The sequence below is a fragment of the Cupriavidus sp. AU9028 genome, assembly GCF_019795295.1.
GTDB lineage: Bacteria > Pseudomonadota > Gammaproteobacteria > Burkholderiales > Burkholderiaceae > Cupriavidus.
Map to the genome: position 1 here is coordinate 1 of NZ_JAIMCG010000021.1, position 57,671 is coordinate 57,671.

At 68.8% G+C, this 57,671-nt stretch carries 40 protein-coding genes (1 of these 40 running past the window's edge); 23 read left to right on the forward strand and 17 right to left on the reverse strand.

From position 1 onward, the window contains the following. Positions 1 to 154: 154 nt before the first annotated feature. The gene (locus K6V06_RS18780) at positions 155 to 2,662 is read right to left on the reverse strand and encodes a glycogen/starch/alpha-glucan phosphorylase (protein ID WP_222245696.1); all 2,508 of its coding nucleotides are present in this window, start codon (positions 2,660 to 2,662) and stop codon (positions 155 to 157) included. 424 nt (positions 2,663 to 3,086) lie between these two features. On the opposite strand from K6V06_RS18780, the gene K6V06_RS18785 reads away from it, so the two are divergent. Continuing rightward, on the forward strand, positions 3,087 to 4,247 hold the full coding sequence (locus K6V06_RS18785; protein ID WP_222245651.1) for a DNA topoisomerase IB: 1,161 nt from the start codon (positions 3,087 to 3,089) through the stop codon (positions 4,245 to 4,247). Between the two features lie 43 nt (positions 4,248 to 4,290). Here the strand turns inward: K6V06_RS18785 and K6V06_RS18790 are convergent, their stop codons facing one another. The 8 genes from K6V06_RS18790 to K6V06_RS18825 all read right to left on the reverse strand — a co-directional run bounded on the left by K6V06_RS18790 (position 4,291) and on the right by K6V06_RS18825 (position 20,602). After that, positions 4,291 to 4,680: a response regulator gene (locus K6V06_RS18790; protein WP_222245652.1), complete on the reverse strand. Its 390-nt coding sequence runs from the start codon at positions 4,678 to 4,680 to the stop codon at positions 4,291 to 4,293. Positions 4,681 to 4,890: 210 nt separating this feature from the next. Beyond that, positions 4,891 to 7,185, reverse strand: a complete 2,295-nt coding sequence (gene malQ / locus K6V06_RS18795; RefSeq protein ID WP_222245653.1) for a 4-alpha-glucanotransferase — start codon at positions 7,183 to 7,185, stop codon at positions 4,891 to 4,893. A 16-nt stretch (positions 7,186 to 7,201) separates the two neighbouring features. After that, positions 7,202 to 9,298, reverse strand: a complete 2,097-nt coding sequence (gene glgX / locus K6V06_RS18800; RefSeq protein WP_222245697.1) for a glycogen debranching protein GlgX — start codon at positions 9,296 to 9,298, stop codon at positions 7,202 to 7,204. A 117-nt stretch (positions 9,299 to 9,415) separates the two neighbouring features. Then, complete coding sequence (gene glgB, locus K6V06_RS18805) at positions 9,416 to 11,704, reverse strand: 1,4-alpha-glucan branching protein GlgB (protein WP_222245654.1); 2,289 nt, start codon at positions 11,702 to 11,704, stop codon at positions 9,416 to 9,418. 12 nt (positions 11,705 to 11,716) lie between these two features. After that, the gene (gene treS / locus K6V06_RS18810; protein WP_222245655.1) at positions 11,717 to 15,106 is read right to left on the reverse strand and encodes a maltose alpha-D-glucosyltransferase; all 3,390 of its coding nucleotides are present in this window, start codon (positions 15,104 to 15,106) and stop codon (positions 11,717 to 11,719) included. Beyond that, positions 15,103 to 18,303, reverse strand: a complete 3,201-nt coding sequence (locus K6V06_RS18815; RefSeq protein WP_222245656.1) for an alpha-1,4-glucan--maltose-1-phosphate maltosyltransferase — start codon at positions 18,301 to 18,303, stop codon at positions 15,103 to 15,105. Before K6V06_RS18815 ends, treS begins: the two co-directional genes overlap by 4 nt. A 454-nt stretch (positions 18,304 to 18,757) precedes the next feature. Further along, on the reverse strand, positions 18,758 to 19,870 hold the full coding sequence (locus K6V06_RS18820) for a hypothetical protein (RefSeq protein ID WP_222245657.1): 1,113 nt from the start codon (positions 19,868 to 19,870) through the stop codon (positions 18,758 to 18,760). A 108-nt stretch (positions 19,871 to 19,978) separates the two neighbouring features. Beyond that, positions 19,979 to 20,602, reverse strand: coding sequence for a type 1 glutamine amidotransferase domain-containing protein (locus tag K6V06_RS18825; protein ID WP_222245658.1), 624 nt, complete (start codon positions 20,600 to 20,602; stop codon positions 19,979 to 19,981). A 321-nt stretch (positions 20,603 to 20,923) separates the two neighbouring features. Here K6V06_RS18825 and K6V06_RS18830 point away from each other — a divergent pair, with 321 nt between their 5' ends. From K6V06_RS18830 to K6V06_RS18860, 7 genes are all read left to right on the forward strand, one after another. Next, on the forward strand, positions 20,924 to 22,177 hold the full coding sequence (locus tag K6V06_RS18830; RefSeq protein ID WP_222245659.1) for a ligase-associated DNA damage response exonuclease: 1,254 nt from the start codon (positions 20,924 to 20,926) through the stop codon (positions 22,175 to 22,177). Then, positions 22,174 to 23,859 carry an ATP-dependent DNA ligase gene (locus tag K6V06_RS18835; protein ID WP_222245660.1) on the forward strand — a complete coding sequence of 562 codons (1,686 nt, stop codon included), beginning with the start codon at positions 22,174 to 22,176 and terminating at the stop codon, positions 23,857 to 23,859. The genes K6V06_RS18830 and K6V06_RS18835 overlap by 4 nt, the downstream gene beginning before the upstream one ends. Further along, positions 23,856 to 26,519 carry a ligase-associated DNA damage response DEXH box helicase gene (locus tag K6V06_RS18840; protein WP_222245661.1) on the forward strand — a complete coding sequence of 888 codons (2,664 nt, stop codon included), beginning with the start codon at positions 23,856 to 23,858 and terminating at the stop codon, positions 26,517 to 26,519. Before K6V06_RS18835 ends, K6V06_RS18840 begins: the two co-directional genes overlap by 4 nt. Further along, complete coding sequence (gene pdeM, locus K6V06_RS18845) at positions 26,516 to 27,184, forward strand: ligase-associated DNA damage response endonuclease PdeM (RefSeq protein WP_222245662.1); 669 nt, start codon at positions 26,516 to 26,518, stop codon at positions 27,182 to 27,184. Before K6V06_RS18840 ends, pdeM begins: the two co-directional genes overlap by 4 nt. A 141-nt stretch (positions 27,185 to 27,325) precedes the next feature. Continuing rightward, on the forward strand, positions 27,326 to 28,408 hold the full coding sequence (locus K6V06_RS18850; protein WP_222245663.1) for a hypothetical protein: 1,083 nt from the start codon (positions 27,326 to 27,328) through the stop codon (positions 28,406 to 28,408). A 94-nt stretch (positions 28,409 to 28,502) separates the two neighbouring features. Beyond that, entirely contained in the window at positions 28,503 to 29,291 is a 789-nt protein-coding gene (locus K6V06_RS18855; protein ID WP_222245664.1) for an SDR family oxidoreductase, read from the forward strand. A gap of 345 nt (positions 29,292 to 29,636) precedes the next feature. After that, positions 29,637 to 31,733 carry a gamma-glutamyltransferase family protein gene (locus K6V06_RS18860; protein ID WP_222245665.1) on the forward strand — a complete coding sequence of 699 codons (2,097 nt, stop codon included), beginning with the start codon at positions 29,637 to 29,639 and terminating at the stop codon, positions 31,731 to 31,733. Positions 31,734 to 31,923: 190 nt separating this feature from the next. Here the strand turns inward: K6V06_RS18860 and K6V06_RS18865 are convergent, their stop codons facing one another. Both K6V06_RS18865 and ctaD read right to left on the reverse strand, forming a co-directional pair. Further along, entirely contained in the window at positions 31,924 to 33,885 is a 1,962-nt protein-coding gene (locus tag K6V06_RS18865; RefSeq protein WP_222245666.1) for a S9 family peptidase, read from the reverse strand. A gap of 50 nt (positions 33,886 to 33,935) precedes the next feature. Further along, positions 33,936 to 35,537, reverse strand: coding sequence for a cytochrome c oxidase subunit I (ctaD, locus tag K6V06_RS18870; RefSeq protein WP_222245698.1), 1,602 nt, complete (start codon positions 35,535 to 35,537; stop codon positions 33,936 to 33,938). Positions 35,538 to 35,747: 210 nt separating this feature from the next. Between ctaD and K6V06_RS18875 the strand changes: the two genes are divergently transcribed. After that, positions 35,748 to 36,269 carry a DUF2244 domain-containing protein gene (locus K6V06_RS18875; RefSeq protein ID WP_222245667.1) on the forward strand — a complete coding sequence of 174 codons (522 nt, stop codon included), beginning with the start codon at positions 35,748 to 35,750 and terminating at the stop codon, positions 36,267 to 36,269. A gap of 262 nt (positions 36,270 to 36,531) precedes the next feature. Beyond that, positions 36,532 to 37,737, forward strand: a complete 1,206-nt coding sequence (gene purT, locus K6V06_RS18880) for a formate-dependent phosphoribosylglycinamide formyltransferase (protein ID WP_222245668.1) — start codon at positions 36,532 to 36,534, stop codon at positions 37,735 to 37,737. Positions 37,738 to 37,864: 127 nt separating this feature from the next. Here purT and K6V06_RS18885 read toward each other — a convergent pair whose 3' ends face one another. Next, a complete protein-coding gene (locus tag K6V06_RS18885; protein WP_222245669.1) occupies positions 37,865 to 38,209 on the reverse strand; it encodes a thioredoxin family protein in 345 nt (114 codons plus the stop codon). Positions 38,210 to 38,532: 323 nt separating this feature from the next. Between K6V06_RS18885 and K6V06_RS18890 the strand changes: the two genes are divergently transcribed. After that, the gene (locus K6V06_RS18890; protein ID WP_222245670.1) at positions 38,533 to 40,128 is read left to right on the forward strand and encodes a methyl-accepting chemotaxis protein; all 1,596 of its coding nucleotides are present in this window, start codon (positions 38,533 to 38,535) and stop codon (positions 40,126 to 40,128) included. Between the two features lie 91 nt (positions 40,129 to 40,219). Here the strand turns inward: K6V06_RS18890 and K6V06_RS18895 are convergent, their stop codons facing one another. Further along, complete coding sequence (locus tag K6V06_RS18895; RefSeq protein WP_222245671.1) at positions 40,220 to 40,666, reverse strand: SgcJ/EcaC family oxidoreductase; 447 nt, start codon at positions 40,664 to 40,666, stop codon at positions 40,220 to 40,222. Positions 40,667 to 40,949: 283 nt separating this feature from the next. Between K6V06_RS18895 and K6V06_RS18900 the strand changes: the two genes are divergently transcribed. Next, entirely contained in the window at positions 40,950 to 42,287 is a 1,338-nt protein-coding gene (locus K6V06_RS18900; RefSeq protein ID WP_222245672.1) for a sorbosone dehydrogenase family protein, read from the forward strand. A gap of 56 nt (positions 42,288 to 42,343) precedes the next feature. Next, positions 42,344 to 44,407: a TonB-dependent receptor gene (locus tag K6V06_RS18905; RefSeq protein ID WP_222245699.1), complete on the forward strand. Its 2,064-nt coding sequence runs from the start codon at positions 42,344 to 42,346 to the stop codon at positions 44,405 to 44,407. Positions 44,408 to 44,416: 9 nt separating this feature from the next. Here the strand turns inward: K6V06_RS18905 and K6V06_RS18910 are convergent, their stop codons facing one another. The 4 genes from K6V06_RS18910 to K6V06_RS18925 form a co-directional block, all read right to left on the reverse strand. After that, a complete protein-coding gene (locus K6V06_RS18910; RefSeq protein WP_222245673.1) occupies positions 44,417 to 44,755 on the reverse strand; it encodes a 2Fe-2S iron-sulfur cluster-binding protein in 339 nt (112 codons plus the stop codon). Positions 44,756 to 44,808: 53 nt separating this feature from the next. Continuing rightward, the gene (locus K6V06_RS18915; protein ID WP_222245674.1) at positions 44,809 to 45,114 is read right to left on the reverse strand and encodes a ferredoxin; all 306 of its coding nucleotides are present in this window, start codon (positions 45,112 to 45,114) and stop codon (positions 44,809 to 44,811) included. Continuing rightward, positions 45,111 to 45,455, reverse strand: coding sequence for a 2Fe-2S iron-sulfur cluster-binding protein (locus tag K6V06_RS18920; protein ID WP_222245675.1), 345 nt, complete (start codon positions 45,453 to 45,455; stop codon positions 45,111 to 45,113). The genes K6V06_RS18915 and K6V06_RS18920 overlap by 4 nt, the downstream gene beginning before the upstream one ends. Before the next feature lie 101 nt (positions 45,456 to 45,556). Further along, positions 45,557 to 47,098: a hypothetical protein gene (locus K6V06_RS18925; protein ID WP_222245676.1), complete on the reverse strand. Its 1,542-nt coding sequence runs from the start codon at positions 47,096 to 47,098 to the stop codon at positions 45,557 to 45,559. A 424-nt stretch (positions 47,099 to 47,522) separates the two neighbouring features. Between K6V06_RS18925 and K6V06_RS18930 the strand changes: the two genes are divergently transcribed. The 10 genes from K6V06_RS18930 to K6V06_RS18975 form a co-directional block, all read left to right on the forward strand. Then, positions 47,523 to 48,221, forward strand: coding sequence for a sulfite exporter TauE/SafE family protein (locus K6V06_RS18930; protein WP_222245700.1), 699 nt, complete (start codon positions 47,523 to 47,525; stop codon positions 48,219 to 48,221). A gap of 67 nt (positions 48,222 to 48,288) precedes the next feature. Then, a complete protein-coding gene (locus tag K6V06_RS18935) occupies positions 48,289 to 49,230 on the forward strand; it encodes an ornithine cyclodeaminase family protein (protein WP_222245677.1) in 942 nt (313 codons plus the stop codon). Between the two features lie 227 nt (positions 49,231 to 49,457). Further along, positions 49,458 to 50,189: a TenA family transcriptional regulator gene (locus K6V06_RS18940; protein ID WP_222245678.1), complete on the forward strand. Its 732-nt coding sequence runs from the start codon at positions 49,458 to 49,460 to the stop codon at positions 50,187 to 50,189. A 153-nt stretch (positions 50,190 to 50,342) separates the two neighbouring features. Beyond that, positions 50,343 to 51,788 (forward strand): aldehyde dehydrogenase family protein, encoded by a 1,446-nt coding sequence (locus K6V06_RS18945; protein ID WP_222245679.1) that lies wholly within the window; start codon positions 50,343 to 50,345, stop codon positions 51,786 to 51,788. Positions 51,789 to 51,846: 58 nt separating this feature from the next. Then, positions 51,847 to 52,326, forward strand: coding sequence for a heme-binding protein (locus tag K6V06_RS18950; RefSeq protein WP_222245680.1), 480 nt, complete (start codon positions 51,847 to 51,849; stop codon positions 52,324 to 52,326). A gap of 29 nt (positions 52,327 to 52,355) precedes the next feature. Continuing rightward, the gene (locus tag K6V06_RS18955; RefSeq protein WP_222245681.1) at positions 52,356 to 53,366 is read left to right on the forward strand and encodes a 2Fe-2S iron-sulfur cluster-binding protein; all 1,011 of its coding nucleotides are present in this window, start codon (positions 52,356 to 52,358) and stop codon (positions 53,364 to 53,366) included. A 104-nt stretch (positions 53,367 to 53,470) separates the two neighbouring features. Continuing rightward, on the forward strand, positions 53,471 to 54,175 hold the full coding sequence (locus K6V06_RS18960) for a GntR family transcriptional regulator (RefSeq protein ID WP_222245682.1): 705 nt from the start codon (positions 53,471 to 53,473) through the stop codon (positions 54,173 to 54,175). 272 nt (positions 54,176 to 54,447) lie between these two features. Continuing rightward, the gene (locus tag K6V06_RS18965; protein ID WP_222245683.1) at positions 54,448 to 54,639 is read left to right on the forward strand and encodes a hypothetical protein; all 192 of its coding nucleotides are present in this window, start codon (positions 54,448 to 54,450) and stop codon (positions 54,637 to 54,639) included. A 380-nt stretch (positions 54,640 to 55,019) separates the two neighbouring features. After that, positions 55,020 to 56,579 carry an amidase gene (locus K6V06_RS18970; RefSeq protein WP_370637505.1) on the forward strand — a complete coding sequence of 520 codons (1,560 nt, stop codon included), beginning with the start codon at positions 55,020 to 55,022 and terminating at the stop codon, positions 56,577 to 56,579. 101 nt (positions 56,580 to 56,680) lie between these two features. Then, positions 56,681 to 57,671 carry the 5' portion of an MFS transporter gene (locus K6V06_RS18975; RefSeq protein ID WP_222245684.1) on the forward strand. Its footprint extends 335 nt past the window's final position, so the window shows 991 of its 1,326 coding nt (coding positions 1-991); the start codon lies at positions 56,681 to 56,683; its stop codon lies off the right edge, out of view.

Sequence of the window (57,671 nt, forward strand, 5' to 3'; positions counted from 1 at the left end):
ACAACCGTACGGGTTGCAAGAAAGAACGGTCCGACCCAGATCCCAGCGCTCTCCCACGGGCTTGAGGTCCCAGAGGGCAGTCGGGCTACTGAGCCGGTCCAAATCCCAACCATTAAGATACAAGGGCGCTCCGGCGTGCGACAGCGAACGTCGCTTACCCCAGCCGTCCGGTGGCGTCATCGTTCTCCCGGTGCACCCGCGTCCCAGCCGTGCTCATGGCGGCGCGGTGAAGCAGCGGAACCTGCACACGCCCGACCTGCCAGACCCGTTCGCAATACTCCCGGATCGCCCGGTCGGACGAGAACCGGCCGGAGCGGGCGCATGACAGCACCGACATGCGCTGCCAGCGGGCCTGGTCGCTGAAAGCGGTCGACACGTCCTGCTGGCAGTGGATATAGGAGGCGAAGTCGGCCAGCAGCATGTACGGATCGTGCCGCAGCAGGTCGTTCATCATCGGCTGGAATACCGAGGGGTCGCCACGGGAGAAGAAGCCCTGGCCGATCAGGTCGATCACCGCGCGCAGTTCGGGCTCGCTCTCGTAGAAGGTCTCCGGCCGGTAACCGGCCTCCTTCATCGCGTACACCTCCGAGGCGGACAGCCCGAACGGGAAGAAATTGTCGGCGCCGATGGCCTCGCGAAGTTCGATATTGGCGCCGTCCATCGTGCCGACGGTCAACGCGCCGTTCATGGCGAACTTCATGTTGCCGGTACCCGACGCCTCCTTGCCGGCCAGGGAAATCTGCTCGGAGAGGTCGGCCGCCGGATAGACGCGTTGCCCAACCGTCACATTGAAGTTGGGCAGGAACACCACCTTCAGCCGGTCGCGCACCTGGGGATCGCTGTTGACCACGTCGCCGACCGCGGTGATCAGCCGGATCATCTGCTTGGCGTAGTGATAGCCGGGCGCGGCCTTGCCGGCGAACAGGAAGGTGCGCGGCACGATCTCGGCGTGCGGGTCCGACTTGAGCCGGTGGTACAGCGCGACGATATGCAGCACCGCCAGATGCTGGCGCTTGTACTCGTGGATGCGCTTGACCATCACGTCGAACATCGAGTCCGGATCGACCGTGACGCCGCAGCTGTCACGGATCAGGCGGGCGAGGTCCGACTTGTTCTCGCGCCGGGCGGCGCGCCAGCGCTCGCGGAAGGTGCTGTCCTCGGCCAGCGGCTCCAGCGCGCGCAGCCTGGCCGTGTCGTGGATCCAGTCGTCGCCGATGGCCTCGCACACCAGCCCGGCCAGGCGCGGGTTCGACAGCGCCAGCCAGCGCCGTGGCGTCACGCCGTTGGTGATGCTGGTGAATTTCTCCGGCCACATCGCGTGAAAGTCCTTCAGCACGTCCTCGCGCATCAGCCGGGAATGCAGCTCCGCCACGCCGTTGATGGTGTGGCTGCCGACGCATGCCAGATGCGCCATGCGGACCTGCTTGTGGCCGTTTTCGCCGATCAGCGAGAGCCGGGACAACCGGGATTCGTCGCCGAAGTAGCGAATGCGCACTTCATTGAGGAAGCGCGTGTTGATCTCGTAGATGATCTCCAGATGGCGTGGGAGGGTGCGCTCGAACAGCGGCAGCGGCCAGCATTCGAGCGCTTCGGGCAGCAGGGTGTGATTGGTGTAGGCGAAGGCGCGCCGGGTGATGGACCACGCCTCGTCCCATGCCACGTCATGCTCGTCGATCAGCAGTCGCATCAGTTCAGCGATGCCGATCGCCGGGTGGGTATCGTTCAGCTGCACCGCGAACTTCTCGTGGAAGCGGGTGACGGGCATGTTGTGGGTGGCCAGCAGCCGCAGCATGTCCTGCAGCGAGCAGGAGACGAAGAAATACTGCTGCTCGAGCCGCAGCTCCTTGCCCTGCTCGGTCTCGTCGTTGGGATAGAGCACCTTGGTCAGGTTCTCGGACGTGACCTTCTTGTTCACGGCGCCGAGATAGTCGCCGCGGTTGAACACGCCGAAATCGAACGCTTCGGTCGCCTCGGCGCGCCACAGGCGCAGCGTGTTGACCGTATTGACGCGGTAGCCGAGCACCGGCGAATCGAACGGCACCCCCACCACCGTCTTGGCCGGCACCCAGCGGACCCGGTAGTGGCCGCGATCGTCGGTGTAGTGCTCGGTATGGCCGCCCAGCTTGACCTCGACCGCCCATTCGGAGCGCTGGATCTCCCACGGATTGCCGTGCCGCAGCCAGGTGTCGGTGCTTTCCACCTGCATCCCGTCGACGATGGACTGATGGAAGATGCCGTACTCGTAGCGGATGCCGTAGCCCAGCGCCGGGATTTCCAGTGTGGCCAGCGAATCCATGAAGCAGGCGGCGAGGCGCCCCAGGCCGCCATTGCCCAGGCCCGGCTCCGGCTCCTGCGCCAGCAGCGTTTCCAGGTCCAGCCCCAGTTCGGCCATGGCCTCGCGCACCTCGTCGAAGATGCCAAGGTTGACCAGGTTGTTGCCCAGGTGCGGCCCGATCAGGAATTCGGCGGACAAATAGGCGACGGTACGCGACGGGTGGCCCAGATAGGCCTCGGCGGTGCTGATCCAGCGCTGCACCAGCCGGTCGCGCACGGTATGCGCCAGCGCCTGGTAGAGGTCGTTTGCGCTGGCAAGCCCGGGCAGCTTGCCCTGGGTGTAGAAGACGTGGTCGAGGAAGGCGCGCCGGATGGTGGCGCCCGTCATCGCGGTGCGGGTGTCCTCGTGACTGTCCAGCGGGACCATCTCGCTGGCGGCGTCCCGGCTCGTGTCGTGCTGGTCGGCTTGATCGGCTTGATCGGCCTGCTCGCTGTCGAGGGAGCGGGCATGTGCGGCTTGCGGCATGGCGGTCCTCCGGAAAACCAAGAAGGGTTGCAAGAGCCGTTCCTTGAGTGCGAGACGGCTTACCTTGCGGCAGCGGCCAAAGCCAGGTTACCGCGCTGCAATCTTTGTAAAAAGCGGCGTGGAGTTTTCAAAACGGTGCAAAGGCAGCTGCCGGATGGCTCCGCTGTCGTCCTACTCCTACAGCGCATTCCGCCGGCCCCTCGCATCAGGACCGCGCTGCCGGGGGTATGTTACGAAGCGTAGATCCTCCGGCGCCGAGCGGCGCCTCATCGTTACCTGTTCCCGCATGCGCGCCTCTTCGCTCGACGGCACCGCGACTGGCACCGCCCGCAGTCGAACCGGGACGCGCGCGCCGCGCGCGGACGCCGACGGGCCCTCCGCGGCCAGGGCAGCGCGCCCGCAGGAGGGCAGGTTTGCCGATACCGTTCCCGAGGTGCCGCCGGGACTGCGCTACGTCAACGACACCGGGCCGGGCATTACCCGCAAGCTGTCGCGCGGCAAGTTCCAGTACTTCACGCCGGATGGCAAGCCGATCAAGGACCAGGAAACCATCGCCCGCATCCACGCGCTGGCGATTCCGCCCGCCTACGAGGACGTGTGGATCTGTCCGGATCCCCGTGGCCATCTGCAGGCGACCGGCCGGGATGCCCGCGGGCGCAAGCAGTACCGCTACCATCCGGCGTGGATCGCGCTGCGCGACGAAAACAAGTACGATCGCCTGCTGACCTTCGGCCGCGCCCTGCCCAGGTTGCGCCGGCGCGCGCGCCGCGATCTGCAGCGCAGCGGCATGCCGCGCGAGAAGGTGCTCGGCGCGGTACTGTTGCTGCTGGACCAGACGCTGGTGCGGGTCGGCAGCCGCCGCTATGCCCGGCAGAACCGCACCTATGGACTGACCACGCTGCGGCGCCGCCATGTGCAGGTGCGCGGCAGCCGGCTGCGCTTCATGTTCACCGGCAAGAGCGGCGTCGAGCACGACGTCACGCTGCGCGACCGCCAGCTTGCCCGCATCGTCCGCGACTGCGCGGATCTGCCGGGCCAGCATCTGTTCAAGTACCGCGATGAGGATGGGGAAATCCGCGAAGTCGGCTCCGTGGACGTCAACGCCTATATCCAGGAGGTCACCGGCGGCGACTTCACCGCCAAGGACTTCCGCACCTGGGCGGGCAGCGTCCATGCGCTGGCGGAGCTGCGCAAGTTGCCGGAGGCGGGCAGCGACACCGCGCGCAAGCGGGCGATCGCCTCGACCATCAAGATCGTGGCGAGGCGCCTGCGCAATACGGTGGCGGTCTGCCGCAAGTGCTACGTGCATCCGGCGGTGGTCGACGCCTATATGGAGGACCGCATGGCGGCATGCGAGGCGTGCCGGCGCGCGGCCGCCACCCTCAGTATTCACGAGACGCGGCTGCTGACGCTGCTGGAGGCGGAGAAGGCGGCCGATCCGGCCTGATCCGGCCAGCGTCGACGGCGCGTCATGCAACCCGTCGCGGCGGTCAGCGACGGCCGGGCTCCCGCCGCTCGGCACGCTGGCGCCGTTCGGCCATCGCGTCCTCGATCAGTTCGACCAGATCGTCGGGCGAACAGGGTTTGCGGCAGCAGCGGACCACGGGGTTAGGTGGCTGCGGCACAGCGGCCAGACTGGTGTGGATGACGACCGGAGTCTCGCGCAGCGCGGTGTCGTCCATCAGCATGGCGCACAGCGCTGCACCGTCTGCGTTCGGCATCAGCCAGTCAGTGACGATGACATCCGGATGGAGGCGCCTCGCCTGTTCGAAGCCGGACAGGCCGTCCTCCGCCACCTCCACGACGTAGCCGTGCTTGCGCAGCGCGAGGGAGACCGCGTAGGCCGAGATAGGGTCGTCTTCGACAAGCAGTAGGGTCAACACGGGTCTGCCTGTTCCATCATGCGGTCGTGAGTTGGACGGTCGAATTCCAAAAGAGACGCAAGGGGCGGGCCAGCCGCCACACATGTCACTGCGGGGTTGCGGTCGCGGCCTGCTTCGAGGAATCGGCGGCGGGCAGGCCCGCTGCACGCCGGGAGAGGTGCCCGGCGCCGCGTAGCGGATTTGCAATCGAGTCTGGATTTTTCAGCGTCAGGGCTGCGAGCCCGGCGTCGCCTTGCCGGTGCGCAGCGCCTCGATGCGCCGGCGCACGGCCGCCTGCGAGAACAGCGTCTTGACGTCCGCCCCGAGCCGGCGGCGCCAGTTCGGGTGTTCGTCGATCGTGCCCGGCAGATTCGGCTGCTCGACTTCGCCAAGCAGATCCTCCAGCGGCACGATGCGCAGCGGGGTGGGCGCGCGGCCGACGAAGGCGAGGATGGCGGAGATGGGCGCGCGGTCCGCCGAGGGCGTTGCGCCCTTGCACAGGCCCGCTTCGCACAGCGCGGTCCATAGCGCCTCGCGGTCGGCGGCGCGTTGGGCGCGCGATGCCTGCTCGGTTTCACCGGGGCCGAGCTGGTCCAGCCGGGTACGCCAGGTGATGTCCTGACCCGACCACCAGCCGGCGATGGTAGGCAGGTCGTGCGTGGTGGTGGTCGCGATGGCGTTGGGCGGCCACTGCTGGGGCTGCAGGAAGGCGGGGGTTTCGCTGTCCTCGGCGCTGTCCTCGGCGCTGGCTTCGGCGCTACCGTCGCCGCTGCTGCCGCCGGTGTCTTTCGCGCCGGCACCGCCGTCGTTGCTGCTGGCGTCCTCGTTCTCTTCCTTCTCCGGTTCGGCGCGCTCGAACCACAGCACGTCGATCCCCATCATGCCGCGCGCCTCCATGGTCGCGTTGAATGTCTGCGGCACCGTGCCCAGGTTCTCGCCGATGATGACGGCCCGGTTGCGCCAGGATTCGAGCGCGATCAGCCGCAGCATGTCGTCCATCGGAAAGCGCAGGTAGGCGCCCGCCTGCGGCGGCGCGCCCTCGGGCACCAGCCAGACGCGCGCCATGCCGAGCGCGTGGTCGATGCGCAGTCCACCGACATGCCGCAGGTTGGCGCGCAGCATCTCGATGAATGCCTCGTAGCCGTGCCGGCGCAGGCCGCGCGGCGAGAACAGCGTGATCCCCCAGCTCTGGCCGTTGGGGTTGTAGACGTCCGGCGGCGCGCCGGCCGAGAACCCCTGCAGCATTTCTTCCTGCCGGGTCCAGGCGTGGCTGCCGGTGGGGTCGGTGCCGACCGCCAGGTCCCCGATCAGCCCGATCGCCATGCCGGCATCGCGGGCGCTGCGCTGGGCCGCGCGCAGGCCGTCGGCGGTGAGCCACTGCACGAAGATGTGGTAGCCGATCTCCTCCTCGTGCGCGCTGGCGAAGGCCGTCAATGCCGCGTCCTGTGGCGAGCGATGGGTGACCGGCCAGCGGCGCCAGTCCGCGGCCATCTGCTTTTGCGTGGCCGAGCCGGCCTGCGCCAGATGCTGCGCCTGCAGGGCCTCGAACGCGGCATGCGCAAGCAGCGGCTTGCCGCCGGCGGCGCGGAACTGGTCCAGGTCGCGCGCGGCCTCGGCCGTCAGCAGTTGCTTGCGTTCGTTCCACAGCCAGCGCAGCACCGCCTGCCGCGCCTGCGCCAGCGCGGGCCAGTCGATTTCCGCGGCGCGTTCCAGCGTCTGCAAGGTGCCGGAGAGCTTCAGCGCGGACACCGCGCGCGCCACCGCGGCATGGCCGAATACCGGCGCGGGATCGGCATACAGGCCGTTCAGGAACAGCCGGCTGGACGGCGCGTAGGGACTGGAGCGCTCGGGGAACGCGGCAAAGCCGGCGTGCAGCGGGTTGATCGCCACGGCATCGGCGCCTTCACGGGCCGCGGCCTCGGCAAACATCGCCAGCGCGCTCAGATCGCCCAGCCCGGCCGGCATGCCGCGGCGCAGCCCGTAGAGCTGCACGGAGACGCCCCACGGGCGCCGGGCCTGCCGCTCCGCCTCGGACAGCCCAAGTTCGCGCACCGCGTCCGCCACGCCGTAGCAGCGCGGCGGCGCGACCGCCAGCGTGACGACGCTGTCGCCGATCAGCAGGCGGTGGTAGCCGGCGATGTCGATCGGTGGCAGTTCCAGCGATCCATTGGCATCGCGCTGGGCTACGCCGTTGCGCACGCTGCCGTCTTCCAGCTCCACTCGCCACGGCTGCTCGGGACGGGTGTGGACCAGCGGCACGCGGATCGGCTTGTTCTGGTCGGCCGTCAGCAGTGGCGGCAGCGCCATGGCGGTGTCCTCGGCCAGCAGCCTGGCGCGCGACGCCTCGCACTGGCCGATGGTCTTGCAGGGCAGCTCCAGCCGCTCCAGCACGGTGCGCAGCGACTCCTCCGGAACCGTCTGGTCACGCCCCTGCGCGTCCTGCCAATGCACGAGAAGGCCGGCGCGTTCTGCCAGCAGGTGTAGCGACGCGATGGCGGCGTCGGGGTGGGCTTGGCGGGGCATGATGCGTTTCCTGGCGTTAGTCGTGCCGGGGCAGCGTGGCTGACAACAGGGCCAGCGCGTGCGCCTGCACGGTGTGCGTCTGCCCGTCGAGCCGGGTTTCCGGCGCTTCGGGCTGCGCGCTATCGAACAACTGCGTCCATTCCAGCACGGGTTCGGGCAGGCGAAACTCCACCGCTTCCGCGCCGGCATTCATCAGCAGCAATGAGAGATGGACCGCGCCGTCGGCACCGCGGCAGGCGCGGCGCAGCGACAGCGTGCGATCCTCGGGATTCGACCATTGTTCCGGTGTCATCGGGGTGCCTTCGGTGCAGAACCAGCCGATGTCGCGCAGGCCGGGTGCGAACTCGGTCCGGCCATGCAGGAACTGCCGCAACGAGAACAGCGGCAGCCTCGCGCGCAGAGCCAGCAGCCGGCGCATGCAGGCGATCATCGCCTGGCCGGCCTCGGTGCCGGCTTTCTCCCAGTCCAGCCAGGACATCATATTGTCCTGGCAGTAGGCGTTGTTGTTGCCAAGCTGGGTGCGCAGCCACTCGTCTCCCGCGGTCAGCATCGGCGTGCCCTGCGACAGCAGCAGCGTGGCCATCATCGCACGGGCGACGCGCAAGCGGGTAGCGAGGATTTGCGGGTCGTCGGTATCTCCTTCGACGCTGCCGTCCTCGCTCCAGTTGGCGCTGGCGTTGTCGTCGGTACCGTCGCGGTTGTCCTCGCCATTCGCTTCGTTGTGCTTGCCGGCATAGCTGACCAGGTCCCACAGCGTGAAGCCGTCGTGCGCGGTGACGAAGTTGACCGAGGCCCAGGGTTTGCGATAGCGGCGATCGAACAGGTCCGCCGAGCCGGTCAGCCGCGCGGCCAGGTCGCCCCGCTGCCCGGCGTCCCCGCGCCAGTAGCGGCGCACCGTGTCGCGGAACTTGTCGTTCCATTCGGCGAAGCCGGGCGGATGATTGCCGACCTGATAGCCGCCCGGGCCGAGGTCCCACGGCTCGGAGATCAGCTTGACGCGCGACAGCACCGGGTCCTGCAGTACGGCGTCGAAAAAGGCCGCACCGGGATCGAAGCCGTTGCCTTCGCGGCCCAGCGTGCTGCTCAGGTCGAAGCGGAAGCCGTCCACGTGGTAGCACTCCACCCAGTACCGCAGCGAATCGAGCACCATCTGCAGCACGCGCGGGTGCGCCAGGTTCAGCGTATTGCCGCAGCCGGTGTCGTTGATGTAGTGGCGTTCCTGCCCCGGGACGAGCCGGTAGTAGCTGGCGTTGTCGATGCCGCGCCACGACAGTGTCGGCCCCATCTCGTTGCCCTCGCAGGTGTGGTTGTAGACCACGTCGAGAATCACTTCGATACCCGCCGCGTGCAGCCGGCGGATCGCCACCTTGATCTCGTTCAGCTCGCCGGTGCTCAGATAGGCCGGCTCGGGCGCGAAGTACGACAGCGTGCTGTAGCCCCAGTAATTGCGCAGGCCGCGCTCGACCAGGAAGCGATCCTGCAGGAAGGCGTGCACCGGCAGCAACTCGATGGTGGTCACGCCCAGATGGTGCAGGTGGTCGATGAAGCGCGGGTCGGCCAGCGCCGCGAAGGTGCCGCGCTCGTGCGGCAGCAGGTCTTCGCGCAGCATCGACAGCCCGCGCAGGTGCACCTCGTAGATGACCGTCTTTTCCCACGGCACGGCCGGGGGCCGGTCATCGCCCCAGTGAAAGCTCTCGTCGACCACCACCGCCTTGGGCATCATGGGCGCGCTGTCGCGGCGATCCTGCGACAGGTCGCCCCGGGCGCTGGGCAGGCGGTATCCGAACAGCGCATCGGCCCAGCGCGGCGAGCCGGTCAGCTTGCGCGCATACGGATCCAGCAGCAGCTTGGTGGGATTGAAGCGATGGCCGTACTGCGGTTCATGCGGGCCGTGCACCCGGTAGCCGTAGAGCGTGCCGAGCGAGGCGCGCGGCAGATAGCCGTGCCAGACCTCGTTGGTGCACTCGGGCAGCGGCAGGCGCGCCAGTTCCTTGCGGCCATTCGAGGAGAACAGGCAGAGATCCACCCGCGTGGCATTGGCCGAGAAGACCGCGAAGTTGACGCCGAGCCCGTCCCAGGTCGCTCCCAGGGGATACGGTTTGCCGGGCAGCATCGTGGTGTCGGTCGGGAACGGCAAATGCGGCTCTCCTCATCAAGGCGGTCTCGGACAGGAACACGGACATGTGCAGGGCAGGGGCGCGGCGCTGCCGATGCGCCGCGACCCTGAAGCTCATGGCTGGTAGCGCAGCAGCACCGTCGCCAGCGGTGGCAGCGTCAGCGACACCGAGGCCGGGTGGCCATGAGAAGGTTCGGGGCGCGCGTAGACGTTGCCGCCATTGCCCAGGTTGCTGCCGCCATAGCACTCCGCGTCGGTATTCAGGCACTCCTCCCAGCGGCCCGCGAACGGCACGCCGAGCCGGTAGTCGTAGCGCGGCACCGGCGTCATGTTGACCACCGCCAGCACCACTTCCGTGCTGCCCGGGCCGGCCTGGCGCAAGTAGGCGAACACGCTGTTCTGCTGGTCGTCGCCCACCACCCAGCTGAACCCTTCCGGCCGGTGGTCCATCGCGTGCAGCGCCGGCAAGCCGGCGTACAGCCGGTTCAGGTCTCGTACCAGGTGCTGCATGCCGCGATGCGACGGGTGGTCCAGCAGTGCCCAGTCCAGCTGGCTCTCGTGGTTCCACTCCAGCCATTGCGCCAGCTCGCAACCCATGAACAGCAGCTTCTTGCCGGGATGGCTCCACATGAAGCCGAAGTACGCGCGCAGGTTGGCCAGCTTCTGCCAGTGGTCCCCGGGCATCTTGTTGACCAGCGAGCCCTTGCCGTGCACCACTTCGTCGTGCGACAGCGGCAGCACGAACGCCTCGGACCACGCATAGACCAGGCCGAAGGTCAGGTCGTGGTGATGCCACGGACGGTGGATCGGCTCGTAGGACAGATAGCGCAGGGTGTCGTGCATCCACCCCATGTTCCACTTGAAGGTGAAGCCCAGGCCGCCGCTCTGGACCGAGCCCGTCACCGCCGGCCAGGCGGTCGACTCCTCGGCGATGGTCATCGCGCCGGGGCATCGTTCGCGCACCACGGTATTCAGTTCGCGCAGGAAATCCACCGCTTCCAGGTTCTCGCGGCCGCCGAAGCGGTTCGGAATCCATTGCCCGGCCTGGCGGCTGTAGTCCCGGTAGAGCATCGAGGCCACCGCATCGACGCGCAGGGCATCGATGTGGTACTCGCGCAGCCAGTGCAGGGCGCTTGCCAGCAGGAAGCCGCGCACTTCGTTGCGGCCCATGTTGTAGATCAGCGTGTTCCAGTCCTGGTGGAAGCCCTCGCGCGGATCCTCGTGCTCGTACAGCGCGCTGCCGTCAAAGCGCGCCAGTCCGTGCGGATCGGTAGGGAAGTGCGCCGGCACCCAGTCCAGGATTACGCCGATGCCAGCTTCATGGCAGCGGTCGACGAAGCGTGCGAACGCCTGCGGGGGGCCGAAGCGCGCGGTGGGGGCGAACAGCGACAGCGGCTGGTAGCCCCAGGAGCCGCCGAAGGGGTGCTCGGTGATCGGCAGCAGCTCGATATGGGTGAAGCCCAGCTCTTTCACATAGGGAATCAGCCGGTCGCCGAGGATGTCCCAGCCATGCCGGTCGTCGTTCGCTTCGCGGATCCACGAGCCGGCATGGACCTCGTAGATCGACATGGGCGTGCTGTACGGGTCGGCATTGGCGCGCTGGGTCATCCAGCCCTGGTCGGTCCAGGTAAAGGGCATCGCCGATTCGCCCGGACGCGTCACCACCGACGCCGTGCCGGGCGGCAGTTCGGTCGCCAGGGCGAGCGGGTCGGCCTTGTCCGGCAGCGGATTGCCGTCGGCGTCGCTGACGTCGTACTTGTAGCGGCTGCCGGGGTGCACCCCCATCGCGGCGGGCACGAACAGTTCCCAGACGCCGGAGCCATAGCGCAGCCGCATCGGATGGCGGGCGCGGTGCCAGCCGTTGAAGTCGCCGATCACGGCGACGCGGCTGGCGTTGGGGGCCCAGACGGCAAAGCGCACGCCCTCGACGCCGTCGACGGTCATCCACTGCGCGCCCAGGCAGCGCCCGAGCTCCAGGTGACGGCCTTCGCCGATCAGGTGCAGGTCCAGCTCGCCCAGCAGCAGGCCGAAGGCATAAGGGTCGGCGCTGATCTGCCGGGTGCCGTCGCCCCAGGTGATATCGAGGCGATAGGCGCCGGAGCCGCCGGCCTGGGGGATGACACCCGTGAAGATGCCGCCGGGGTGGGCGCAATGCATCGGTCCGAGTTCGCGGCCTTCGGCATCGACCAGCGTGGCCGAGCGTGCGCCGGGCAGGCAGGCGCGCACCACCACCCGGTCGCCTTCGTGATGGGGACCGAGCATCGAGAAGGGGTCGCGATGGCGCGCGCCGAGCAGCGCCTCGTACTGCGAGGCAAGCTGGTGAGCCTGATCGTGGCGCTGCAGGCGCGTCGCGGCGGCCTCGCGGCTGGCGCTGTCGTCGGGACTCTGAACGGATTTGACCATGATCGTTGCCTCTCAGGATGCGGAAGGCGACGACGGGGCGCCGGCCAGCGTGCGCAGCAGCCGGGCCAGCCCGTGGATCGGCAAGTCGATCCAGGCGACGCGGTTGTCGGCTTCGTACTTGACCTCGTAGGCAGCGCGCTCGAGCAGGAACAGGTCCAGCAGCGGCTGCATCTGCTCGGGCTCGACCCAGCGATGCAGCGCCGATTCGGCGACCTCGCGGTAGCCGCCAAGGAAGGCGCTGGTCGCGGTCTCGCGGAAGCGCTCCAGCAGTTGCTGGCGCCGCTCCTCCTGTGCCGGCGGCAAGGCGCCGTGGCTGCGCTCGCTGCGATTGGTGCCGACGGTGGCGGCGGCATAGTCGAACGAGCGCAGGATGCCGGCGACATCGCGCAGCGGCGAGGTCTTGCGGCGGCGCCAGTCCAGCGACAGGCCCGGCTCGCCCTCGAAGTCGATGATGTAGGTATCGTTCTGCGCGATCAGCACCTGGCCCAGATGCAGGTCGCCGTGGATCCGCGTCTGCAGCGAGCCGGGCGCGGCTTCGGCCAGACCCGCCACCAGATCCTGCAGGCGCTCCCGGCACGACAGCACCGTGTCGATATCGGCCCGCATCTCTTCGTTCTGCTGGCCCTGCTCCGACTTGCCGGCCTGCTCCATCAGCTCCAGCGCGGTGCGCAGCGACGCCATCGCGTCCTCCGCCCACTGGCGCGACTGCTCTTCGCCAGCGGGGACCGGGGCGAAGGCCTCGTCCTCGGTCGGCCGCGCCAGCACCGCGTGCAGCTCGGCCAGGCGCCGGCCGAGCGTGGTCGCCATGGCGGAAAAGCCGCGCATCGCCTCGTTGAACTCGTCGTCGCCATTCTCGGCGGGCATGGCATCGTCGATGGCGCGGCCGACATAGTCGACCGTCCAGCCCCAGCCGTCGCCCTGGTTCAGGATGTAGCCTTGCAGCAGCATCAGCGTGTAGGGCACGCCGCTATTGCCGATGCGCACCACCTCGCCGAACAGCGGCGCCGAATTGGCGTAGCCCTGCTCGGTCAGGTAGCGCGTCATCTCCACCTCGGGGTGGATGCCGCCGGAGACCCGCCGCACCACCTTCAGCACAGCGGAATTGTGGAATGCCAGCGAGCTGTTCGACTGCTCGGCCGACATCCATTGCACCGGCTCGTTCTCCAGCGCAAGGTCGGCCAGGCCCGCCTGGGCGCGGAAGTGGATGGTGCCGCGCGGCGTATCCAGCTGCATGGCGCCGCGCAGCGCGGTGACGACTTCGCGGGCGAATCGCTCCACCACGAAGCCATCGGTGGCCAGGCCCACGCGCGCGCCCTTGCGCACCCGCGCCATCGCCAGGCCGTGCGCGAGCTGCGGAATGCCGGCGCCCGGCGCATCGTGGTCCCACAGGATGGTGACCGGCAGCTGATAGCACTCGCTGCGGCCCGGCAGCCCGACTTCGACTTCGGCCAGGTAGATCGACTCCTTGCTGTGCGGCTCGCCGAACGGGATCGCGTAGGCGATCGACACCTCCTGGATCGGCTCGCTCTTGGAGCCGAACCAGCGGCGGCGGCTGATGTAGTCGGGCAGCACTTCCCGGGAGAGCATCCGTCGCGAGGCCTCGGTGAGGTCGGCCTGCGAGGTGTTCTGCATGATCAGCGTAATCATTTCTGGCATTTGCTCGGGGGCGTCCACATGCCAGGCCGGCGGCTGTGCCTCGTTGGAGAGCACGAACCAATAGAAGCCGTAGGGTGGCAGCGTCAGCAGATAGGTAAGTTGCCCGATCGCGGGAAACGGCGTGGCGCCGAGCATCTCGACCGGCACGCGGCCCTCGAACTCGGACAGGTCCAGTTCGACAGCCTGTGGCGCGCGGGACAGGTTTGCCACGCAGAGAATGTGTTCGCCCTCATGTTCGCGCAGATAGGCGAGGATCTTGCGGTTGCCGGGGAACAGGAAGCGGAACGAACCGCGTCCGAAGGCCCGGTGCTGGCGGCGCAGCGCCAGCATCTTGCGCATCCAGTTCAGCAGCGAATGCGGATCGCGGGTCTGCGCCTCCACATTGACCGCCTCGAAGCCATAGAGCGGTCCCTGCAGCGGCGGCAGCACCAGCCGCTCCGGATCGGCACGGGAGAAGCCGCCATTGCGGTCCGGCGACCACTGCATCGGGGTGCGCACGCCGTCGCGGTCGCCCAGATGGATGTTGTCGCCCATGCCGATCTCGTCGCCATAGTAGATCACCGGCGTGCCGGGCATCGAGAACAGCAGGCTGTTCATCAGTTCGATGCGGCGCCGGTCGCGCTCCATCAGCGGCGCCAGGCGCCGGCGAATGCCCAGGTTGATGCGTGCGCGCCGGTCCGAGGCGTAGACCTGCCACAGGTAATCGCGCTCGCTGCTGGTCACCATTTCCAGCGTCAGCTCGTCGTGGTTGCGCAGGAAGATGGCCCACTGGCAGTTGGGCGGGATCTCCGGCGTCTGCCGGATGATGTCGGTGATCGGGAAGCGGTCTTCCCGGGCGATGGCCATGTACATGCGCGGCATCAGCGGGAAGTGGAACGACATGTGGCACTCGTCGCCGGGCACCAGCTGGCCGTGTTCGTCGACCTGGCCGCCGCCGCCGAAGTACTGCTGCGCATCCTCCGGCCACATGTTGGCCTCGGCCAGCAGCAGGCGGCCCTGATAGTGCTGGTCCAGATGGGCGCGGATCTGCCGGATGACGTTGTGCGTCTCCGGCAGGTTCTCGTTGCTGGTGCCTTCGCGCTCGACCAGGTAGGGCACGGCATCCAGACGCAGGCCATCGACGCCCATGTCGAGCCAGAACCGCATCACGGACAGCACGTCGCGCAGCACCTGCGGGTTGTCGAAGTTCAGGTCGGGCTGGTGCGAATAGAAGCGATGCCAGAAGTAGGCGCCGGCGACCGGGTCCCAGCTCCAGTTCGACTTCTCGGTGTCGCAGAAGATGATGCGCGTGCCGGCGTAGGCCTGGTCGGTGTCGGACCACACGTAGTAGTTGCGCGCCGACGACCCCGGCTTGGCGTGGCGGGCGCGCTGGAACCAGGGATGCTGGTCGGAGGTATGGTTGATCACCAGCTCGGTGATCACCCGCAGGCCGCGCGCATGCGCCGCGGCGATGAAGCGCCGCACCTCGGACAGCGTGCCGTACTCCGGGTGGACGTTGCGGTAGTCGGCGATGTCGTAGCCGTCGTCGCGGCGCGGGGACGGATAGAAGGGCAGCAGCCAGATGGTGTCGACCCCCAGGTTGACCAGGTAGTCGAGCTTTTCCAGCAGCCCGGCAAAGTCGCCGACGCCATCACCGTTGGCGTCGAAGAAGGACTTGATGTGCAGTTGGTAGACGACTGCATCCTTGTACCACAGCGGATCGGCGTTCAGCAGCGCGGTGCTGCCGCGTTCGGTGAGGCGCTTCATGCGGATTCTCCGCGCCCGGGGCGGACATGCCACAGGGCGAAAGGCAGCGAGTGCGGGTCCAGGCGGATATGCTGGTGCTTGCCATGCCAGTGGAAGCGATGGCCTTGCATCAGGTCTTCGGCGATCAGGTAGCCATGGTCGGGCAGGCCCCATTCCCATAGCGGCAGTTCGATGTCCGCTTCGCGCGGCGAGCGCGGGTCGAGGCTGACCGCGGCGAGCACGACATCGTCGCCGAAGCCGGCGTCGGGATCGGGCCCCTTGGGCAGATAGCGCGCGAAGTAGAGGATGCCGTCGTCATTCGCTGGCAGAAACCGCACACCGAGGTGCTGTTGCAGCGCCGGGTGGTTCAGCCGGATCTGGTTCAGCCGCGTGATCTCGGCAATGATGTTGCCGGGGCGGTTGTAGTCCCAGACGCGCAGCTGGTATTTCTCCGAGTCCAGATATTCCTCCTTGGTGACCCCATTGACCACATGGGGGGTGCCCTCGCACAGCTCGAAGCCGTTGTACATGCCCCAAAGGCCGGACAGCATCGTTGCCAGCGCGGCGCGAATCAGGAAGCCGGGGCGGCCGGAGTCGTGCAGGAAGTAGGGGTTGATGTCGGGCGTGTTGACGAAGAAATGCGGGCGGAAATACTCGCGCAGCGGCGTGCGCGTCAGCTCCGTCATGTACTCGATCAGCTCGTGCTTGTGGTTGCGCCAGGTGAAGTAGGTGTACGACTGGCTGAAGCCGAGCTTGGCCAGGCGCGCCATCATCTTCGGTCGGGTGAACGCCTCGGCGAGGAAGATCGCGTCCGGGTAGTGCGCCCGCACGTCCGCGATCATCCATTCCCAGAACGGCAGCGGCTTGGTGTGGGGATTGTCGACCCGGAAGATGCGCACGCCTTCGCTGGCCCAGAACATCACCACATCGCGCAACGCCGTCCACAGCGCCGGCGCGGCGCCGCCCTTGGCGTAGAAGTCGACGTTGACGATGTCCTCGTATTTCTTCGGCGGGTTCTCCGCGTAGCGCAGCGAGCCGTCGGGGCGATGGGCGAACCATTCGGGGTGCTCGCGCAGCCAGGGATGGTCGGGTGAGCACTGGATGGCGAAGTCCAGCGCCAGTTCGAGGCCGGCCGCCGCCGCGGCATCGCGCAGGCGGCGGAAGTCCTCGATGGTGCCCAGCTCCGGGTGGATCGCGTCGTGTCCGCCCTCCGGCGAGCCGATCGCATAGGGGCTGCCCGGGTCGTCGGGCGCCGCCCGCAGGCTGTTGTTGCGGCCCTTGCGGTTCGCCTTGCCGATCGGGTGGATCGGCGGGAAGTACAACACGTCGAAGCCCATCGCGCGGATCATCGGCAGGCGCGCGATGACATCGTCGAAGGTACCGTGCCGGTTCGCGTCGCCGCTCTGCGACCTCGGGAACAGTTCGTACCAGCTGGCAAAGCGCGCGGCCAGCCGCTCCGATTCCACCGGCATCGCCACCGGATGCCGCGTGGCGAAGCCGCGCGGGTCGGCGGCATGCATCAGTTCGCGCGTGCGCGGCGACAGCAGGATTTCCAGCCGCCGCATGTCGTCCCTGGCGGCGGCCTGCAGTTCGGCATGCAGCGCGTCCAGTTCCTGCCGCATCTGCCGCGTGGATTCGCGGTCCACACCGCGCGGATTGCGCTGGACCGCCGCCACCAGGCGCGCGCCTTCCTCGATTTCGAGGGAGATATTGACGCCCGCCTGCTTCTTCTTGGTGACCTCGTCGCACCAGGTCGCGAAGGCATCGTGCCAGGCTTCCACCGTGAATTCGTAGCGGCCAAGCTGGGTGAGCGCGAACGAGCCGACCCAGCGGTCGTTGACCGTCGGGCTCATCGGCGTCTCGTGCCACTCCTTTTCGCCGGGGCCGCGCCACATCACCACCGCGGCGAGCTTGTCGTGGCCGTCCATCCAGATATCGGCGCTGACCTGCACGCTCTCGCCGACCACCCGGCGCACGGCGAACCGGCCGGCGTCGCAGGCCGGCTGCACGTTCTCGATCGCCACGCGCGGCTCCTGCAGCGCGGCGGCGACGCTGCGCTCGAGCGCAGCGCGCACCGAAGCGCCAAAGCGGCGATTGTTGCGCCGCGCTGGCTCGGCCAGCGCGGCGGCCGGCGCGGCCAGGAACAGCTGCACGCCGGCCGGGGGCAGGGTGACGTTGTCCAGCGCGTCCAGCATCTCGCCGGGCTCGACGCCGCCGCCGGGACCGCCTTCCGCGGCCAGCAGGGTGCCGCTGCCGCTGGGCAGGCCGGCCAGGATGCGGTCGGCGGCGAGGGTGGCCGGCTGTTCGGTATCGGGGTTGATGACCACGGCCAGCGTACCGGTCGCGCTGGCGCCTTCGGCGGCAGGGGCGGGCAGGCGCGCCAGCGCGATCAGCGGCGCGTCCGGGCCGCTGACCAGCCGCAGGGCCACCGCCGGCTGGTCGCCACGGGCACCGATCCACGCGTTGGCGTGAATCAGTTCATGCGAGAGGTCGTAGGTCAGCGCGTCGTCGACCGCCGCTCCGGCGTCGTCGCAATTGCCGCCGCCGCATTCGAAGCCGGCCGGCACCAGCAGGCCGTCGCCGATCGCGGCCGCGGTCCACAGGGCGCGCCGCGCGGCCAGCGCGTCCAGCCCCCGCGCCTGCACCGCGGGGGCGGCCAGGACTCGGCCGAACGGGCGCAGCCTGGCAATTTCCTCGGCCAGCCAGCTGCTGCGGTAGTCCCACCAGGGCAGCGAGCAGAAGGCGCCGTCGAAGCCGGCGCTGGCGAGATCGGCGATCTGCGCGGGCGTGGCGCCCGGGGTCCAGGCCAGGAACAGCGGCCCGCTGCCGGCGCTGCGCATGGTCTGGATCAGGCCGGCCCAGTGCCGTCCCGGTATCCGGCCGGGGGCGCGGCAGACGTAGCCGGCGATGCCCAGTCCCGTGCTTTCTCGCAGCCGGTCCGCCCACCATGCCAGCAAGCCGGCCGCGGCATGGCTGTCGTGCCAGCGCATGCGGGCACCGGGCAAGTGATTGTCGGTGTCGCGCGGATCGTACCCGGCGCCGTAGTCGAGCCAGGCGTGGTCGACGCCCGGCCCTTCCTGCGGATAGCGGTCCAGGGCCAGTTCGACCAGGCAGGCCAGGCCCTGTGCCCGGCAATGGGCCGTCAGGGTGGCGAGGGTGTCGCGGTGCAGATGCAGCGGGGAAGCGCCGGTGACCAGCACATGATCGAAGCCGAGCATCCTGGCTCGGTCCAGGGGGCCTTGGTCGGCGTGTAGTACGGCATTCAGGTCAATCTCGCAGATTCGCACGGGTCGGCTCTTCGGTGGCGTTGGGCACGTCCGGGCACAGATGCGAAGCGCGTGCCAATCCGGCGCCGCCCGTCCCCGACAGATAAGGGGTTGACGGCCGGCCTTGCATGGCAAGGCGCGGCGCAGCAAAAGGCGGCTGGCGAAATGACAAGGAAGGTTCGGTCGCCTGTAAAAAGTACAGTGTGCGGCTGGCAGAAAGTATCCGAGGCGGCTGGCGGCGGGCGGGCGCTGTGGTGGGCGGCCCTCTCCCCCGGCCCCTCTCCCACAAGTGGGAGAGGGGAGCACCCCGAGCATGTCACGGGCAAAGGGTTTGCTCCCCTCTCCCGCCCTGCGGGAGTGGGGCCGGGGGAGAGGGCATCCGAGCGCGCGTCGCCCTCAAGCGCCCTCAAGCCGATTCTTCGTGCGCCGCCGCCACCGGTGCGGCATCGCCCGCCGTCGACCCGAGCAGCCACTCGGGGGGCGCGGCAGGCCGCGATTCCTCGCTGCGGCGGCAGACCACCACCGATCCCCCCGCGTGCAGGACCCTGCGGTCGCGGTGCAGCACGGCGGCGACGATGGCGGGATGGCGCTCGACCAATCCCGGGCGCGAGGCCAGCCATGCCTGCCATTGTTCCGGCGCGAACGCCGGGCCGCCGTGCGCCAGCAGGGTGGTCCCCGCTGGCCAGGGCGCCTGCGCGCGAGCGAGCGGGCGCGGCTGCGCCTCCTGCAGGGAAGAGGAGGAAGACGGCAAGGTCCGCAGCACGGGCTGCACGCGGCGCTCGTCGGCGGCGGGCAAGCTTTGCTCGCCATCGCTTGCACTGGCAAGCCAGACGTCGATGGACCCTGCGCCGGCGATCTTCAGTTGCGCGGCGCCGGGATCGAGCTGAATCGCGGCGAGGGCGGTGTCATCGGCCTGCGGCAGGGCGCCCTGCATGCGGTCGATCTGCTGCAGTTGGGCGGCAAAGCCCTGCAGCGCGGCGACGCGCCGCGCGGATTCTGCCGCGCGCCCCATGCCGAGCACGAGCGTGGACAGACGCGCGGTCGAATGCACGTTCAGCCCGCCATGCCCCTGTTCTGCCGAGGCCCAGACCACGCCGATGGCGACGGGCGGCAGCGTCACCGCACCGGGCCGGTCCGCTGGAGACAGTGCCATCCGCAACGCCATGCCGCTCTCGTCCACATGACAGTCGAGCGCGGTGGCGACGCCGGCAAACCGTGCCAGCCGGTTATCGGCGGCGCCGCGGGTGTCGCCGGCGGGCGCGCCGGCGCAGGGAGGGGCGTCCACCGCCAGCAGTTCGACCTGGGGCGGGGCGGCGCCGGTCACCTCCTCCTGCAAGGCGCGAAGGTAGATGGTGCCGCCGCCCGCATGTTGCAGCATGCCCTCGGCACACCGCTGCGCGGCCTGCACGAGCCGCTCCGTGGCGATCTCGCCGAAGCCGCAGCGCAGCGCCAGGTCATTGGCGGCAGTACTGACGACCGTCAGATCGCCGCTCGATCCGATGGGAAGACGAAGCTGCATGACCGGTCCGGTAGTGGCGCTGAAGCAGCCGCCACAAAGAGAACGTTGGAACAGGTCCGGGCGGCAGGAACTGGCCCTGGCCGCGCAGACAGGTCGCACCCGGCTGCCTCAGCCGTTGCGCGCGCGCTTGCCCAGTTCGGCGAACAACTTGACGATCTCGGCATTGAAGGCCGGGATATCGTCGGGCTTGCGGCTGCTGACCCAGTTGGCGTCGCGCACCACTTCGCGGTCGACCCATTCCCCGCCGGCATTGCGGATGTCGTCCGCCAGCGAGGGCCAGCTGGTCAGGGTCCGGCCCTGGACCAGCCCCGAGGACACCAGCAGCCAGGGACCATGGCAGATCACCGCGATGGGCTTGCCGTCGTCCTGCATCTTCTTCACGAAACGCTGGGCCTCCGGCACCATGCGTAGCGCATCGGCGTTCATGGTGCCGCCGGGCAGCAGCACGCCATCGAAGTCGTCCGGATACGCCTCGGCCAGGGTTGCCTGCACGCCGAAGCGGTCGCCCTTCTCGTCGTGATGCGCCCCCTGGACCTCGCCAGCCTGCGGCGCGACGATCACCGTCTCCGCGCCGGCTTGCTGCAGTGCCTGGCGCGGACCGGTCAGTTCGACCTGCTCGAACATGTCGGTCACCAGCACCGCGATGCGCTGGCCCTGCAGCGGATGCTGCGGATCGGCGCTGGACGGCGCGCCGGTGGCGGTTCCTGCGCTGTTCTGGGCGTTCTGGTTCATGCGAAGTCCTCCTGTTGCGATGTTCGGCACACGGCACGGAGCGGTCCGCGAGGGCCTCATCGATCGGCTTGTAGCTTTTTCGGCCGGCGGTAAAAAGCGCACGCCGGTCGCCCGCGTGCGGCCTTGCGTGGCGCTCCACGCGACGCTCCATTGCCCCGAAGGCGAAACAGGCGGCAAGAACCGTGCCCCTGCGCACGAAGCGAAGCGCAACGCCGCCCGTGCGTCAGCGGAAGCCCGATGCGGCGAAGGCGCGGCATGGTCTAACATCGATCGCATCTGCAATCGAAGCGCCGCCGGCGTCCTTGCCGCGGCGCCGGCACGATGGATCTAGTCGTTGCGACCCGCGAGGGCCTGTACTGTCCGCCGGGCGATTTCCATATCGATCCCTGGCGCCCGGTGTCCCGCGCCGTCATCACCCATGCGCATTCGGACCATGCCCGCGTCGGCCATGGTCATTACCTGTGCGCGACGCCAGGGCGAGAGGTGCTGCTCACGCGGCTGCCCGGCATCCATCTCGATTGCCTGGACTATGGCAGCGTCATCGAGCACCGCGGCGTGCGGGTGTCGCTGCATCCGGCCGGCCACGTCCTTGGCTCGGCACAGGTTCGGCTCGAATATCGCGGGCAGGTGTGGGTGGCTTCGGGCGACTACAAGCTGGAGGCCGATGGCACCTGCGACCCGTTCGAGCCGGTGCGTTGCGACACCTTCATTACCGAAAGCACCTTCGGTCTGCCGATCTACCGCTGGGAGCCGCAGGCGCGGGTGTTCGGCCAGATGCTGTCCTGGTGGCGCGACAATGCCCGCTCGGGGCGCGCCAGCGTGCTCTATTGCTACGCCTTCGGCAAGGCGCAGCGCATCCTGCATGGACTGGCCAGCGTTGCCGGTGCCGACGGCCTGCCGGGCCTGGTCGTGCTGCATGGCGCGCTGGAAGCGCTGACGCGAGCCTATGCGGAAGCGGGCGTCGAAATGCCGGAGACCGTGCACGCATCCTCGCTGCCGCCACGCAGCCCGCTGCTGCGGCAAGCGCTGGTGCTGGCGCCACCGTCGGCGGCCCGCTCGACCTGGCTGCGCCGCTTCGGCGATGCCAGCGAAGCGTTTGCCAGCGGCTGGATGCGCATCCGCGGCACCCGGCGGCGCCGTGCGGTGGATCGCGGCTTCGTGCTGTCGGACCATGCCGACTGGCCCGGTTTGCATCGGGCCATCGAGGCCACCGGCGCGCAGCGGATCATCGTCACCCATGGCTATGTGCCGGCGATGGTGCGCTACCTGAACGAGCGCGGCTGGACGGCGCAGGGCTTCGACACGCGCTATGGCGACGAGGAAGACGAGGCGCAGGAGCAGCAGGAGCCCGGCGTCACGCCCGGCGGCAAACCGGGGCTGCAGCCCGAGCCTGAGCCCGGTATCGACGTGCCGCCGGAACCGGGAATCGCCCCCGAGCGGGAGGACGAGGGAGAGCGCGACAGCGACGAAGCCGACGATAACGATGAAGCGGACGAGGCAGAGGACGCGTCGACATCCGAGGATTCGGCAGCGCGCGCGCGGCAACCCGGTGCCGACGGGAGACGCCGCGCATGAAGGCATTCGCCGCGTTGTACGGGGAGCTCGATTCCACCACCTCGAACAATGCCAAGCTGGCCGCGCTGGCCGCCTATCTGCGCGCGGCGCCGCCCGCCGACGCCGCCTGGGCGGTCTACTTCCTGTCTGGCGGCAAACCGCGGCAGCTGGTGCCGGTGGCCATCCTGCGCAGCCTTGCCGAGCAGGCATCGCGCCTGCCGTCGTGGCTGTTCGAGGAGAGCTACCAGGCCGTCGGCGATCTGGCGGAGACGCTGGCGCTGCTGCTGCCGCCCGCCGAGGAGCGCGACGACGCGGGTCTGGCGCAATGGGTCGAGGAGCGCCTGCTGCCGCTGCGCGGCCTGCCCCCCGACGTGCTGCTGCCCCGGCTGGACCAGCTGTGGCGGCCGCTCGATGCGCAGGGCCGGTTGGTGCTGTTCAAGCTGATCACCGGCAGCTTCCGCGTGGGCGTCTCGCGGCTGCTGGTCACCCGCGCGCTCGGCGAGGTCGCGGGGCTGGACCCGAAGCGGATCGCCGAACGGATGGTCGGCTATACCGACGTGTCGGCGCGGCCCGATGCCGCGCGCTACCTGGCATTGCTGGCGCCGGACGGCGACGGCAGCAACGGCTCGGCTGGTCACGACGAGAGCGCCCGAGGCGGGCAGCCCTATCCCTTCTTCCTTGCGCATCCGCTCCAGCTGGAGGAGACGCGCTTCGACGAGGTGTTGGGTTCGCCGCAACGCTGGCAGGTCGAATGGAAGTGGGACGGCATCCGCGCGCAGATCGTGCGCCGCGACGGCAAGGTGTGGGTCTGGTCGCGCGGCGAGGACCTGATCACCGAGCGGTTCCCGGAACTGGCCGAAGCGGGCATGGCGCTGCCGGACGGCACCGTCATCGATGGCGAGATCGTGGTGTGGCGCGACGACCGGGTGCAGCCGTTCGCGCAGTTGCAGCAGCGCATCGGCCGCAAGAACCTGACGCCGCGATTGCTGCGCGAGGCGCCCGCCGCCCTGCTGGCCTATGACGTGCTCGAATGGGAAGGGCAGGACTGCCGCACCCTGCCGCAGATGCAGCGGCGCGCGTTGCTCGAGCGCGTGCTGGCTGAACATCCAGCGCCGGCGCTGTTGCCCAGCCCGCTGGTACAGGCCGCCGACTGGCAGGACTACGGGCGGCTGCGCGAGAGCTCGCGCGAGCGCGGTGTCGAAGGCTTCATGCTCAAGGCCGCCGACGCCGCCTACGGCGCGGGCCGCACCAAGGATGTTGGCGTCTGGTGGAAGTGGAAGGTCGACCCCTATGCCATCGACGCGGTGCTGATCTACGCCCAGCGCGGCCACGGCCGCCGAGCCAGTCTCTATACCGACTTTACCTTCGCCGTGTGGAACGCGCCGCCCGGCACGCCGGGGCGCGAACTGGTGCCGTTCGCCAAGGCATACTCGGGCCTGACCGACGCGGAGATGCGCAAGGTCGATGCGATCGTGCGCCGCACTACCGTCGAGACCTTCGGTCCGGTGCGCAGCGTCGAGCCAACCCAGGTGTTCGAACTCGGCTTCGAGGGCATTGCCCGCAGCAGCCGGCACAAGAGCGGCATTGCCGTGCGCTTTCCGCGCATGTTGCGCTGGCGTACCGACAAGCCGGTGGAGGAGGCGGACACGCTGCAGACCCTGGCGGCGCTGCTGCCCGAGGCCGAGCGCGAGGCGCCGGCATGATGGCGGACGCGCTGCAGCCGGCCCCGGCGCCCGCCCACGCGATCGAAGCCTGGTTCGAGCGGCAGGGCTGGCAGCCATTTCCGTTCCAGCGGCAGGTCTGGCAGGCGATGCGCGCCCGTCATAGCGGGCTGGTGCACGCCACCACCGGCACCGGCAAGACCTATGCGGCCTGGCTGGGGGCGTTGCTTGCGCATGCCGAGGCGGACGATCGGCCGGGGGCGCGCGCATCGAAGACCGCCCAGCCTGTGGCCGCGCCGCTGACCGTGCTGTGGCTGACGCCGATGCGGGCGCTGGCGGCCGACACCGCGCGCGCGCTTGCGGCACCGCTGCAGGCCCTGGGCATCGGCTGGAGCGTTGGCCTGCGCACCGGCGATACCGGCTCGAGCGAGCGCGCGGCGCAGGCGCGCCGGTTGCCGAGCGCGCTGGTGACGACGCCCGAAAGCCTGTCGCTGCTGCTCACGCGCGCCGATGCGCGCGAGGCGGTCGGCCGGGTCCGCGTGGTGGTGGTGGACGAATGGCACGAGCTGATCGGCAGCAAGCGCGGGGTGCAGGTGCAACTGGCGCTGGCCCGGCTGCGGCAATGGCAGCCAGGGTTGGTCGTGTGGGGGCTGTCGGCGACGCTGGGCAACCTGAACCATGCCGCCGACGTGCTGTTGGCGGGCGTGCCCGCCGGGGCCCGCACCCTGGTGCAGGGACGGATGCCGAAGGACCTGCGCATCGATACGCTGCTGCCCGATGCGGCCGGGCGTTTTCCCTGGGCCGGACATCTGGGCCTGTCGATGCTGCCGCATGTGGTGCGCGAGATCGATGCGAGCAGCACGACGCTGGTCTTTCTCAATACCCGCTCGCAGGCGGAACTGTGGTACCAGGCACTGCTCGAGGCTCGGCCGGACTGGGCGGGGCAGCTAGCGCTGCATCATGGCTCGCTCGACCGCGAGGTGCGCGAGTGGGTGGAACTGGGGCTCAAGCAGGGCAGCCTGCGCGCGGTGGTCTGTACGTCGAGCCTGGATCTGGGCGTGGATTTCCTGCCGGTCGAGCGCGTGCTGCAGATCGGCTCGCCCAAGGGCGTGGCGCGCCTGCTGCAGCGGGCCGGGCGTTCCGGCCATGCACCCGGGCGGCCTTCGCGCGTGACCATCGTTCCCACGCACAGCCTGGAACTGGTCGAGGCAGTGGCCGCCCGGCAGGCGGTCGCGCAGGGCCGGATCGAGTCGCGCGAATCGCCCGACAAACCGCTGGACGTGCTGGTGCAGCATCTGGTCACGGTGGCGCTGGGCGGCGGATTTCGTCCGGATGCGCTGCTGGACGAAGTGCGGGGCGCGTGGGCGTATCGCGACCTGAGCGAGGACGAATGGCAATGGTGTCTCGATTTCGTCCGGCAGGGCGGCCGCACCTTGTCCGCGTATCCGGACTATCGCCGCGTCGAGCCGGATGCGGACGGCGTCTGGCGCGTGCCCGACGCGCGCCTGGCGCGGCGCCACCGGATGAGCGTGGGCACCATCGTCAGCGACGCCACCATGCAGGTGCGCTGGTGGAGCCGCGGCGGCAGCGGGGGCGGGGCGCTCGGTACCGTGGAAGAGGGTTTTATCGCGCGGCTCGCGCCGGGCGACTGCTTCCTGTTCGGCGGACGCCTGCTGGAACTGGTGCGCGTGCAGGAGATGACCGCCTACGTCCGCCGCGCGAGTTCGGGCCGGCCGGCAGTGCCGCGCTGGAACGGCGGCCGCATGCCGCTCTCGACCGAGCTGGCCGACGCGGTGGTGGCGACGCTGCAGGCGGCCGCTTCCGGCGGGCTCGATCCGGCCACCACGCCGGAGCTGCCGCTGATCCTGCCGCTGGTGCAATTGCAGCAGCGCTGGTCGTCGCTGCCCGCCGCGGACACCCTGCTGGCGGAGACGCTGGATTCGCGCGAGGGCTCCCATCTGTTTCTCTATCCGTTCGCCGGCCGCTCGGTGCATCTGGGTCTGGGCAGCCTGCTGGCGTGGCGGCTCGGTTCGCAGCTGCCGGCCACCTTCTCGGTCGCCGTCAACGACTATGGCCTTGAATTGCTCGCGTCGCGCCCGATCGACTGGGGGCATTGGCTGCCGCTGGTGCTGGCGCAGGAGCGGCAGCGCGATCTGGTCGCCGACGTGATGGCAAGCCTCAACGCAGGCGAGCTGTCGCTGCGGCGCTTCCGCGAGATCGCGCGCGTGGCCGGGCTGGTGTTCCAGGGCTTCCCCGGCGCCAACAAGAGTGCGCGGCAGTTGCAGGCCTCGTCGAGCCTGTTCTACGAGGTGTTTCGCAAGCACGATCCCGGCAACCTGCTGCTGGGACAGGCCGAGCGCGAAGTCCTGCGGCAGGAGCTGGACGTCGCGCGGCTGACCGCGACGCTGGAGCGCATGGCGCAGCGGCGGCTGGACTTGCGCGAACTGAAGCGCCCCTCGCCGCTGTCCTTCCCGCTGGTGGTGGAATTCCTGCGGGAGAAGCTCAGTACCGAGAAGCTGGCCGACCGCATCGCCCGGATGCTGGCCGAGCTGGAGCGCGCGGCGGGACCGCAGGCCGACGCGCCGCAGCAGGGCGAAGTCGCCGAGATCGCCCGCTTCGGCATGAGCGACCATGCCGGTCCGGCGGGCGGGCGCAAGCCGCGGCGCGCGCGCAAGAGCTCGAAGCCGCTGCCGCTGCTATGAACCCGACGGCGCACTGCGAACTCGACGTGCTTGGCGAACGGCTGTGCCTGTTGCCCGAGCGGGCGCTGTGGTGGCCGGCACGCCGCATGCTGCTGGTTGCCGACGTGCATATCGGCAAGGCGGCGGCGTTCCGCTCGCTGGGGCAGCCGGTGCCCACCGGCACCACCGAGGACAATCTGGCGCGCCTGACGGCGCTGGTGCAGGCGTGGCCGGCACGTCAGCTGGTGCTGCTGGGCGACTTCCTGCACGCTCGCGCGAGCCGCACGCCGTCGGTGCTGCGCGCGTTGCGGCAGTGGCGCGACGCCTTGCCGGCGGACCTGCAATGCGTGCTGGTGCGCGGCAACCATGACCGGCATGCGGGTGACCCACCGGCGGCGCTCGGTATCGAACCGGTCACCGAGCCCTGGCTGCAGGCGCCGTTCGCGCTCTGTCACCTGCCGGGCGCGGCACGGGGCGGCTATGGTATCGCCGGCCACCTGCATCCGGCGTGCACCTTGCGCAGCGGCAGCGACACGTTGCGCCTGCCGTGTTTCGTGTTCGGCGAGCAGGGCGCGATCCTGCCGGCGTTCGGCGCCTTCACCGGGCACGCCGGCGTGCCGCGCCTCGCGGGGCAGCGCCGCTTCGTCGTTGGCGGCGGGCGCGTCTGGCCCGTGCCGGGCGGTTAGGGCGCGCCTTCGGCAGCCGGACCGCGGCGACGCTGCCGCTACAATGGCGCGTTCCGCCCGGCCGCTCCAGGGCATGCGCGCCAGCCAGACGCGCGCCACGCCGCCGGCCTCCCATTGTTCACAGGAGAAGGAACCGATCGCATGACCGTCCCCGCCATCCGTCTCGCCACGCTGTGCCTGGGCATGCTGCCCGCCATGCTCGCGGCCGCTGCCCAGGACCAGGGCGCCACGGTGCAGGTGTCAAACCTGAGCACCACCACGACCTGCGCCGAGGAGGACAACGTCTCGTTCGCGCTGTCGGCGCCCGGCATCCAGGCGTTCCGCGTAGCGGCGGTCCATCCGCCCTATATCGGCTCGATCCGCAAGGACAGCTCCGCGCCCGATTTCTCCGGCTGCAATTTCGGCGATACGCCGCACCCCACCGATCCGCGTCATGCCTTCACCCCGCGCAAGGTACGGCTGTACGACGGCAAGGATCTCGCCATCGTCGGCATTACCTTCGACAGCTTCTGGCGCCCGCAGCGGGTGCCGGTGCGCGTGGGTGCGCGCGAGGACAACGGCGGCTTCCATCTGATTCAGTTCTTCGACAAGCGCGTGGTGGCGCGGCCCGGCGGTGGCGGCGCCAACGGTACGCGCGTGGTGGAAACCGAGGTGCTGGTGCTGTATCCGTCCGACGGCTACTGGCGCGCCAAGCCGCTGCCGGCGCCGCACCTGCCGGACAACGCCTACGGGTCCTCCTTCCTGATGGGGCCGGTGGTGCAGGACCTGCGCCCGATCGTCGAGATCTCGCGCATCGACATCGACCCGCTGGCGAAATCGGTCCGTGTCGGTTTCGAGCGCGGCGGCGAGGCCCGTATCGCCCTGGCCGAGGTGAGCCGGCTGCGCACCACGCTCGATGTCAGCTTCGACCCGCCGCTGCCGCCTTCCCCGGCAAAAGCGGCGAAAGCGGTGAAAGCGGAGAAAGGAACGGAGGCGGCCGGCGCCGATCCGCGCACCGCCGTGCCCGCCAACACCTTCGCCATGTTGCGCTCGATGTACGTCACCGAGGACAACGCGGACATGAGCCGCGTGCAGTGGCGCGATGCCGCCGGGCAGCCGGGCGACCTGCCGCTGCCGCAGGTGTCGACGCTGCAGGCGACCGAGGCCCGCTTCGGCCGCACGCTGCCGTCGCGGCACAACACCAGCGCGCCGGATATCGCCTTCGAGCGCTTCAGCGGGCAGTAAGCCGTACCCACCGGACTGGAACATGTCTTGCTCGTGCCCCTGAACGGGCGCGAGCGCCTTCGCGCCGCAACGGCAGCCGCCGAAGGAGAATGCCATGACTGATCCCGCTCGTCCCTTTGCCGTCGTCACCGGCGCCTCCTCGGGGATCGGCTACGAACTGGCGCGCTGCTGCGTGTCGAACGGCTACGACGTGCTCGTCGTCGCCGACGAAGCGGCCATCGATAGTGCCGCCGCCTCGCTGCGCGGCCCGGGCACCGACGTGCAGAGCCTGTGCGCGGACCTGGCCACGCCGGACGGTGTCGGTGCGCTGGTCCAGGCCATTGGCGGTCGTGCCGTGGACGTACTGTGCGCGAACGCCGGGCGTGGGCTTGGCAAGGCGTTCCTGGACCAGGATTTCAAGGACATCCAGCGCGTCATCGAGACCAACGTCACCGGCACGGTCGACCTGCTGCATCGCATCGGCCGCGAGATGCGCAAGCGCGGCAGCGGCCGCATCCTGATCACCGGCTCGATCGCCGGCTTCATGCCCGGCACCTACCAGGCGGTGTACAACGCCACCAAGGCCTTCCTCGATTCGTTTTCGTTTGCGCTGCGGCATGAACTGCGCGACAGCGGCGTGACGGTGACCTGCCTGATGCCCGGCGCCACCGAGACGGAGTTCTTCGACCGTGCCGACATGGCCGACACGCGGGTCGGCCAGGGCAAGAAGGACGACCCGGCCGAGGTCGCGCAGGCGGGCTTCGATGCGATGCTGCGGGGCGAGGGCGATGTGGTCACCGGCTGGCAGAACAAGCTGCGCACGGCGATCGCCAACGTCACGCCGGCCGACCTGCTGGCGGAGCAGCACCGGCGCATGGCCGAGCCGGGAGGCGGTCTGAAGTGAGCGGCGGCGGCGATCCGCCTGGGCCGCAAGGGCCGCCAGGGCGCCCGCGGCCGCGCCAGCCAGTATCCGCGCAAGCCGCCGCGGAGTAAATCGTCAATGGGCAGGATTTGCATCCTGCCCGTTTGCGTACTACGGTCGTAAGGCCGTTCCCTTCCCGCAGACGCGCCCCCCCCCGGGGCGCGCGTCCGTTCATGTCGCCGGGCCAGCCTGCACCGGACCGCGCCGCGGAGGTCGCTGGCCCCGGCATTGTCCGGCCCGTGCTTGCCGCGGTGCCGCTGGCAGTGCCAAGGCCGGGACTCCTGTTGCGTGGCGCGTGCATTGCGCCCCAATAACAGGAGAACCGCCATGCGACAGCCCGACTCCCTTTCCTTGCTGCATTCCTCGACGATCCGGCGCCGCGCGCTGGTTCTCGCCCTGGCCGCGCTGACGCTCGGCGCATGCGGCGGCGATGACGACAGTCCGCCGCCCACGCCGCCGCAAAGCGGAGGCGGTGGGGGCGGCAATGGAGGCGGCAGTAATGGTGGAGGCAGCGGCGGGGGCAGCGGCGGCGGCAATGGCAACGGCGAGCCGCCCGCCATGGCCGGCGGCTGCGAACTGGACGGCACCACCGGCGGCGAGGTGGTGGTGCTGCCCGGAGAGCCGGGCGCGCCGGAGGTGGCGACCGGCTATGCCCCGAAGAAGACCGTCTATGCACGGACCTATATGGCGGTGACCAACAATCCGATCTCCACGCAGGTCGCGTGCCGCATCCTGAAGGACGGCGGCAACGCCATCGATGCCGCGGTGGCCGCGCAGATGGTGCTGAACCTGGTGGAGCCGCAGTCGTCCGGCATCGGCGGCGGTGCCTTCATCATGTACTACGACGCGGCAAGCGGACAGCTGACTGCCTACGATGGGCGCGAGACCGCGCCGGCGGGCGCGGACGAGAACTATCTGCGCTGGAAATCCTCCGGCGACCAGACCGCGCCGGTGCCCAATGCCGTGCTGAGCGGACGCTCGATCGGCACGCCTGGCACCTTGCGTGTCCTCGAGATGGCGCACGACGAGCACGGGCGCGAGTCCTGGTGGAAGCTGTTCCTGCCGGCGGTCAAGCTGGCCATCGACGGGTTTGCGATTCCGCCGCGCCTGGCGGCATCGATCTCCAGTCCCAGCGCCGTGGCGAATATCAGGCGCGATCCGGAGATGGCGGAGTACTTCCTGAACCCCGACGGCACGCCGCGCGCCGTCAACACGATCCTGAAGAACCCGGCGCTGGCCAAGACCTTCACGGCGATCGCGGTGGGCGGCGCCGATGCGTTCTACAAGGATGGCTGGCTCGCGCGCGATATCGTGGCCAAGATCCAGACCAGCTACAACGGCACCACCACGCCGGGTGTCACCACCCTCGAGGATCTGGCCAACTACCAGGCCAAGAAGCGCGAGCCGGTTTGCACGACCTACCGTGACTACGAGGTTTGCGGCATGCCGCCACCGTCTTCGGGTGGCATCGCGGTCGGGCAGATCCTCGGCATCCTGGAAAACTTCAATCTCTCCGAGTATCCCCCGGTCTTCATGGACCAGAACGGCGGCAAGCCGAGCGTCGGCGGCGTCCATCTGGTCGGCGAGGCAGGCAACCTTGCCTATGCCGACCGCAACAGGTACGTGGCCGACACCGACTTCGTGCCGCTGCCCGGCGGCAGCTGGGATACGCTGCTGAACAAGCCCTACCTGGCGCAGCGCGCCGCGATGATCCGTCCCGATCGCGCGATGCCGCTGCCGGCGCCGGCGGGCGAGTTCGGCTCGCTGCCCCTGGCCGCGCCGGTGATCGCCGAACGCGGCACGACGCACCTGTCGCTGGTGGACAAGTACGGCAACGTGGTGGCGATGACCACCACCATCGAGGCGGGCCTCGGCTCCTACCACATGACCAACGGCTTCCTGCTGAACAACGAACTGACCGATTTCAGCGCGGAGCCGTCGATCAATGGGCAGGCCGTTGCCAACCGCGTGCAGGCCGGCAAGCGCCCGCGCAGCTCGATGGCACCGACGCTGGTCTTCAAGCGCGATGCGCAGGGCGCCCGGCAGTTCCATATGACCACCGGCACGCCGGGCGGGGCGACGATCATCCAGTATGTCGCCAAGACCCTGGTTGGGGTGCTCGACTGGAACATGGACGCGCAGCAGGCGGTGTCGATGATCGACTTCGGCTCCAACAACGCCACGATGATCGTCGGCGGCGAGCACCCGAACGTCAACACGAGCACGCCCGCGGGCGGCTTGCCGGGCGACGCCGATCCGCTGGTGCGGGGCCTGCGCGACCTCGGGCATACCGTCAGCGTCAACAACCAGTCCAGCGGCCTGAGCGCGATCGTCAGGCAGACCATCGGCGGGGCGCCGGCGCTGGTCGGCGGTGCGGATCCACGGCGCGAGGGGGTGGTGTTGGGGGACACCTTCACGCCTTGACGCGCCGTTTGCCCTCTCCCCCGGCCCCTCTCCCGCAAGGCGGGCGAGGGGAGCAAACCGGCAGCGCCAGATGAGCCGTCGATGTTTGCCGTCACCTATCGGTGTTCCCCCTCTCCCCTTCAAGGGAAGAGGGCCGGGGAGAGGGGTTGGTCTTCAAACCGCCGCCCCGACCCCCCGCGCTGTCCAAGGTTCAACCCTGTGCCTGTTCCACTGGCTCCGCGATATACCGCTCCAGCCACCGGATCAGCCGGCTGTTCACGTCACGCCGGAACGATGGCAAGCCGCTTTCGTAGAAGTGGTGGTTGCCGCCGGGATACAGCACCATCTCCACCGGCACCGTGCTGTTGCGCATCATCGCCACGAACAGCTCTTCCGACTGCCCGATGCAGCAACGCTGGTCGTCCTTGCCCTGCAGGATCAGCGTCGGCGTGCGCGCCGAGGGCAGATAGGGCAGGGGCGAGAGCCGCCGATAGGTATCGCGCTGCTCGGTCGGCTCACCGAGCATCTCGTAGGGGTCGGAGTAGTAGCCGCTGTCCGAATTGCCGTAGTGCGCTTCGAGATTGATGATGGGGGCGGAGATCACCGCGGCACGGAACCAGTCCGAATTGCCGATGGCCCATGAGGCAAGGTAGCCGCCATAGGACTTGCCGGCAATGGCGATGCGCTCGTCCGTGAGCTTCTCGTTGCGCAGCGTCTCGATCGCCGCGAGATGCTGGGGCAGGTCGAGTTCGCCCCAATGCCCGCGCAGCCGCTCCGCGAAGCTGTCCTCGTAGCTGCTCGACCCGACCGCGTTCAGCGACAGGATGCTCCATCCGCGCGAGCACAGGACATGCCAGTACACATGCGACGTGAAGGCCAGCAGCGTATAGCTGCTCGGTCCGCCGTGGGCATTGACCAGCAGCGGTCCGGGGCCGGTCGCATCCGGCGGGCGCATCAGCCAGCCCTCGATCTGCTCGGTGCCGCCTTGGCCGTCGGGGACGTCGAACTGGCGCAGGGAGACTTCGGGCAGCGTGCGCTCGTTCCACCATGGGTTCAGCGCAGTGATCTGCGCGCCGTTGCCGCCGTCGAGGTCGCAGCTGTACAGCTGGTTCGGGGACGACAGCGATTCGGCAAGATAGACCAGGCGGGACGCACTCCTTGCCAGGCCGCGCACATGTTCGAGCTCGCCCGCGACCTTGCTGTACTCCCCGTCCGGTACGCTGACGCGGCCCACCTCCTGCAGCCCGCGCCGCGCGGAGATCAGGTACAGGGAGCGGCTGTCGTCGGACCAGCGCAGCATGCATTCCGGAGCCAGTTCCAGCGAGGGGCAAAGCCGGCGCACGCTGTCGTCCTGCCGGTCGATCAGCCACAGGCGAAGGCGGGCATCGCCCTCGTCGGCGCCGCCCAGGCACGCCAGCCAGCGTCCGTCGGACGAAACCGATGGGGCGCTGCCGGTGCCGATCTTGTCGGTCAGCTGGCGCGGCGCGAAGCCGTCGGCGCGCATGGTCCAGATGTCGCTGCGATGGGCCGCGCGCGCCGAACGGGTGCGGGCGTAGACGATCGACTGGCCGTCCGGCGCCCATTGCGCCTGCTCGACATTGAACGAGCCGCGCGTCAGCTGGGTGGTGTTGCCGCTTGCCAGGTCCAGCGCGAACAGGTGCGAGCGCTGACGCAGCGCGTAGCCGCCGTTGTCGGACTTGTACGGCAGTTGCCACACCACCTCCGGCCCCCCGTCTTCCAGCGGTCCGGACTGGCCCTGGTAGTCGTCCTCCTCGATCGGCACGTTGGCCGTGACCAGCAGCCTGTCCCCCGAGGGCGACCAGCTGACGCTGACCGCGCCCATCGCGAAGAACGACAGCTGGCGCGCTTCGCCGCCATCGTGGCGGATCACGAACGGTTGCGGCGCGCCGCCGGACCGGCTGGACAGGAACGCGATCCGCTCGCCGTCGGCCGACCACATCGGCGCCGTATCCAGCGCCGTGCCCGCTGTCAGCTGCCTGGGCGGCTGTTCCCCGGGGCGGGTCGGATAAAGCCAGATCGCGCAACCGTAGCTGTCGCTTTCCTTGTTCACCGTCTCGACGGTGCAGGCCACCATCTCGGAGGCAGGGCTGCACTCCATCGACATGATGCGCTGATACTGGAAGAGGTCTTCGACCTCGAAGGGGGTGGCCATGTCGATTCGCTTGTCGTTGGATGTGGGCCTGGCGCCATGGGCGCGCAGGGTCAGTGCAGTTGCGGCGGCTTCTCGAAGGTGTGGAAGGGTGCCGGCGACGGTACCGTCCATTCCAGCCCCTGCGCGCCTTCCCACGGCGATTCCGGTACGCGCTCGCCGCTACGAATGCACTTGAGCACCACATACAGGAACAGCAACTGCGAGAAGCCGAACACGAAGGCGCCGATGGTCGACAGCGCGTGGAAGTCGGTGAACTGCGGCGCGTAGTCGACGTAGCGCCGCGGCATGCCGGCCAGCCCGAGGAAGTGCATCGGGAAGAAGGCCACGTTGAACGAGATCATCGAGGTCCAGAAATGCCACTTGCCCAGACGCTCGTCGTACATGTGGCCGGTCCACTTGGGCAGCCAGTAATAGGTGGCGGCAAATAGCGCGAACAGCGAGCCGGCGACCAGCACGTAGTGGAAGTGCGCCACCACGTAGTAGGTGTCGTGCACCTGGATGTCGATCGGCGTCATCGACAGGATCAGCCCGGTGAAGCCACCCATGGTGAAGACGAAGATGAAGCCGATCGCCCACAGCATGGGCGTCTCGAAGGTCAGGTTGCCACGCCACATGGTGGCGATCCAGTTGAAGATCTTCACCGCGGTCGGCACCGAGATCAGCATCGTCGCGTACATGAAGAACAGCTGGCCGACCACCGGCATGCCGGTGGTGAACATATGGTGCGCCCAGACGATCGAGGACAGCACGGCGATCGCCGCGATGGCGTACACCATCGACGAGTAGCCGAACAGCGGCTTGCGGGAGAACGCCGGCACCACCTGCGAGATGATGCCGAACGCCGGCAGGATCATGATGTAGACCTCGGGATGCCCGAAGAACCAGAAGATGTGCTGGTACATCACCGGATCGCCGCCGCCCGCGGCGTTGAAGAAGGCGGTGCCGAAGTGGCGGTCGGTCAGCACCATCGTCACCGCGCCGGCGAGGATCGGCATCACCTCGATCAGCAGGAAGGCGGTAATCAGCCAGCTCCAGCAGAACATCGGCATCTTCATCAGGCCCATGCCCGGTGCGCGCATGTTCAGGATGGTGACGATGATGTTGATCGCGCCCATGATCGACGACGCGCCCATCAGGTGCAGCGCGAAGATCGCCATGTCCATGCCCACGCCCATCTGCACCGATAGCGGCGCATAGAGCGTCCAGCCGGCCGCGGTGGCCCCGCCGCCGGCGAAGAACGATCCGATCAGCAGCAGCGCGGCCGGGGGCAGCAGCCAGAAGCTGAAGTTGTTCATCCGCGCGAACGCCATGTCGGAGGCACCGATCATCAGCGGAATCTGCCAGTTCGCCATGCCGACGAAGGCCGGCATGATGGCGCCGAACACCATCACCAGGCCATGCATGGTGACGAGCTGGTTGTACAGCTCGGGCCGCATGAACTGCAGGCCGGGCTGGAACAGCTCCAGCCGCAGCAGCAGCGCCATCACGCCGCCGGCCATCAGCATCGCGAAGCTGAACCACAGGTACATGGTGCCGATGTCCTTGTGGTTGGTGGCGAACAGCCAGCGGCGCCAGCCCTCCGGATGCCCATGGGCATCGTGCGCATCGTGCGGGTGATCGAGCGGAAGATCTCCGGAAGGAGCGTGCGGCATTGGACGGGGGTGCGCGGCGGGCGTGGTGTCCATGAGCGGTCTCCTGCCGAAGGGTGGGGGCGCTGCGTACCGCGACCTGGAAAAGGAAGCGGGACAGCACCGGGGCAAAGCGGGGATAAAGCGGCTCTGCTTGAAGCAATCGATATGCCCGCGAGGCGCCGGCGCCACGAGGAGCGGCATCTCCGTCGGGGTGCGCCGATGGCACGCCGCTTGCGCCTGCGCTTGCCGCTTGGCAAGGCACGGGGAGGCGGCATGTCCGATTGGTTGATGCGCAAGAACTGCGCGCTGACGCCGGCGCAGACAATGGCCTCCTATGGCGCGGCCAGCGTGCTGGTGCTCGGCGTCGCGTCGATGTTCGTCGCGCTCGGCCATTGGCCGGTGCTGCCGTTCGCGCTGGGCGAACTGCTGCTGATGGGGGCGATCCTGCTGCGCTATTGCCGGCACGCGCGCGACTTCGAACGGGTCAGCGTCCGCGACGGCGTGCTGATGGTGCAGGTACGCGACGGGGAGCATCTCGTCGAGTGGCAGGCGATGGCGGCTTTGGTGCGCTTCGAGCCGTATGAGCCGAGCGGTCTGATCGTCATGCACTACGGCGGCAGGACGTTCGAGGTGGGCCGTCATCTGCCCTGGCCCCAGCGGCCCGCCTTCGCCGAATCACTGCGACGCGCTTGCCGCGCGGGCCTCGCCGGGCCATCTGCGACGATGGATACATTTGCGCATCGCTACCGGTAAGGATTGCGCGCCGACGTGGCATGTCCTGCGATCGGCTTGCTCCCCTCGCCCGCTTGCGGGAGGGACCGGAGGAGAGGGCGACCCGAGCCGCGGCCCTCGGCACCACCGTTCTTCTCCCCTCGCCCGCTTGCGGGAGAGGGGCCGGGCGAGAGGGTAACGGCGTCCAGCATACCGCCACGGCGCTGGAAACCGGGAAGGTGTGCCAGCAGCCTCCACCCCCGCGCACGGTAGAATCTCGCCTTTTCCGTCACGCGAGCGCAAGATGACCACACTAGGAACGCCTCTCTCCCCCAGTGCTACCAAAGTGATGCTGCTGGGCTCCGGCGAACTCGGCAAGGAAGTGCTGATCGCGCTGCAGCGCCTGGGCGTCGAGACCATCGCGGTGGACCGCTACGACAACGCGCCGGGTCATCAGGTGGCACATCACGCCCGTACCGTGACGATGACCGATGGCGAGCGCCTGCGCGCCCTGATCGAGGCCGAGAAGCCGGACCTGGTCGTGCCGGAGATCGAAGCGATCGCCACGCCGATGCTGGAGCAGCTGGAAGCCGAGGGCAAGGTGCGCGTCATTCCGACCGCTCGCGCCGCGCGCCTGACGATGGACCGAGAAGGCATCCGCCGGCTCGCCGCCGAGACGCTGGGCGTGCCCACCAGCCCCTACCGCTTCTGCGACTCGCTGGAGGAACTGCGCGCGGCCATCGACGGTGGAATCGGTTATCCGTGCATCGTCAAGCCGGTGATGAGCAGCTCCGGCAAGGGCCAGAGCAAGATCGCGGGTCCGCAGGACATCGACGCCGCATGGCGTTATGCGATGGAGGGGGGGCGGGTCAGCCAGGGTCGCATCATCGTCGAGGGGTTCATCGACTTCGATTACGAGATCACCCTGCTGACCGTGCGTGCGCGCAACGCGGCAGGCGAGATCGAGACGGCCTTCTGCGAGCCGATCGGCCACCTGCAGGTCAGCGGCGACTATGTCGAGAGCTGGCAGCCCCAGCCGATGTCACCGGCCGCGCTGGACCGTGCACGGGAGATTTCCGCGGCGGTGACGCAGGCACTGGGCGGACAGGGCCTGTTCGGCGTCGAGCTGTTCGTCAAGGGCGACCAGGTCTGGTTCAGCGAGGTCAGCCCACGCCCGCACGATACCGGCATGGTCACCATGGCCACGCAGTGGCAGAGCGAGTTCGAGCTGCATGCGCGGGCGATTCTCGGGCTGCCGGTCGATACCAGCCTGAAGACCCCCGGTGCCAGCGCGGTGATCTATGGTGGCGTGCAGAGCCAGGGGGTGGTGTTCGACGGTGTCGATGACGCGCTGCAGGTGCCCGGCTCCGATGTGCGGCTGTTCGGCAAGCCGGAAAGCTTCGAACGCCGCCGCATGGGCGTGGCGCTGGCGCGCGCCGCCGACGTGGACACCGCGCGGGAACGGGCGAAGGAAGCGGCCTCCCGCGTTCGCGTCCGGGTTCCGGACTAATTGTTACGCCTGCGCTCGCCCCACGGTTTGCTCCCCTCGCCCGCTGGCGGGAGAGGGGCCGGGGGAGAGGGCGATCGAAGCCTGGAACTGCTGACGACGGACACCTGCCCGCTGCCCGATATCGCCCTCAACCCACCCCGCCTTCCCCCCGATCGATCGCCCGCATCGCCGCCGCGATGTCATCGGCACTGTCCGGGCGCACCAGTCTTCCCACCTCCTTGCCGTCGCGCAGGAAAATCAGCGTCGGCCACAGCTTCACCCGGAACGAGCGCCCCAGCGGCTGGCCCTTGCCGTCTTCCACCTTGATATGCCGCACCTGCGGGTGCGCCTCGAATGCGGCGGCGATCAGCGGCTGCGCGCGCATGCAGAAGCCGCACCACGGGGCGCCGAACTCGAGGACCGCGGCGCCGGGCAGCGCGTCGATGTCCTCGCGTGGCGGTTCGGTTGCCATATAGGTATCGGTCATGGCCATCTCGGTCTCCTGTCGTGATTGCGATTCTCGCGCCTCTTGCAAGAGGACAAAGGATCATGTCGCGCGTCCATGCGAGATTCGGGCCAAAAGCGCGGTCCTCCTGCAAAGAAAAGCGCGCTCTCTGGCACTTTACCATCGGTGAATCCGGCGGTTGAGCCCACGGCAAGCGCCGTGCCGTCGACTTGCGCGGCCGTTCACCGAATATCACTCAAGTGTTACAGGGCGCTGACGTAAACCCTAGGCAGGCGGCTGCCCTTATTCCGCCCACCAAGGCCGCCAAACAAGGTTCCCGGTCTACGCAAACGTCTTTTCACCCATTCATCATGAACATCAGTCAACGCCTGCTATTAACGCTGCTTCTTTCGCTGGTCGGGCTCGTCAGTGTCGGTTTCGGCGGCCTCTGGCAGCTGCAACAGGCGGAACAACGGCTTGAATACTTCAACGAGAACACGCTGGCCAGCGTGCGTCGCCTCAACGCGCTGAAGGACACCACCACCGCAATGCGCCTGTCGCTGTACCGCCATGCCCTGACAGTGGACACGGCGACCAAGGAGGAAGCCGAGCGCGACATGGCGGCGGCCGTCCAGCGTTTCGAGGAGATCCTGGGCCGCTACGAGAAGGAAGACGTTTCCAACGAGGAAGACCGCAAGCTGGTGGTGGAGGATCGCGAGGCGCTGGCACGCTATCGCGCCCATCACGCCGCGCTGTTCGACGTGTCGCGCGTCAACGACCGCAACAGCGCAGCCGACATGCTGGCATCCAGCCAGCTCAGCAAGGACAGCCTGGCGTTGCGCCAGCAGATCGACAAGCATCTGGAATTCAATACGAAGATGGGCGACGCCGCGGTGGAAGAGAACCGCCGTGCCGCCAATACCGCGCTGACCGTGCTGCTGACCGCCATCGTCGCCACCGCGGCGATCGTCGGCGTGCTGGCGCTCGGTCTGTATCGCCGCATTCGCGGCAGCCTGGCCGAGATCCAGGGCGCGATGTCGCACATCCGCAATTCGCTCGATCTGACCCACCGCGTGCCGGTCGATCGTCGCGACGAGATCGGCATCACCGCCGAGAACCTGAATGCGCTGCTCGAGCGCGTGTCGTCCGCCATGCGCGAGGTGCGCCAGTCCAGCGATTCCGTCAGCGTGGCGGCACGCCAGATCGCTGCCGGCAATACCGACCTGTCCTCGCGCACCGAGCAGCAGGCCGCGTCGCTGGAAGAAACCGCATCGAGCATGGAAGAGCTGACCGCGACCGTGCGCAACAACGCCGACAGCGCACGCCAGGCCAGCACCCTGGCTACCAATGCCGCCGAAGTCGCGCGCAACGGTCATGCCGCCAGCGGCGCGATGGTGCAGACCATGGGCGCGATCAGCGACAACTCCAATCGCATCGCCGAGATCACCGGCATGATCGAGGGCATCGCCTTCCAGACCAACATCCTGGCACTGAACGCCGCCGTGGAAGCGGCGCGGGCCGGCGAGCAGGGCCGCGGCTTTGCCGTGGTCGCGGGCGAGGTGCGCACGCTGGCGCAACGCTCGTCCAGCGCCGCCAAGGAGATCAAGGAGCTGATCGACGCCTCGGTCGATACCGTGCGCACCGGCTCGAACCAGGCCGAAGGCGTGGGCAAGGCGATGGACGAAATCCAGCAGGCGGTGCGCCACGTCTCCGACATCATCGGCGAAATCGCCGCGGCCACGGGCGAGCAGAGCCGCGGCATCGAGCAGGTCAATCAGGCGGTCAGCCAGATGGACCAGGTGACCCAGCAGAACGCCGCGCTGGTCGAAGAGGCCGCCGCCGCTGCGCAGTCGCTCGACGAGCAGGCCGCGCGGATGCAGCAGACGGTCGCATCGTTCCAGCTGGGGCACGAAGGTCGGGCACCGGGACGGTCGGCTGGCTCCGCGCCGAAGCTGGCGCTGGCCTGATCGCTACCGGTTGACGCCGCGGGCGGGGAGAGGGCAGCGCCCCACCCGCTCCCCCCACACCCCACACCCGACACCCCGCACCCCGCACCCCTCACTCCCCCTCCACCGCGATCGGCACCACGCGATCCGTCATCGGATCGAACGGCAGCGAGCCGTGCTCGTGGAACACCTTCCAGCTTCCCGCTTCCTTGCGCAGCGCAATCGTGATGCGCAGCCAGCTTGCGCCCGCCGGATGCTGCGGCTCGTCCACCGGCGCGATCCGGCTCAGGCAATGGCATACCGCGACATCCTGGCCGACCTGCAGCGATACCGCGCGCCGCTGCGCCTCGAAGCGGGCCGGCAGATAGGGAAAGCACGCTTCCCAGCTGGCCCGGTATGCCTGCGGGCCATGCATCACCCATGGCGGCTTGACGTCGAACAGGGTCGCGTCGTCCGTGTACATTGCGCTCATGGCGGCGGCATCGCGCCGCTCCAGCGCATCGGCCCATTGGTCCATCAACCGCAGGATCGCATCGGCATCGTTCGATGAGGCTGACATGACAGCTCCTTGCAAAGTCATCGTCGGGATCGACGGAAGCGGGCAGCCGGCTGGCCCGGACCAGCCGGCGAAAAGCCGCATCCTTGCTGATTGATCGAATGGCAGCGCGTCAAATCGACATCGAAGAGCGCGCGACGGATGCGTTCGCCCCTGGCGGCGCCCCGGTCGATGCCTTGCAGTGATTTGTAGGACACAAACCAGCCCACCGATCGGTCGTGTGCCGACAGCGGTCCACGGCGGAAACCGGATACTGGCGGGGCGATAGAACCTCGAGGAGCGCGAGATGAGAAGGCTGTCCCTGATTGGCATCGTCGCCATCGCCGTCCTGGCCGCTGGCGGCTGCATCTTCCTCGGCATCAGCGAGAAGGCGACCCTGAGCGTGGCGCAAGGCACCGGTCCGGCGCCGACGCTGCCCGAGCCGAACAAGACGCTGCTGCCGACCGTCAACATCGCGCCGGCGGTCGGCTGGCCGGAGGGCACCACACCCACGCCGGCCAATGGCCTGGCGGTGACCTCGTTCGCCGCAGGCCTGGACCATCCGCGCTGGCTCTATGTCCTGCCCAACGGCGACGTGCTGGTCGCCGAGTCCAATGCGCCGCCCAAGCCGGAAGGCAGCGGCGGCGGGCTGAAGGGCTGGATCACCGGGATCGTGATGAAGCGCGCCGGCGCGCGTACGCCCAGCGCCAACCGCATCACGCTGCTGCGCGATACCAATGGCGACGGCGTGGCCGACCACCGCTCGGTGTTCCTGGAAAACCTGTACTCGCCGTTCGGCATGACGCTGGTGGGCAACGACTTCTACGTCGCCAACGCCAATGCGCTGATGCGCTACTCCTACCGGCCCGGGGCCGACCGGATCGACGCGCCGGGCGAGAAGGTGGTCGACCTGCCTGCGGGCCTGAACCACCACTGGACCAAGAACGTGATTGCCAGCCGCGACGGCAGCAAGCTGTACATCACCGTGGGCTCGAACAGCAATGTCGGCGAGAACGGCATGGAAGCGGAGGAAGGGCGCGCCGCGATCTGGGAACTGGATCGCGCCAGCGGCAAGATGCGGCCGTTCGCCACGGGTTTGCGCAACCCGAACGGGCTGGACTGGGAGCCGCAGACCGGCGCGCTGTGGACCGCGGTCAACGAGCGCGACGAGATCGGCAGCGACCTCGTGCCGGACTACATTACCTCGGTCAAGGACGGCGGCTTCTACGGCTGGCCCTACAGCTACTGGGGCGGCAATGTCGATGCGCGCGTCAAGCCGCAACGCCCGGAGCTCGTCGCGCAGGCGATCGCGCCGGACTATGCGCTCGGCCCGCACACCGCCTCGCTCGGCATCGTCTTCGGCGAGCGCGTCGGGCTGCCGGCGCCGTATCGCGAGGGCCTGTTCGTCGGCCAGCACGGCTCGTGGAACCGCAAGCCCAAGAGCGGCTACAAGGTGGTGTTCGTGCCGTTCCAGGGCGGCAAGCCGGCGGGCGAGCCGGTCGATGTGCTGACCGGCTTCCTGGACGACAAGGAGCAGGCCCGCGGCCGTCCGGTCGATGTCAAGGGTGATGGCCGTGGCGGGCTGCTGGTCACGGACGACGTGGGCAACCGCATCTGGCGCGTCAGTGCCGCGGCCGGGCAATGATGCTGCGAACGAGCAGGCGGGGCGGGCAGGGGGGCTGGCTGACGGCCCTGGCCGCCATGCCGGCCGCGATGCTGACGGCGGCGCCGGGCGGCGCGCAGGAGGTGGGCGCGCCGGCGGCAACGCTCAAGCCCGTCGTCGTCACCGCCACGCGCTTCGAAGCGCCGGGCTTCGACGTGCCTGCGTCGGCCGACGTCGTGACCGGCGTCGCGCTGCGCGATGCGCGGCCGCAGTTCAGCCTCGCGGAAGGGCTGAGCGGCGTGCCCGGCCTGCTGGTGCGCGAACGCCAGAATCAGGCGCAGGACCTGCAGATGACCATCCGCGGCTTTGGCGCGCGCTCCAGCTTCGGCGTGCGCGGGCTGCGGCTCTATGTGGACGGCATCCCCGCCACCATGCCGGACGGGCAGGGGCAGACCTCCAATATCGACATCGCCTCGATCGACCGCATCGAGATATTGCGGGGCCCGGCTTCGGTGCTGTACGGCAACGCGTCGGGCGGAGTGGTGCAGGTCTTCACCGAGCCCGGCGCCCGCCCTCCCACGGTGGAGGCCAGCGCCGCCGCCGGCAGCGAGCGCACCTTCCGCTACGGCGTGAAGGCCAGCGGTGCCCCCGCGGAAGGCGAGCCGGGCCTGGACTACCTGCTCAGCGCATCGCGCTTCACCACCGACGGCTACCGCGATCACAGCGCCGCGCGCAAGAACCTGGGCAATGCACGGCTGGGCTGGCGTCCGGACGACCGAAGCCGGGTCACCGTGGTGGCCAACGCGGTCGACCTGACGGCGCAGGATCCGCTTGGCCTGACGCGCGAGCAGTTCGACAGCGACCCGCGTCAGGCGCCGCTGGCGCGGCAGTACAACACGCGCAAGACGGTGCGCCAGGCACAAGGTGGCCTGCACTATGCGCGTGACATCGATGGCGACAATGCGCTGGCCGCGATGCTGTACTTCGGCCAGCGCGACACCACGCAATTCCTGTCCGTACCGGTCGCGGCACAGCGCAATCCGCTCAATGCTGGCGGCGTCATCGATCTGTCGCGCGACTATGGCGGCGCGGATCTGCGCTGGACGCACAGGGCCGAATTCGCAGGCAAACCGCTGACGCTGATCGGTGGGCTCGCCTACGACAGGATGCGCGAGACGCGCCGAGGCTACGAAAACTACACGGGCGATCCGTCCGCGCCGGTGCTCGGCGAGCACGGCCGGCTGCGCCGCGACGAGCGCAATACCGTGTGGAACTTCGACCAGTACCTGCAGGCGGCCTGGGAGCCGGCACCGCGCTGGCTGCTTGAAGCGGGCGTGCGCCACAGCACCGTGCGCTTCTCCACCGGCGATCGCTATGTGCAGGGCGCCAATGGCGACGACAGCGGCGGCGTGCGCTACGACCAGTGGCTGCCGGTGGCGGCGGTGCGCTACCGCGCCACGCCGACGCTGAACCTGTACGCCAGCGCCGGACGCGGGTTCGAGACGCCGACGCTGAACGAGCTGTCCTATCGCCCCGATGGCGCGCCCGGCATGAACTTCAACCTGCGGCCGGCGACCAGCACCTCTACCGAAGTCGGCGCCAGGCAGCAGCTCGCCGGTGGGCTGCTGACGGCCGCGCTGTTCCAGATCCGCACCGACGACGAGATCGCCGTGGCCAGCAGCAGCGGCGGACGCACGACCTATCGCAACGCCGGCCGCACCCTGCGCCAGGGCCTGGAAGTCGGCTGGAGCGGCTCGCCCGGGGGTCACTGGCAGGCCCAGTTCGCCTACAGCTTTCTCGATGCGACCTTCCGCGATAGCGAAAGTCGCCTGCCCGGCACCGCGCGCCACGCGTTGTACGGCGCGGTGGGCTGGCAGCCGCCACGCGGCTTTCGGGCCGGCGCCGAAGTGCGCGTGCTGAGCGCGACCTTCGTCGACGACGCCAACAGCGACCGCGCGCCGTCGTATGCGGTGGCGGGGCTGTGGGCGGGTTACGTGCTGCCACTGGGCCGCTGGACCATGACCGCCTTCGCCCGGGTGGACAACCTGTTCGACCGGCGCTATGCCGGCTCGGTGATCGTCAACGAGAGCAACGGGCGGTACTTCGAGCCGGCCCCCGGTCGCAGCGGCAGTGCGGGCGTCACGCTGTCCTATGCGTTCTAGGCGCGCGTCTCAGCCGGCGCCGCTTTCCGCCGCCGCGGTGGCCGACCCCGATCGTGCGGGTGTGCGCGGCTCCCACGACACCGCGATGTCGCCCTGCACGAAGGTCTGGCAGGCGAGCCGGTAGCCCTCTTCCAACTCGTCGGCGGAGATCAGCTTGCGCTCCTTGGCCTTGATGTCGTCGGTATGCTCGCGGCCGCTTTCGATGCGGCACTTGCAGGTTCCGCAGAGGCCGCCGCCGCACTTGAAGGGGATGCCGCCCTGCTCGCGCAGCGAGACGCGCAGCAGGTTGCTGTTCTCCGGCGCGGTGGCGACCTTGCCCTGGTTGGTCAGGAAGGTGATCTGGATCATGGTGATGACAGGGTGGGCGCGCCCAAGGCACGCCGTTTTGCAAGCGGGCCCGGTCAGGCCCGCACGAGCTCGATCTGCATCGAGCCGAAGCGCGCTAGTTCGCGCAGCGCCTCGCGCGCGGCATCGACGCTGTCGTACTTTTCGAGGAACTTGGTCGGCACGTGATTGACCAGGTGGGGCGGCGTGTCTTCGACCACGCGTACCCGGCCCTCCTGCTCGAGCGCGGCGATGACGAAGTGCGCCCGCGGGGCGCCATAGAACAGGTAGTCCCACGATTCCACCGCGGTCATGCCCGCCCCGGGCTCGGTGTGGAACTCGCCGCGCCGGCTGGTCAGGATCACGTAGCGCGGCGCCGTCATGACGCCACCGCCTGCGTGGCTGCGGCGCCGGTCTCGGGCGCCGCGTCCTGGTCATCCTGCGCCAGCTCGATGTCATGCTCGATCCACAGCTGGCAGGCGAGCCGATAGCCCTGCTCCAGCCGCTCGCCCAGCTGCTTCTTTTCTTTCCAGTTCGGCGGCGGCAGGTGCTCGGCCCCGGCGATCACGCGGCAGGCGCATTTCGAGCACTTGCCCATGCCGCATTCGTAGCGAAGGTTGGGGTAGGGGAACTGCCGGATGCCGGCGCGCACGACCAGGTTGGTCTGGGGTTTGACGTCGTCGGTGTGAATCTGTCCGTTCTTGTGCAGGATGACCTTCGGCATGTTGGCGTTTCCTTTGCTGCGCCTCGTCGTTGCGAGCGGGACGAGGAGGGGTTGAATCCGTAGAGGTCGAGCGTGGGTCTCCGGCGCGGAAGGGGCGCGTGTCAGGACCACAGCATCATTGCCGCGACGGTCGAGCAGAACAGGCCCAGCACCACCGGAATCAGCAGCGCGCGCACCGCCTCCAGCACCGGCACGCGGGCGAAGCCGGCCACGGCGATCAGCGAGGACCACGCCACCAGCGTGCCGCCACCGGTCCAGACTGCGCCCATCTGGCCGACCGCGGCGAGGGTGGCCGGATCGAAGCCGACCACCGGGCCGAGCGCGCCGGCGAGGGTGCCGGTCAGCGGCAGGCCGGCAAAGCCGGAGCCGTCGATGCCGGTGATCATGCCGACCAGCAGCACGCCGAACGCGACCAGCATGTGGTTGTCCGGAATCATGTGCTGGTAGGCCTGGATCAGTTCGAACAACAGGCTCGGCGCCTTGGCGCCTGGTGCCAGTCCCAGGATCGAGCCGGCGGTCTCGCCCGCGCCGACGAAGAAGAAGCCGGCGATCGGCAGCACCGAGCCCATCGCCTTGAAGGCGAAAACGAAGCCGTCGGTGATGTGCTCGGGACAGATGTCCAGCATCCGGCGCGGGCCTTCGGCGGCCAGCGTGGCCAGCATCATCAGGATCGCCGCCACGCCGCCGACCAGCGCGGCCGCCTCCCCGCCCTTGAGGTCCTGCACGCCGGTGCCCAGCTTGGGCAGCACCATCACCGCGACCACCGCCAGGAAGGCGATGGGCGTCACGATGGCGAAGCACTTGGACCACTTCACGCGGCGCTGCTCCACCATCGACAAGCTCGCCTCGATATTGGAGTCGGTTTCCAGCGGCTCGCTGTGGCTGGTGCCGCGTGCGATCTCGGTCTTGTCGAAGGTGCCGCCGTCCACCGGCTGCACCGCGGCGGCGCCCGCGCGCGCCTGCCAGCGGTCCAGCAACTGGCCGCTGGCAGGGACGATGTGCTTGCGCATCGACAGATAGGCCAGGCTCAGCGCGATCGCGCCGGTGATGATCGACAGCGCCAGCGCACGGTCCGCCACCACGGCGGCACTGACCGCCGCGCCGGCGGCCTTGGCGCTGATGCCCGGCGCGACGCCGATCACATAGTCGGAAGACAGCGCCATGCCCTGGCCGGCGATGGCGATCGCCATAGCCCCGGCCAGCGGCGGCAGTCCGGCGGCAATGGCGGCGGGCAGCAGGATCGCCGATACCAGCGGCACCGCCGGCGTGGGCCAGAAGAACAACGAGATCACGTAGGTGATGCCCGCCAGGATGAAGAAGGCGCTATGCCCGTTCTTCATTACCACCCGGAAGGGCTCGACCATCCGGATGTCCGAGCGCAGCGTCTTCAGCGAATTGAGCAGCGCCGTCATGAAGGCGATGACCAGGAAGATATTGAAGAGCTCGCGCGCCGCCACCAGGCTGGCCGAGAAGATCCCCGCCAGCGCGGAGACGGGACTGCCGGTGAGCGCGTAGACGACCAGCGCGGTGCCGACGATCGAGGGGACGACCACGTTGGCACGCAGGATCATCGTCAGCACGATGACCGCGACCCCTGACAGATAAATCCAGTGCGCGGCACCGATCATGACTTCTTGTTGCATGACAGCTCCCGGGGGCAAGGGTGATGTAGTCGTGGACGGCGGTGGCTCTGCCGTGTCGGTATACTATATTCATGCGAAGCCAGCCGCCAAGCGATTTCTGATCGGGGTCGACCCCTAGCCGGGAGCAGGCGTTTTTCCGGCGAAAGTTGCGCCACTGCTGGGCACCGTGCACTTCCTTGCCGAACCGGTGCCGGGCCCGCTGCACCGAAAAGGGGTATTGCAGCGGCTGTTGATCTATGTAGACTGTATACCAACAGCGTTGCTTGCAATATTTCTCCCGTTTCCGGTGCTGCCGTCCTCGAGGGCGGGATCTCCCGGTTTGCCCGACTCCGCCATGCCCCTGCCGCTTTCCGCCGAATCCGCCGTGCTGGCGCAGCTGCTCCCCGGCCTTCCATCCGCCGCGCCGCTGCGTGATTTCGCTTGCATGGGCGCGCTGATTTTTGCTGGGGCCTGCCTGCAGGGCGTCGGCGGCATCGGCTTCGCGATGCTGGCCGCGCCGATCGCGGCGATCTTCTTTCCGCAACTGGTGCCCGGTCCGCTGCTCGCGATGGGTGGCTGCGTGTCGTTGCTCACCGCCGTGCGCGAGCGGCATGCCATCGCCTGGCGGCTCGCCGGCAGTGGCGTCGCCGGGCGGGCGGTCGGCGGACTGGCGGCGGTGATGGCGATCGCCTGGCTGCAACCGCGGTTACTCGCGGTGCTGTTCGCGCTGTCGATTCTCGCGGCGGTCGCCATGAGCCTGCTGGGCTGGCGTGTGCGCACCTCCACCGCCAACCTCGCGCTGGCGGGCACCGCTTCCGGCTTCCTGGGCACCATCACTTCGGCTGGCGCGCCGCCCTTTGCCATCGTGATGCAGCACATGGCGCCGGCGCAGATGCGCGCGACCATCGGCAGCATCCTCGCCGCGGGCTCGGCGATGTCGATTGCGATGCTGGCCATCGCCGGCCGCTTCGGCGCCATGGAAGCAAGGCTGACGGTGGGACTGCTGCCGTTCCTGCTCGGCGGCTTCCTGCTGTCCGGCAGGTTGCGCGGGCGGGTGTCCCCCGCGGCCGTGCGGCATCTGCTGCTGACGCTGTGCGCAGCCGGCGCCATCGCCGTACTGGTGCGCGAGGCCGGCATCGTCTAGACCGCTCCTTTCCCGCGCGACCGTTCGCGACGAAGGCGCGCGCGCAGTTCCTTTCCACGGAGAAATCATGCAGCACATCACCGACGAGATGGTCGACCGCCACGTCAGCGCCGAAGACGCGCAGCGCGTCATGCTCGACGCTTTTCGCAGCTTCGGCAGCGGTCGGGCGGCCATGCAGGAGCGCATCCGCACCGAGGCGGGCGGGGTCAAGCTCTCCACGCTGGCCGCCGTCATTCCCGAGCAGCAGGTCGCTGGCGCCAAGGTGTACACCACCATCAATGGCCAGTTCTCCTTCGTGATCCTGATCTTCTCGACCGTGGACGGACGCCCGCTGGCCTCGCTCGACGCTGGCGCCATCACACGGCTGCGGACCGCCGCATGCACCGTGATGGCGGCCCGGCATCTGGCACGGAGCGACTCCGGCACGCTCGCGCTGTTCGGTGCGGGAACGCAGGGGTTTGCGCACGCCCGCCAGCTGGGCAGGGCGCTGCCGCTGCGCCGCATCCTCGTCTGCGACCCCTATGCACCGGAAGGGCTGGCGGCGCGCCTTGGCGCGGAATGCAACGTGGACGTGCAGATGGTCGAACCGTCCGCCGCCAACGAGGCAGTCGGCCAGGCCGATATCGTCGTGACCGCCTCGCGCTCCACCACGCCCCTGTTCCAGGGCAGTGCGCTGCGGCCTGGCGCCTTTGTCGCTGCGATCGGTTCCAGCCTGCCGCATACCCGCGAGCTGGACGATACCGCTCTGGCGCGCGCGGCCACGGTGGTCGTCGAATGGCGGCCGCAGAGCATGCGGGAAGCGGGCGACATCGTGCTGGCCGCCGAGGGCGTGCTGCCCGACACGAAGATCGTGGAACTGGCGGATGTGGTGCTGGAGCGCGTCCAGCCCCGGCGGCAACCCGAAGACATCGTGATCTACAAGTCGGTGGGCGTCGGGCTGGAAGACGTCGCCCTGGCCGGCTTCGCCTGGAGCCGGATCTCCCAGTCCGCCCACTCGCCCGCAACCTGACGCCTTGCGCCCCTCTCCCGCGTGCGGGGGAGGGCCCGGGGGGGAGGAAGTTCTGCGCCAGAAACACCGACAAGGCTCGAGGCGCTCCAAAAAAACCAGACAAAGCCCTTGTCCACCGACGCTTAATGTATATAGTATACAAACAACGGCAGCCGACCGATTACCGCTTCCGCCGCGACCGGCACCGACGTCCCGCACCACCGACAACGACCAAAAGGAGCCCCCAAATGGCCGAACTGATGAACCGTGAAGCATTCCGCGCCGCCCTCGAAGAGGCGATCAAAGGCAAGAGCGCCAACAAGGCCCCGTTCAGCGTGGCCTGGGCCAGCGGCAAGCTGTCGCGCGCCCACCTCGCCCGCTGGGCCGAGAACCACTATCACTACGTGGGTCCGTTCGCCGACTACCTTGCCTATATCTACGCCCGCACGCCCGACCGGTATACCGAGGCCAAGGACTTCCTGCTGGCGAACATGTATGAAGAGGAAATCGGCGGCGACCGCCATACCGATCTGCTGATCCGCTTCGCGGAAGCGTGCGGCACGACGCGCGAGCGCGTGATCGATCCGGACAACATGTCGCCGACCACCCGAGGCCTGCAGGCCTGGTGCTACTCGGTGGCGATGCGCGAGGACCCGATCGTCGCCGTGGCGGGACTGGTGGTGGGCCTCGAATCGCAGGTGCCTTCGATCTACCGCAAGCAGACGCCGACGCTGCGCGACAAGTACGGATTCACCGACGAGGAAGTCGAATTCTTCGACCTGCATATCGTCTCCGACGAAATCCACGGCGAGCGCGGCTACCAGATCGTGCTCGAGCATGCCAACACGCCGGAGCTGCAGCAGCGCTGCCTGAAGATCTGCGAGATCGGCGCGCAGATGCGGCTGCTGTACACCACCGCGCTCTACTACGACTACGTGGAGAAGGAGCTGCCGCTGCCCGAGCTGGAAATGGCCGCCTGACGCCATCCCCGCGCGCCGTGCCGGGCCGCCGCCCCCTGCGGGCGAGCTGGCCCGCCTGGCACGGCCCGACGCTTCGCCACCTTCCCTGAGCTCCGCCGCCACCGCGCCGGCGGGCCACAGGCCCAGCCCCCGCACCGCATGGACCCGCACCGCATGGACGCGTATCTGAACCATATCGACGGCGAATGGACGGCCTGCCAGTCCGGCCGCACCTTCGACAACCGCAACCCCGCGGATACCGACGATCTCGTCGGCCGCTTCCAGGCATCGTCCGCCGTGGATGCCGAGGCCGCTGTCGCGGCCGCTGCTGCGGCGTTTCCCGGCTGGCGCGCGCTGCCGATCGGCAAACGCGCCGCCATCCTCAATCGTGCGGCAGACCACCTCGAAGCCGAGGCCGGCCGCATCGCCGAGGAATTGACCCGCGAAGAGGGCAAGTCGCTGGCACTGGCCCGCGACGAAGTGCTGCGCTCCGCGCAGACGCTGCGCTTCTATGCCGTGGAAGGGCAGACCTTCGGCGGCGAGACCTATCCGAACGACGACGGCGACATGCTGGTCTATTCCCAGCGCGAGCCGCTGGGCGTGGTCACCGTGATCTCGCCGTGGAATTTCCCCATCTCGATCCCGGCGCGCAAGATCGCGCCGGCGCTGATCACCGGCAATACGGTCGTCTTCAAGCCGTCGTCGGACGCGCCGCTTGCCGGCTACCGGCTGGCCGAGGCGCTGATCCAGGCCGGCCTGCCCAAGGGCGTGCTGAACTTCATCACCGGCAGTGCGGCCGACGTGGGCCCCGCGATCACGGAGCACAGCGCCGTGCGCGCAATCTCGTTTACCGGCTCCACTCGTGCCGGCGAGCAGATCCACCGGGCCGTGCCGCTGACCACGCGTACGCAAATGGAGCTGGGCGGCAAGAACCCGCTGATCGTGATGGAAGACGCCGACCTGGACCAGGCGGTCGAGCTGGTGGTCAAGGGCGGCTTCTCCCTGAGCGGGCAGGCCTGCACCGGCACCAGCCGCGTGCTGGTCGCGCAGGCGGTCAAGGACGACTTCACCGCGCGGCTGCTGGCGCGCGTGGGCAAGCTGAAGATCGGCAGCGGCATGACCGCGGGCATGGACCTGGGGCCGCTGGCCACGCGCAAGCAGCTGGAGACGGTGCTCGGCTATATCGAGATCGGCAGGCAGGAGGCGACGCTGCTGTGCGGCGGCGAGCGCTTGACCGGTGACGGCTTCGATCGCGGCTTCTATGTCTCGCCCGCCGTCTTTACCGATGTCACGCAGGACATGCGCATCGCCCGCGAGGAGATTTTCGGCCCGGTGATCGCGATCATTGCCTTTACCGACTACGCCGACGCCATCGCCAAGGCCAACGACACCGAATACGGGCTGTCGGCGGCGATCGTCACGCGCAACCCGCGCTACATGCACCGCTTCGCCAGCGATATCGAAGCGGGCACGGTGAAGATCAACCGCACCACCACCGGCAATCTGGTCAACGCGCCGTTCGGCGGCCTGAAGCGGTCCAGCACCTCCACCTTCCGCGAATCCGGCCGTACCGGGCTGGAGTTCTACACGCAGATCAAGACCATCTACCGCGGCCTCTGATGCCCCATGTCGATGGGGCCAGCGGCGACGCGGCAAACCACATACCGGAGATGACCCGATGAAGAAATCCATCAAGCTCGAACTGCGCGAAGCGCGTCATATGGTCGCCGCGGCGATCGCCAAGTCCGAGGAAATCGGCGTGCTCGAATCGATCTGCGTGGTCGACGATGGCGGCTATCCGCTGGTGCTCGAACGGATGGACGGCGCCCGCATCACCGGCCCGCAGATCGCCTGGAACAAGGCCTTCACCGCGGCGGGCCACAAGCGCTCGACGCATCTGTTCAATACCGTGCCGAACGGTCCGGCCTTGCCGGGCAACGAAGCCTTCGGCATCCAGTGGAGCTTCGAGGGCAAGTTTGCCGCCTTCGTCGGCGGCTTCCCGATCGTCGTCAACGACGAAGTGATCGGCGGCATTGGCCTGAGCGGCGGCAACGGCGAGCAGGACACCCAGGCCGGCCTGGCGGCGCTGCAGGCGCTGAAGGAACTGCTGGAGCCGCAGGACCTGAAGGTGCTGGCCGAGGCCGACATCAAGCGCTGAGCGCTATCCGCACTGCCTGGGAAACTGCCATGTCCTTTCGCATCGAAATCGCCGAAACGCGCCAGGCCTTCTTCGTCGAGCGTGGCGAAACCCTGCTCGACGCCGCGTTGCGCGCCGGCGTGCGGCTGCCGCACGAGTGCCAGCTGGGTGGTTGCGGCACCTGCCGCGTCCGCGTGCTGGAGGGCGCGGTGCGCTATGACGAAGCGCCGATGGGGCTTGCCCCCGAGGAGGCGCAGGCCGGTTACGCGCTGGCCTGTCAGGCGCGCCCCGAGGCCGATCTGCTGTTGAGCACCGCCCGCGAGGACGAGCTGTGCGCGGACCCGGTCCGTCACGGCGCGGTGCTGCGCGAGATTCGCCCGCTGTCGGACAGTGTCCTTTACCTGCAGCTGGAGGTCGAGGGCGCGGACGACGAGCTGGTGATGCTGAACTATCGGCCCGGCCAGTACCTGAAGCTGGTCACCCCGGACGGCGTCGCGCGCAGCTTCTCGATGGCGTCGGTGCCAACTGGCGGCCTGATCGACCTGCACGTGCGGCGTATTCCCGGTGGCGCGTTCACCGACCGCGTGCTGCCATCCTTGCAGGCCGGCGCCCGGCTCGAGGTCGATCTGCCGCATGGCGCCTTCTTCTACCGCGCGCGCGACTACCGGCCCCTGCTGATGGTCGCGACCGGCACGGGGCTGGCGCCGATCAAGGCCATCCTCGAATCGCTGATGGACGATCCGGACTGCCCGCCGGTGTCGCTGTACTGGGGCAACCGGCAGCGGCAGGACCTGTATCTGCACGAGCAGATCGCGGCTTGGGGCGAGCGGCTCTACGACTTCCAGTACGTCCCCGTGCTGTCGCGCGGCGGCCCCGACTGGAAGGGGCGGCACGGCTATGTGCACCACGCCGCCATCGAGGATCTGGGCGATCTGTCCGAGCACGCGATCTACCTGTGCGGCTCGCCCGATATGGTGCGCGACGCGAAGCAGTCCTTCGTGGAGCGCGGCGCCAGCATCGACCATATCTACGCCGACAGCTTCACGTTCCAGCGCGGCTGAGCTGTTGGGAAAGCGCCAGTCGCGGTAGCGGCGGCAGGGGGTGCGTGGTATACAATAGCGCCACATCGCGGGGACATGACGTCCCTGCCAATTCATCCGACATCATGTCCGCCCGTGCCGCTTTGACCGAATCCGAACAGGCTGTCGTCAGTCTTGGCGCCAGCCATTCGCCGTTGTTTGCGCTGGTCACCGACAAGCTGCGCGAGCGGATCCTGAAGGGCGAATACGAACCGGGCGAACGGCTGGTGGAGAACAAGCTGTCGGCCGAGCTCGGCGTGTCGCGCATTCCCGTGCGCGAGGCCCTGCGGGCACTGGCCAGCGAAGGGCTGGTGCTGATCGAACCGCGCCGGGGCGCCTCGGTCGCGCGGCTGTCTCCAGATATCGTCCGCGAGATGGTCGAGGTCCGCGCCACGCTGGAGGGGCTCAACGCCAAGCTGGCCGCGCAGCGGCGCGACCCGACGCTGGTCGCGGAACTGCAGGCCGTGCTGCACCAGGGCATGGAAGCGGCGGCACAGGGCAGGGCGGACGAACTGCTGAGCCTGAACAGCCGGTTCCACGAGGTGCTGGGCACCATTGCGGCCAACAGCGTGCTGCAGGAAATGATGCGCTCGCTGCGCGAACGCACGGCCGTGCTGTTCGGCCCGGCCAATGCGGTGCGCGCCCGCCAGAACTGGGAAGAGCACGCCCAGATCCTGCAGGCGGTCATCGCTGGCGACGCCGACCTCGCCGCCTTGCTGGCGGCCCGCCATGTCTACAGCGCCGCCAAGGCGGCCGAGCTGCCGATCCAGGAGCAGACGCAGGCTGCCTGAGCCTGCGTCCCGCTGTTTCCCTCTCCCCCGGCCCCTCTCCCGCAAGCGGGCGAGGGGAGCAACCCATGGTTCGCAGGCCTGCCGGTTTGCTCCCCTTCCCACCAGTGGGAGAGGGCCGGGGAAGAGGGCTCTCCAGCCCACGCCGCCCCGGAACCGCCCCAACATAGTGTCTCTTTTGCACAATCAACGCGCATAGCGATGCCGCACTCTGGTGCGCAATCAGGGGAAACCCGGTATACTGTGAACTGTTGAAAATGCAATAGGGAATGACCATGCAATACCCCGACTCCCACCCGTATTTCCAGTACCGGAATACGCCGGTCGGCGAGCAACTGCTGCGCCACTACGCGGCGCGCGACGCAGTCCGGCACAGCACGCCGCTGCTGCCGATCCGCCTTGCCGACATTGGCCGGTTCGTCACCAGCCTGTTTGGCCGCCGCGGTCAGGACGCTCGCACCGCCTGATACCGGCAAGAGCGGCGGCGCAATTGCCGCCGCGCGGTACCCAGGCGCGATGCAGTCCGCCTGCCCAGGCCGCTAGATGACGCAAGCCCGCCGTCCGGCGGGCTTTGCCATTCGGGTCCGTGTTCTACGGACTCCCTTCCTTCCCCTCCCTCGCCTCTTCTCCTGCCGGAAGCGCACCCGCGCACCGATTCAGGGAATTCCCTACGGGACTGCTTCTTGCATACCGTCCACTATCGGTAACGCCGCATAAGGCCTTTGCGACCGTTATTTTTGTGCATATAGTATACCGATGAGACACCTGACCCTGTCTGGTTTGACCGGCGGGGAACGTGCAGCGCCTGCCGCCGCTGCGTAGACAACAACAAGAACAAGGAGCCGACGTGAGTCAGCCCATGCCCCTGCCTGGCGGAGCCACCGCCACCGTAGCGCTCGCGCCCGCACCTGGCGCCAGCCCGCCGGCCACCGTCCCAGCCGGCGCGGCGCCCCCACCCTCACCCTTCACGCCGTTATGGCGCGCTTCCGAAGCGCTCGCCGCGGGACAGACCACGGCGGTGGAACTGGTCGAGCAATGCCGCGCCGCCTGGGAGGCAAGCAACGGCACCCTCAATGCCCTGATCCTCACCGACTGGCAGGCGGCGCTGCGCGACGCTCGTGACAGCGACCTTCGACGCCAGCAGGGCAATCCACGCGGGCCCCTCGATGGCATGCCGTTCTCGATCAAGGAATCGTTCGACGTCGCCGGCTGGCCGACCACTTGCGGCAGTCTCGCGCACGCCGGGCATGTGGCACAGGCCGATGCCACCGTGGTCCAACGACTGCGCGACGCCGGCGCGGTGCTGCTGGGCAAGAGCAACGTGCCGCTTGGCCTGCGCGATTGGCAGACCTACAACGCGGTCTACGGTACCACCCGCAACCCACGCGATCCGTCGCGCACGCCCGGCGGCTCGTCCGGCGGCAGCGCCGCTGCGGTCTGCGCCGGCATGACCTTCTTCGATATCGGCTCGGACATCGGTTCCTCGCTGCGCAACCCCGCGCACTACTGCGGAGTGTTCTCGCACAAGAGCAGCCATGGCCTGGTGCCACTGACCGGCCACGGCAGCGGCGCCGCCCTGTTCGGCACGCAGGACATCAATGTCGCCGGACCGGTGGCGCGCAGCGCGCGCGACCTGCGCATGGTGCTCGACGCCATCGCCGGACCCGAGGAAACGGAAGCGGTGGCGTTCCGCATGGCGCTGCCCGCTTGCCCCCATCAGCGGCTCGATGCCTTTCGCGTCGCGGTGCTGCCGAGCCACCCCATCGCGGAGGCCGATGCCACGGTGGCAAACGAGATTACCCGCCTGGGACGCTGGCTGGAGCAGCAGGGCGCGCGCGTCGAATGGGATGCGCGTCCGGACTTCGACGCCGGCGAGCTGTGGCGCGTCTATGTGCTGCTGCTGCGCGCCACCACCTCGGTCTATATGAACGACGACGCCTTTGCCGCGGCGCTGGACGAAGCATCGCGAACCACGCCCGGCGACGATCGCTACGCCGCGCTGCAGTACCTCGGCGCGACCCTGCGCCATCGCGACTGGTTGCTGCTGCAGCAGGCGCGCGAGCGCTTCGCCCAGGCGTGGCGGCAATTCTTTACGCAGCACGACGTGCTGCTGTGCCCGGCCGCCGCCACACCGGCATTCGCGTTGAACGAGCAGCAGGAGCCGTGGCAGCGCGAGCTGCTTGTCAACGGCAGGCCGCAGGCCATGACCACCCAGCTGTTCTGGGCGGGGCACTCCGGGCTGTGCGGGCTGCCTTCGACGGTGGCGCCCATCGGCGCGTCCCCCAACGGCTTGCCGATCGGCGTGCAGATCGTCGCGGGACGCTATCGGGACCTGACCTCGCTGCGCTTTGCCAGCCTGCTGGAAGACGCCGGCTTTGCCTTCCGGCCGCCAGCACCGCTCGGCTGATTCCCGCGCCACGCGGCGCGCTTCCCACAGAACAAGATACAAGCAAGGGCCGGCGCCTGCCGGCGCTTGCCCTCATCCACGCAACGACCAAGGAGCGGACCATGCTGGGCTGGTTCAAAGAGCTGTCGCAAATGGAGCGCAAGGGGTTCTACGGCGCCTTCCTCGGCCATGCGGTCGACGTGTTCGACTTCATGATCTACTCGTTCCTGATTTCGACGCTGCTGACGCAGTGGGAGATGAGCAAATCGACCGCCGGCGCGATCGTTACCTGGACGCTGGTGTCGTCGCTGGTCGGCGCGATCGGCGCCGGCCTCCTGGCCGATCGATATGGCCGTGTGCGCGTGCTGCGCTGGACCATCCTCGTCTTCACCGTGGCCTGCTTCCTGTGCGGGCTTGCCGATTCGCCCGAGCAGCTGATGGTGTTCCGCATGATCCAGGGCCTGGGCTTCGGCGGCGAGTCGTCGCTTTGCATGGTGCTGGTGACGGAGATGATCCGCAACCCGGCGCACCGCGGCAAGTATTCCGGCTTCACCGCCAGCAGCTACTCGTTCGGCTGGGGCGGCGCCGCGCTGGCCTATGCGCTGACCTTCAGCCTGTTCGAGCCCGAGACCGCCTGGCGCGTCTGCTTCTTCCTCGGCATCGTGCCGGCGCTGGTGGTGATCTACCTGCGCCGCAACCTGGACGAGCCGGAAGTGTTCGTCAATGCGCGGGCCGCCCGCAAGCCGGGCTCGGCAGGGCGCGAGCTGGCGCGTCTGGTGCGCCGACCGCTGTTGCGCAAGACCGTGCTGTGCAGCCTGCTGTCCGGCGGCATGCTTGGCGCCTACTATGCGATTGCCACCTGGCTGCCCACCTTCCTCAAGACCGAACGCGGCCTGTCGGTGTTCGGCACCAGCTCCTATCTGGCCGTCACCATCCTCGGTTCGCTGGTCGGCTACGTCGCGGGCGCCTATGCCTCGGACCGCTGGGGACGCCGGCCCACTTATATCCTGTTCGCCCTCGGCGCGTTCGCCATGGCGATGGTCTACATGGTGATCCCGGTCTCCAACCTGTCGATGCTGTTCCTCGGCTTCCCGCTGGGCGTGCTGATGCAGG

Bases quoted from the DNA above. Each gene is read 5' to 3' on its own strand.
- glgX (WP_222245697.1), bottom strand. From the start codon at position 9,298: ATGCTGCCCGGCAAACCGTATCCCCTGGGAGCGACCTGGGACGGGCTC.
- K6V06_RS18900 (WP_222245672.1), top strand. From the start codon at position 40,950: ATGAGAAGGCTGTCCCTGATTGGCATCGTCGCCATCGCCGTCCTGGCC.
- K6V06_RS18935 (WP_222245677.1), top strand. From the start codon at position 48,289: ATGCAGCACATCACCGACGAGATGGTCGACCGCCACGTCAGCGCCGAA.
- purT (WP_222245668.1), top strand. From the start codon at position 36,532: ATGACCACACTAGGAACGCCTCTCTCCCCCAGTGCTACCAAAGTGATG.
- K6V06_RS18780 (WP_222245696.1), bottom strand. From the start codon at position 2,662: ATGACGGGCGCCACCATCCGGCGCGCCTTCCTCGACCACGTCTTCTAC.
- K6V06_RS18960 (WP_222245682.1), top strand. From the start codon at position 53,471: ATGTCCGCCCGTGCCGCTTTGACCGAATCCGAACAGGCTGTCGTCAGT.
- K6V06_RS18910 (WP_222245673.1), bottom strand. From the start codon at position 44,755: ATGATCCAGATCACCTTCCTGACCAACCAGGGCAAGGTCGCCACCGCG.
- K6V06_RS18850 (WP_222245663.1), top strand. From the start codon at position 27,326: ATGACCGTCCCCGCCATCCGTCTCGCCACGCTGTGCCTGGGCATGCTG.
- K6V06_RS18920 (WP_222245675.1), bottom strand. From the start codon at position 45,455: ATGCCGAAGGTCATCCTGCACAAGAACGGACAGATTCACACCGACGAC.
- K6V06_RS18945 (WP_222245679.1), top strand. From the start codon at position 50,343: ATGGACGCGTATCTGAACCATATCGACGGCGAATGGACGGCCTGCCAG.
- K6V06_RS18895 (WP_222245671.1), bottom strand. From the start codon at position 40,666: ATGTCAGCCTCATCGAACGATGCCGATGCGATCCTGCGGTTGATGGAC.
- K6V06_RS18820 (WP_222245657.1), bottom strand. From the start codon at position 19,870: ATGCAGCTTCGTCTTCCCATCGGATCGAGCGGCGATCTGACGGTCGTC.
- treS (WP_222245655.1), bottom strand. From the start codon at position 15,106: ATGAAGCGCCTCACCGAACGCGGCAGCACCGCGCTGCTGAACGCCGAT.
- K6V06_RS18785 (WP_222245651.1), top strand. From the start codon at position 3,087: ATGCGCGCCTCTTCGCTCGACGGCACCGCGACTGGCACCGCCCGCAGT.
- K6V06_RS18955 (WP_222245681.1), top strand. From the start codon at position 52,356: ATGTCCTTTCGCATCGAAATCGCCGAAACGCGCCAGGCCTTCTTCGTC.
- glgB (WP_222245654.1), bottom strand. From the start codon at position 11,704: ATGGTCAAATCCGTTCAGAGTCCCGACGACAGCGCCAGCCGCGAGGCC.
- K6V06_RS18890 (WP_222245670.1), top strand. From the start codon at position 38,533: ATGAACATCAGTCAACGCCTGCTATTAACGCTGCTTCTTTCGCTGGTC.
- K6V06_RS18885 (WP_222245669.1), bottom strand. From the start codon at position 38,209: ATGGCCATGACCGATACCTATATGGCAACCGAACCGCCACGCGAGGAC.
- pdeM (WP_222245662.1), top strand. From the start codon at position 26,516: ATGAACCCGACGGCGCACTGCGAACTCGACGTGCTTGGCGAACGGCTG.
- K6V06_RS18950 (WP_222245680.1), top strand. From the start codon at position 51,847: ATGAAGAAATCCATCAAGCTCGAACTGCGCGAAGCGCGTCATATGGTC.
- K6V06_RS18915 (WP_222245674.1), bottom strand. From the start codon at position 45,114: ATGACGGCGCCGCGCTACGTGATCCTGACCAGCCGGCGCGGCGAGTTC.
- K6V06_RS18835 (WP_222245660.1), top strand. From the start codon at position 22,174: ATGAAGGCATTCGCCGCGTTGTACGGGGAGCTCGATTCCACCACCTCG.
- K6V06_RS18905 (WP_222245699.1), top strand. From the start codon at position 42,344: ATGCCGGCCGCGATGCTGACGGCGGCGCCGGGCGGCGCGCAGGAGGTG.
- K6V06_RS18940 (WP_222245678.1), top strand. From the start codon at position 49,458: ATGGCCGAACTGATGAACCGTGAAGCATTCCGCGCCGCCCTCGAAGAG.
- K6V06_RS18860 (WP_222245665.1), top strand. From the start codon at position 29,637: ATGCGACAGCCCGACTCCCTTTCCTTGCTGCATTCCTCGACGATCCGG.
- K6V06_RS18965 (WP_222245683.1), top strand. From the start codon at position 54,448: ATGCAATACCCCGACTCCCACCCGTATTTCCAGTACCGGAATACGCCG.
- K6V06_RS18855 (WP_222245664.1), top strand. From the start codon at position 28,503: ATGACTGATCCCGCTCGTCCCTTTGCCGTCGTCACCGGCGCCTCCTCG.
- K6V06_RS18815 (WP_222245656.1), bottom strand. From the start codon at position 18,303: ATGCTCGGCTTCGATCATGTGCTGGTCACCGGCGCTTCCCCGCTGCAT.
- K6V06_RS18925 (WP_222245676.1), bottom strand. From the start codon at position 47,098: ATGCAACAAGAAGTCATGATCGGTGCCGCGCACTGGATTTATCTGTCA.
- K6V06_RS18930 (WP_222245700.1), top strand. From the start codon at position 47,523: ATGGGCGCGCTGATTTTTGCTGGGGCCTGCCTGCAGGGCGTCGGCGGC.
- malQ (WP_222245653.1), bottom strand. From the start codon at position 7,185: ATGCCCCGCCAAGCCCACCCCGACGCCGCCATCGCGTCGCTACACCTG.
- ctaD (WP_222245698.1), bottom strand. From the start codon at position 35,537: ATGCCGCACGCTCCTTCCGGAGATCTTCCGCTCGATCACCCGCACGAT.
- K6V06_RS18865 (WP_222245666.1), bottom strand. From the start codon at position 33,885: ATGGCCACCCCCTTCGAGGTCGAAGACCTCTTCCAGTATCAGCGCATC.
- K6V06_RS18825 (WP_222245658.1), bottom strand. From the start codon at position 20,602: ATGAACCAGAACGCCCAGAACAGCGCAGGAACCGCCACCGGCGCGCCG.
- K6V06_RS18840 (WP_222245661.1), top strand. From the start codon at position 23,856: ATGATGGCGGACGCGCTGCAGCCGGCCCCGGCGCCCGCCCACGCGATC.
- K6V06_RS18830 (WP_222245659.1), top strand. From the start codon at position 20,924: ATGGATCTAGTCGTTGCGACCCGCGAGGGCCTGTACTGTCCGCCGGGC.